Raw genomic sequence first — 57,671 nt, forward strand, 5'->3', positions numbered from 1 at the left:
GCGACGAAGGCCTGACCTGCAAGCCCAGGGCGAGGAAGAAGCGCCGTACCGGGCCCGGCGCCGGGGAACAGAAGCGCCTCACCGCCGAGTACCCAATGCATGTGGTCAGCTTCGACTTCCAGTCCGATGTGACCTCCTGCGGCCGGCACATCCGGTTCTTCAACGTCGTCGACGAATACACCCGCACCGCGCTGGCCATCATCCCGCGCCGGTCTTTCAAAGCAGCTGACGTGGTCGCGGTATTGGAGAACATCATCGCCGAAACCGGCACCGCCCCGACCTACATCAGGTGCGACAACGGGCCGGAATTCACCGCTGCCGCCCTGATCGACTGGTGCAACACCGCCGGCGTCGACACCGCGTTCATCGACCCGGGATCACCCTGGCAGAACGGCTTCATCGAATCCTTCAACGCCCAATTCAGAAGGGAACAACTCTCCGGAGAAATCATGGACACTATGGCCGAAGCGACGTACTTGGCCGAGGAATGGAAAGCTATCTACAATCATGAACGGCCGCACGGATCCCTGAACGGCATGACGCCGAAACGCTACTGGGAAACCTGGACGCAAGAAAACCAATTAGCTATCGCATAGACGCTGGACTGCTAACGGGGGCCCAATCAACCCCACCACCCGGAAGTAGCCGCCGATGTACAGCGTGCGGGCCATCCAGCAGATCACCGGATGCCCGCCGTAGAACTCCCCCGGGCCGGTGACGGCGGAGAGCGGCCCGGCCTGCACCAGGTCGGCCTCCACACGCTCGAGCCAGTCCGGTGCGGGCACTGAGTCCGCGTCCAGCCGCGCGATCAGGTCCCCTTGCGCGGCGTCGAAGCCGCGGGCGGTCGCCGCCGGAATACCGGGCCGGTCCGAAGCGATCCTCAGCACGCCGGCCGCGGCGCAGACGGCAGCGGTATGGTCGGTGCTGCCGCCGTCCACCACGATCACCTCGTCGGCCGCCCTGGTCTGCCGGGCGAGCGCCCTCAGGCACACGGCGAGCATGGGCCCGTCGTTGCGGGAAGGAATCACCACCGAGATCGTCACCATGGTCCCCCGACTGTAACGCCAGCGGACCGGTTCCGCCCGGGTGGCGGGCCGCTGCCGCTGCTCAGCGCAGCCTGGCCAGGCGGCGGGCCAGTTCCTCCAGCACGCCCTCGGGCCACGGGAAGCCCGGCACGGCACTGTGCAGTCCGGCGAAACCGTGCAGGCCCGCCCACAAGGCAACGGCGTCGTGCTCGGGGTTGCTGCTGGCGGAACTGCCGTCCGCCGCGCAGGCCCCGACGGCGTCGACCAGCACGCCGATCGCCTGCGTCGCGGACGTCCGCAGCGGCGCAGGCTGCCGGCCGGTGCCGTGCCGGCCGAACATGAGGCGGTAGCGGTGCGGGTGCCGGACGGCAAAGTCCGTATAGGCGGCGCAGATGGCGAGCAAGCGGTCCGCGGAGCCGCCGCCGGACTCCCATGCCGACTCCAGCCGGGCGTCGAGGTCCTGGAAGGATTCGCGCACCACCTCAAGCAGCACGGCGTCGCGGTCGGCGAAGTGGGCATAGATCGACGGCGCCGCCACGCCGGCACGGCGGGCAACAGCGCGAAGCGTCACCGCGCTGTCCTCGCCGGACTCTTCCAGGATGGATCGTGCGGCCGCCACCAGGTCGGCGCGGAGCCGTGCGCCGTCCCCTCTGCGGTTGCGTTGGCGCGTGCTTGTGCTGGTCACCGCTCCATCCTACGCAAGCTAACGCCCGTGAGTTTACAGGCAAACATTCATCGCTTCCGGTTTGTTAGAGTAACTAGCTACACGATTGGCTAGAATAAAGCCATGACGACGTATGCGACCGGCCTCCGCCCGGGTTATTGGTACGGCGGCGGATCCAAACCGGGGGCCGTCGACGTTCTCAATGCCCTGCGCGATTACCGCGCCTCAGAAGCTGCCATGCGCCGGCGCACTAGATCCTCCATGGGCATGGGCGAGACGGACCTGCTGGCTTTGCGCTACCTCCTCCAGGCGAACGGCAGCAGCGGGGGCTTGAGCCCCAAGGAGCTCGCCACGCGGCTCGGCATCTCCTCCGCCTCCACCACCGCCCTGATCGACCGGCTGGTCAAGAGCGGGCACGCCCGGCGCGAGCCCCACCCCACCGACCGCCGGGCACTGGTCATCTCGGCGACGTCATCCTCCGACCACGAGGTGCGCGAGACCCTCGGCCAGATGCACCACCGAATGATGGCTGCCGCCGCCACCCTGGATGCCGACGAAGCCCGCACCGTCATCGACTTCCTGAGCCGGATGCGCGACGCCGTCGACGGCGCATAGCCACCACCCCGGCGCGCGCCGCAGGCCTCTTGCAAGAAATAGTAAGCATGCTGGACAATTAGCTCGATAGGGCATATAACTAGATAGGCTAACGAGTAGTCAAATGTTCTAGATATCTCTTCGAGGGGGAGCCATGCAGCCGGTACCAGGCGCAGCTGGACTGCTGGCAGACCGCTACCGTCTTGGCATCCGCCTCGGCGGCGGTTCCTCCGCCGAAGTGTTCTCGGCACACGACCTCAGGACCGGCGCGGCGGTTGCCGTCAAGGTTCCGTCCCCCCGCCGCAACAACGACTTCATGCGAACGGCGTTCGCCCACGAAGCGTCAATGCTCCGCCGGCTGGCCTGGGCCGGAGGCCATCCCGGCATCGCGGACCTGCTTGACTCCGGTACCGACGGTCCCGAGAAACGGCCCTTTCTGGTGATGGAACTGGTCCGCGGCAGCAACCTGCGCCGCACCCTGGCCGCCGGACGGCCGTCCGAGGGCCAGGTCAAGGCCTGGGCAACGGACCTGTTGCGGGCACTGGCTCACAGCCACGCGTTCGGCGTCGCCCACCGCGACATCAAGCCCGCCAACATCCTGATCCGCCGCCCCCTGCATTCCCGGGTCTCGCACAGCCGGGCCGTGCTCACCGACTTCGGCATCGCCATCGCCCTCGACCACGGAGCCGTCCACTCGCAGGGCCTAACAACCGGCACCGCCTCCTATCTCAGCCCCGAACAGGCGACCGGCAGCTTTGTCGACGCGGCCACGGACATCTATTCGCTGGGACTGGTGCTGATCGAATGCCTGACAGGCGCCGCGGCCTTTCCCGGCGCCCCGCTGGAATCCGCCGTCGCACGGCTGCTCGCAGATCCCGCCATCCCTGACACCACCGACGAGGAATTCGCAGGCGCGCTGCGGGCAATGACTGACCGCGAGCCGGCCCGGCGCCCAAGCGCAGCCGAAGCCCTCGCCCTGCTGGACTCAGCCGAAGACTTCGACGAGCCGCCCCTGCACAACCTGAGCATTGCCGCTTGACTCATGTTCGATGAAACGGAAGGACCTGCCATGACCATCCCGATGAACGACGTCTGGACCGCCGCCGCACGCTTGGAGAGTCTGGAGCTTGTCGTGGACCAGGCGGAGCAGCTGCTTGCCGAAACCATGCGTCGCGCCCTCGGCGCGGGGCTTCCGTTGCCGCAGGTGGCCAGGGCAGCAGGGCTCATGCCCCTGGAGGTGCTGGCGCTGACCGACCTGCCCGCCGGAACCGTCCACGCCGCAGAAATGCCCGCCGCGGAGCGCCGCCAGCCCACGGATCTCCGGACGCACCGGGAGGCCAAGGAGGCAGCAGCAGCAATGACGCAGCCGGCACTGACCGCGAGCGTCTAAGCTCCTACCACCCGCGGGCCTTTTTGGCACTACTTGCCCGCCGGCTGCGCGCCGCATTCACATTGGCGAGAAACCAGAGACACGCTGCCCCGGGTGCGGCATAATAGAGACAGACACCGGGGCTGGGCCGGCGGCGGAAGTCGCTCGCTGAGACCCGGGCGACACCCCCCAGCCCGCCGTCGGCCCTTTCAACGATGCCGACGGGGGCCCGGGAAGTCACGGGCCCCCGTGACCCTTCAGATTCACACCAGGCGGCCACACCTCACCACGGCACCACCGGCTTTTCACTGTTGCCCGCTTGCCGGGCGGCCCTCGCGTTGGGAGGACCCATGCTTCAGATCCGTTCCATGTCGAAGGGACCCGCCGCACTGGGAACCGTCCTCCTGACCGGGGCCCTGGTTCTGCTTCCCGCCGCAGCACCGGCTCTTGCGGCCACTGCGGAAGACCATGATCTTTCCCTCAGCAACGGCAGGGTTGCCCGGCACGGCACTGAGGTGCGGGTTTGGGTGAGCTACCGCTGCGATGAAGGCAGGACGGCGGGCGTCGGCGTCTTCCTCACGCAGAACAGGGAGGACGGGCCCGCGGCTGTCGGCGGTGCCGGCTCAGGGCAGCGGCCCTGTACCGGCGAGACGGAGACCGTGCAGCTCACGGTCGACGCCGGCAAGGTGAGGTTCCACCGGGGCAGTGCGTCCGCGGCCGTGGCCCTCTTCATCAGCGGACCCGGTACCACCGGGGTCACTGACCAGCTCAGCCAGGAGATCCGGCTCCGGCCCCGGCACTGAGCCGGCGGTCAGCGGCTCGCCAGCGGTCTAGGCCTTGACCGTGATCCATTCCCCGTCGATGGCCGCCGTCAGCTTGGTCAAGGGCTGGCGCGCCGGCCCGGAGATGACCGATCCGTCCGCGGCGCGGAACGTGGACCCGTGGCACGGGCAGTCGAATTCCTGGTTGGCAGGTGCAACGGCGCACCCGGCGTGCGGGCAGGTGGCGCTGTAGGCCACGACGGTTTTGTTGTCCGGCCGGTAGATGACGATGCTCTGGCCGTTGGCGGTGCCCTGGGCGGTGCCGCCCACCTTCACGTCGCTGAGCTTGCCCACGCGCACCGGCGTCCCCCCGGCCGCCGGCGCTGGGGCGCTGGCGGGGGCGTTCGACTGGCTGGAGGGCGCGCACGCTGCCAGGGCGAGGCTGCCGGCGGCTGCGGTTGCACCGAAGACGGCACGGCGGGGCATCGAGGATTCCGAAGTCATGGGGGCATTCTGCCAGCCGTTGCTGGGAGAACCACGAAAGAGGCTCCGGGCCGGCCAGGACGGAACCTCCGCACCGGGGATTCGCGCCGTAGCCACCGGCTGTTCACCCGGGGGTGGGAGGCTCTGACGGCACCGTCAGTGAGCTCATGAACCCCTAGTGCTAGGAGCAATCCTTGTCAGCCCTGAACCGCCGCCGCTTCCTTCAACTCTCCGGCGCCAGCCTCGCCGCCGCCGCGACCGCCGAGATGCTCGGCGGGAGCATCGCCCGGGCCGCCGAGATCCCGGCACACCGTGCCACCGGCACCATCAAGGACGTCGAACACGTAGTGGTCCTGATGCAGGAGAACCGCCCGTTCGACCATTACTTCGGCACCCTCAAGGGCGTGCGCGGATTCAGCGACCCGCATCCGGCGTTGCTGCCCAGCGGAAAGGACGTCTGGCACCAGAACAATGGAAGCCGGGAGGTGCTCCCCTACCACCCCGACGCCCCGGACCTCGGCATGCAGTACTTGAAGGACCTGGACCACGGCTGGAGCAGCACGCAGGCGGCGTTCAACAACGGCCGGTACGACCGCTGGCTCGGCGCCAAGTCGACCACCACCATGGCACACTACGAGCGGCAGGACATCCCCTTCCACTTCGCCCTGGCTGACGCGTTCACCATCTGCGACGCCTACCACTGCTCCCTGTTGGGGCCCACGGACCCCAACCGCTACTACCTGTTCAGCGGCTGGGACGGCAACGACGGCACGGGCGGCGGACCGGACCTGTGGAACAAGGAATCCGGCTATTCCTGGAGCACCTACCCGGAGGCGCTGCAGGAGGCCGGCGTGAGCTGGAAGGTCTATCAGGATGCCGGTGACGGCCTGGACGCTGCGGGGTCCTGGGGATGGACCAGCGACGCGCACATCGGCAACTACGGGGACAACTCGCTGCTCTACTTCAAGCAGTACCAGAACGCGAAGCCGGGCGAGCCGCTGTACGAGAACGCCCGGACCGGCACGGACGCCAAACACGGGGATGACCTCTTCCGGATCTTCCGCCAGGACGTCGCCTCCGGCAAGCTGCCGCAGGTTTCCTACATCACCGCACCGGAGGCCTACAGCGAGCACTCGAACTGGCCGCCGAACTTCGGCGCGTGGTACGTGGCGAACATCCTGGACATCCTGACCTCCAACGCCGAGGTCTGGAGCAAGACCGCGCTGTTCATCATGTACGACGAGAACGACGGCTTCTTCGACCACGTGGTGCCCCCGCACGTGAACTCCCCGCTGGTTCCGGGCGCTTCGACCGTCAGCACCGCCAACGAGTTCTACACCGGTGCGCACGATGTGCCCGGGGGCTACGGTCTCGGGGCGCGGGTGCCGATGATCGTCGCCTCACCCTGGAGCATGGGCGGCTGGGTCTGTTCCGAGACCTTCGACCACACCTCCGTCATCCGGTTCATGGAGGAACGCTTCGGCGTCAAGAGCCCCAACATCTCGCCCTGGCGCCGGGCCGTGTGCGGGGACCTGACGAGCGCCTTCAACTTCTCCGCCCCGTCCGCGGCCGGAGTGAGCCTGCCCGGCACCTCCGCCTACAAGCCGGCCGACCACGCGCGGCACCCGGACTACAACCCGGCGCCCCCGGCGGTGAACAGCATGCCCCGGCAGGAACCCGGCACCAAGCCGTCGAGGCCGCTGGGCTATGCGCTCGACGTCGACGTCCGGCTCGCGGACGAGACCCTGTCCGCCCGCTGGGCCAACACCGGGTCCCTCGGCGCCCACCTCCAGGTCCGGTCCAATTCGCTGCCCGCCGCCCCGTATTCCTACACCGTCGGCGCGGGCGCTTCGCTCGCTGCGGACTGGGCGCTGGGGGCCGAGTACGACGTGCAGATGCACGGCCCGGACGGGTGGTACCGGCGGTATGCGGGCACGACGGCGGCCGGCGACGTCCGCATCTCGGTCGCCCGGGACGGCCGCGCCGGGCACGCCCGCTTCCGGCTGAAGAATGCCGGCAGGGCTGCCGTTCCGCTGACGCTCGTCAGCGCCTACGGGGAGGGCGCGCAGCAGGTCGACCTGCAGCCCGGCCAGGAAAGGACGGTCGTGCTGCGCACCGCCGCCGGCTGGTATGACCTGACCGTCACCTCCGGAACCGATCCGAAGCTCGTCCGCGTCCTGGCGGGCAGGATGCCCGGAGGAGCGCCCGGAACCAGCGATCCGCAGCTCGGCAGGTAGCGCGGACGGTCCTTTACAACGCGAACGCCCGGCTGGCCGCACCAGCCGGGCGTTCGCGTTTCAGGAAGGTTTGTTGCCGGCCTCAGTCCGTGGTGAGGACCACGCGGAAACGGGCCTTGCCCGAGATCATGCGGTCATAACCCTCGGCTGCTTTCTCGAGCGGGTAGGTCTCAATCATGGGACGGACGCCGGTGCGGGCTGCGAAGCGCAGGGTGTCCTCGGAGTCCTTCGCGGTCCCAGAGGCATGGCCGGCGACGGAGCGGCTGCCCATCACGAGGTCGGCCGGGTTGACGGCGAGAGGCTCGTTCGGGACGCCAAGCACAACAAGGCGGCCGCGGGCTGCGAGCCCCGGGATGGTTGCCGACATGGCCTGGGCGTCGGTGACGGTCGCGAGGACGAGGTCGGCTCCCCCGAGGGCCTTGAGTTCCGCGGCGACGTCGGCGGTGGTGCTGTCAATGTAGTGCTCTGCTCCGAGCCGGCGGGCGAAGTCTTCCTTCTCGCTCCCTCGGGCGATCGAGATGGTCTCGAAGCCCAGCTTCGCCGAAAACTGCACCCCGAGGTGGCCGAGGCCTCCCAGTCCGACGACGGCGACGCGCCCGCCGGCACGGACGCCGCTGGACCGGATGCCGTTGAAGGTTGTGACACCGGCGCAGAGCAGCGGGGCGGCCTCGGCAAAGTCCAGGTTGTCCGGGATCGCTGCGAGGGCATCGGCGGGGGCGACGAGATACTCGGCGTAGCCTCCGTCCGACGTGAGCCCCGTGACCTTGCCGACCTGGCAGGACACGAAGTCTCCACGGCTGCAGGAATCGCACTCGAAACACGCCCCGCCGAACCAGCCGACGCCGACCCGCTGGCCGGGAGCCCACCGGGCCACCCCTTCACCAACGGCCTCGACGGTTCCCGCGATTTCATGGCCCGGAACCCGGGGGTAGGAAGAGGCCATGCCGGCACCGGGCATGGCGTCGCTGTGGCAGATGCCGTTCGCGGCAACTTTCACCAGGACATGGCCCGGCGGAGTGTCAGGGACGGGGCGCTCGACGAGTTCGAGCGAAGCGCCCGGGGCAGTGATCTGGACGGCTCGCATGATGGTCCTTTCGGGGACGGGTGCGCTTTTCCTGTGTTCGGGGCAGGGCCCCTCACCGTTCCAGTACATCACTGGCGGTCCGGGTCCCCAAGCCGTTCACCTGCCGTTCAGCCTTCCCGCATAACGTGGGTCTTCCCGGCGGAAGGAGCGGCGATGAACAACGGCAAGGGGATCCTGGTGTTTGACCGGTCCGCGCTGCGACGCGGCCAGCAGGTCATGGTCACGCGCCATGGGGACGAGGTCGGCACCGGCATTGTTGACGACGTCACCGGTGACGGGTCCGTCGTCTGGATCGTTTTCGGCGGGGCGTTCCCCCGGCGTCTGTTCCTGGAGAGCGATCCGGAGGAGATCCTCGCCCTCTGAACAGGGCGACCTGGGCGCAAGGACAGTCCGTGCGGGTCCCAAGCCCCTTTCGCCGCCCGGGGCCGCGGCCTACACTCGACCCAGCTCATCGAGCAGGAAAAGCTGTGATCCCGCGAACGGCAGGGCTGGCATGAGGCTGGTTGTTGATCTCACCAAATGCGAGGGCTACGCCCAGTGCGCATTTCTCGCCCCGGACGTCTTCACCATCCAAGGGGACGAGGCCCTCACCTACGACCCGCACCCTGACGAGGCGCAACACCGGAGGGTGCTCAGAGCCGCGGCCGCATGCCCGGTGCAGGCCATCCAACTCGAGCGCTCCGAAGGACCGGAGCCACAGCCCGAAGCATTCGGGCAGAGCGGGACGGCGGCCTTCCTCGAAGACGGCAGGAACGCGTTCAGCGCATCCGGACGGATCGTCATCGTGGGCGCATCTCTGACCGGCCTGCGCGCAGCAGAACGGCTTCGCGAGGAGGGATTCGCCGGCTCGCTGACTCTCATCGGCGAGGAAACTCATGAGCCCTATGACCGGCCGCCGCTGTCGAAACAAGTCCTGACCGGATCGGCGCGCTCCGCGGACACCTCCCTGCCGCGGCGCCGTGCGCTCCAGGCCGCCTGGCACCTCGGGACGGCTGCCAGCGGCCTCGATGTGGCCGCGAAGCAGGTGCACCTCGCCGACGGCCGCCGCATTGGATACGACAAACTGCTGATCGCCACCGGGGCGCGCGCCCGTGCCTGGCCCAGCGCCGCCGAGTCGGCGCTGTCCGGCGTGCTGACCTTGCGCACCCGCGATGACGCGGCAGCGCTCCGCCGGCTTCTCGACCGGCGCCCCCGCCGCGTCCTGGTGATCGGCGCGGGCTTCATCGGCTGTGAGGTTGCGTCCGTGTGCCGCGAACTTGGTGTTGCGGTCACCGTCACAGAAGCCGGCCCGGCTCCCCTTGGGGCGGCGCTCGGAGGCGTGATCGGCGCAATCGCCGGTGACCTCCACCGCGAGAACGGCGTGGATCTGCGCTGCGGAGTCAGGATCGAATCCCTCGAAGGAGACGCCGCGGGCCGGCTGTGCCGCGCCCGGCTCTCGGACGGCACGTCACTGGAAGTGGACGTGGCGGTCGCTGCGCTCGGCGCCGTGCGAAACGTTGAATGGCTTGAGGGATCGGGTCTCGCCAGCGGCCCGTGGGGGGTCGCGTGCGACGCCGGCTGCCGGGCGTTCGACGCCAACGGCATCGTCACGGACGATGTTTTCGTGGCCGGAGACGTGGCACGCGCACCGCAGCCCATGTTCGGCTACCAGTTCCTCGCGGTGGAGCACTGGGGCAACGCCGTTTCCCAGGCCGAAGTCGCCGCGCACAACATGCTCAGCCCGGGGACCGAATGCTGGCCGCATCTGGCACTGCCGAAGTTTTGGTCCGTCCAGTTCGGCACGGAAATCAAGAGCGTGGGGGTGCCGTCGGTCGCGGACCAGGTCGCCATCGTCCAAGGATCGGTGAGCGGGCGGCGCTTCCTGGCCGTCTACGGTTACAAGGGCCGCATTGTGGGGGCAGTCGCCTTCAACCAGAACAAGTGGCTCGAATTCTACGAACCGCTCATCGAACAGGCCGCGCCGTTCCCGCCGTCGCTCCACCACGTGGATGAGGCATCCGACGCCAATCCCGTGCCCGCAGGTTTCCGGCACCGGGGCAGCCCCACCCAGGATGCGACCGTCGTCGTCACCGGCCACTACCCCAACGAGCGCCGCGCCCGGCTAGCTCCTCCCCGCTTCCCCTGAAAGCCAAGGAACCTGCATCATGACCGAGCCGAGCGCCTGGGAGCGGATCCTCAATCCCTCCAACCGGGCCAACCCCTACCCGCTCTACGCCGAGCTCCGCAAGACCCCGGTGACCCGCGCTGCAGACGGGAGCTACCTTGTCAGCACGTACGCGGAGATCGCCTCGCTCCTACACGACCCGCGGGTGAGTTCCGACATCGGGCGGAGCCCCGCTGCCGCGGCGGCGGGCGACGGCGAGGGCGGCCCGGGCATGTCACCGACCTTCCTGACGAAGGACCCTCCGGAGCACGACAAGCTCCGCCGCATCACCACGCGGCACTTCGGGCCACCGGTGACGCCGGGCCGGGTCGCAGGGATGGAAGCGAGGATGACGGAGATCGTGACGGAACTGATCGATGCGATGGCCGGCCGCAGCCGGATCGACGTGGTCGACGACCTGGCCTATCCGCTGCCCGTCACCGTCATCAGCGAGCTCCTTGGCGTGGCCCCGGGCGACGAGAAGCGCTTCCGCGTCTGGGTTGACCTGGCCCTGCAATCCACGGATCCCGGAATGGATCCCGAATCGCAGCAGCAAAAGAGAGCTGAAGCAGGCGCCCAACTGCGGTCCTTCATGGAGGAACTGGTCGAGAAGCACCGCCAGGCGCCAGGCAGCGACCTGCTCTCGGCCTTGGCCACCGACGACGGACCGGAGGGTCGCCTGCCCGACGAGCAGCTGGTGAGCACCGGGCTCCTGTTGCTCATTGCCGGACACGAAACCACGGTGAACCTCATTTCCAACGGGGTCCTGACGTTGCTGCGGTACCCCGACCAGTTGCAGAGCCTGCGCAACGACCCGGAGCTTGTCATCCCCATGGTCGAGGAGCTGCTGCGCTATGAACCGCCGGTCCATTTCGTCCCGCTGCGCACAGCCCTCGACGATATCGACATCGCAGGAACCACTATCCCGGCAGGATCGCCCATCACCCTGGTTCTCGCCGCAGCCAACCGCGACCCGGCCCGCTTCACCGACCCCGACTCGTTCATCCCCCGCAGGCCCAACAACCAGCACCTCGGCTTCGGCGGCGGCATCCACCTCTGCTTCGGTGCACCGCTGGCGCGGCTCGAAGCCCAGATCGCACTGACTGAATTCGCCGGCAGGGTGGCGAACCCGCGCCTCGTCTCCGACCCCCCGCCCTACCGGCCCAGCCCGTTCCTGCGCGGACCGTCCCACCTCCCGACCGACATCGATGGCATCACCGGATTTTTGTTTAGTTGAGCTAGTAATAAGCCCTATTACTAATTTTGTGGCATACTGATCTCAGCGACCGTCGCGCTCGGGGGAATTGAGACCACCACCGCTTGCAGCGACGAGAGGCTAGGACGGCCAGTCCCCCAAATGGCCGACAGAGAAGGGTCCCGCGCAGCGAACGGCGCCGGACCCTTCTTTCTGTCCCCTGCCGCCGGGACGGCGGCCTGTGCAGCCGCATTGGCCTTTGCCGCGTCGGCCCACGCGGCCGAGATGCCGCGGATGGAGAAAAGTCAAAGCTCGGTGGGCAGGTTCCCTGCGGGAGCCGCCCCGGGCCCCTCCATGATCACCCGCGCGACGACTTCAGGGCTGTTGAAGATGAGGAAGTGGTCATCGTCGATGTCACGCAAATCAGCGATGTTCCCGTGGGCCCAGGACCGCTTTTCGGCGCCGGTCAGCTCGTCGCGAATTCCAAGAAGAACCGTCACAGGCAGGGAGGCCCAGGCGGCGACCGGGATCGGGTCCGTGAGCGTCCGGCGGGTCACGGAGCGGCGTGGCAGGGACTCGATGTGGCGACGCACGTCCGGAGGGAAAGTCCTGCCCTTCTCCTCGTAAACCCACCACCGGTTGTCAAGAACGAATCTGTCCCCGTCCTCCCACACGATCACCGGGTTGCCATCGAAAAGGGAGCCGTCCCGAGCGCTGCGTTGAGCCGGTTGCGGAACTGAAGAAACGTACACGAGCCTGGCCGCGTTCTCCTCACCCGCAGCCGCGATTCCGATGACGTCTCCCCCATACGACCACCCAGCGACGACCGCGGGCCCCTGGCAACTGCGGATGGCGGATTTCACTTCCTGAGCATCCTCCAGCAAGCCTGCATCTGACCTGTGAGAAGGCAAGTCCGGCGTGAGGACCTTGAAGCCGTTGGCCTCCAGGATTTGCCCTACCCACTGCCAGTCGCCAGGGTTGCCCCACATCCCATGTACAAGAACTGCGTCGCGTGGATGCTTGGGCTGCCCGAATTCCATTTGGGCAAGATAGACCCGGCTCACCCACCGCAACAAGGTCCAAGAGGCCCGCTTTACCTGCCTTCGGACAACACCAGCAGGGCGTCGCCGACGGGGCGTTCGGCTCCGCCGGACGGGACGTTCACCAGCTGGCCGCCGGCCACGGTGGTCGTGGACCCTCCGCCGTCGAGGTTCATGGCCTGGACCATGCCGAGCGACTGTGCCACATCGGCCTCTTCTTTCAGGCTCAGGCCGAGGGCGCTGGTCTGGCGTCCGTCAGCCGTCACAAGGAGGGTGCGCCCCTGGGCGTCAACGCCGGCGAAGGTGCGCGGGTTCCGTTTGTGCACCCACCCGTAGTAGAAGCTGTTGTTGTCATTCGGGTGGACCATGCCGTCCTGGCGGACCGTGACATCTTCGGCGCCGTTCCTGACGAGCATTGGGCCGCCGTTGAGGATGCTGGTCCCCTGGGTCGGGTTGAGCTGCCTTGAGCCGGCAAGCAGGGTGGCGCGGACCTTGAGCTTGGCCCCGACCCGGGCCAGGGCGCGCAGCTTGGCGACGTCGCTGCCGGTCGCCTGGATGGTGTGGCCTCCGGCCGGGACGGCGGTGCCGCGGGTGTCGGCGACGGCGGTCACGGTGTCGTTGCGGTCGGTGGTCACCTCCAGGCCCGGACCGGACGGGGTCTGCCGGCCGAACTGCGGGGTGAATGCCACGAGCTCGTTCGGGTTCGTGCAGGTGATGTCCTGCAACGGCGACGACGTCGGCTGGTCGTTCGTCTCGCCGCAGTTGCGGATCAGCCCGGGGACCCGGTCGATGCCGTCCAGCGCCACCGTGGCATCGCGGCCCGAGAGGGTTCCACCCCAGCGGAGCCGGTCAATGCTCGTCTTGTTCGTGTTGCTGTCCAGGACCAGCGCCGGCCGGTCCCCCACTGGCTCGCTGAGGGTCTTCCCGTTGTAGACCCCGGCGCCGGCAGGGTCACCCGGCGCGCCGGCCTTGGGGTCGAAGACGAAGAAGCCCCCGTTGATGGCTGCCACGGCGTTGGAAGCCGCCGAGAGCTGGCTGACGGTCTCGGGCTTTTCCAGGTCGGACCCGTAGGAGCCGGCCAGACGCCCGTGGTATTTCTTCGGGTCGATGGTGACGACGTCGAAGGTCCAGGGGCCGCGGGTCTTGCCGCTCGTTCCCTGATCACCATCCCAGCCGGTGTAGAGGACCGAGGAACTATAGCCGGCGGCCTTGATTGCGGCCACGGTGCTGTCGCCGTCCGCCTTCGCGGCGAAGTGTCCGGCCCGGACGCGGTAACCGAGGTTTCCGCCGGCGTCCGCCAACTGCGGGGAGGAAACCTGCTCCACGCGCGCCGCGATTCCTGCAGCTTCGAGCTTGTCGGCAACCTTCTGGGCATCAGCCTGACTGGACAGGGCCGAGGACGGGGCGTCGGGGTCCGGGGAGTCCGATGGGATGGCGACCTCGGCGGTCCAGTACAGCGAGCTGTCCTCTCCCCCGCGCTTGATCCTGGTCAGGGTGACCCCGGGCGCCAAGGTGCTCACGGTCCGGGTTTCAGGCAGGTCGGCCGGCCCGAGGTTCAGGTGGGGCGACGTCGGCGGCGTGGTTCCGGTGGGGAGGCTGCTTTCCTCGGCGTGCGAGACGCCCGCCGGGGCGAGCAGGGCCGAGGAAATGGCCAGGGCAAGGCCCGCCGTGAGGGCGGTGCGGGGACGCTTCGCTGTTGAGGACATGCGCTCAAGGCTAGTGAGCCGACATGGCCGAAAACGGTCCCCGCGGGTCAGTTCAGGACAAGTTGAACCAGTGTTCATGCCCCGTTCCCCGGCGCCGCACCAGCGCCCGCCCTTCCGTCCACCGGCCTTCGGCTCGCCGCGGGCGCGGATCGTCAGTAGGCTTAGTTTATTCATGCGGCCAATCCAGAGAAAGGCACGACGATGACTGAAGGCAACCTTCCCGACGACGAACTCGAGGTCGTCCGCGACGATGACATCCTGCTCGATGAAGCACCCGGCGCCGCGTCCTCCGTGGAGCTCGACCCGGTGTCCGGAGAGCCCGACAATTACCCGGGCGCCGCGGAGAACAATCCGGACCGGTGGCAGGAAGACCCCCTGCTGCAGGACGAAGCCGTGCCCGGGGCGGAAGCAGACTCCCTCAGTGACCAGACGCTTCGTGACGAGTCCGCGCGCGGCCGCTATGAAGCGGGAGAGGAACAGGTTCCGCCGGACGAGCCGACAATCGGCGAGGCGGCCTCCGACGTCGACTTCGGCGAGTCTCCGACCGGCCAGGAAGCTGACGCCAGCGACGACCAGGAGAACTTCGGCGGCTCCCCGCTGAGCCAGTTCGAGCCCGACGACCTCTGACACTGACGACCTCGTAGGCTGCCGGGGAGTTCCCGGCAGCCTACGAGGGCAGCTCGTGCAACATCGGCCGAACGTTCCGGCCGTCAATATCCACCGTCAGGTAGGTCCGGTGAGGCTGCCGACGGCGGTCGGTCGGCGAGCCCGGGTTGAGCAGCCGGAGCCCTTTCGGCGTCGTCGAATCCCACGGGGTATGGCTGTGGCCGAAAACCAGCAGGTCCACTTCCGGGAACCGGGCGTCCATCCGGGCTTCGCGCCCTGCCGCCGCTCCGGTCTCGTGGATCACCGCCAGCCGGACTTCCTCGACGGTGGTCCGGGCGACGAGCGGCAACTGGCGTCGCAGCTCCGGGCCGTCGTTGTTGCCGTAACAGGCGACGAGGCGCTTAGAGCGGCGCCCCAGCTCCTCAAGGAACCCAGGTGAGACCCAGTCTCCGGCGTGGACCACCAGGTCCGCCGCTTCCACCGCCTCCCACACCGGCGCGGGCAGCGCACGGGCGCGCTTGGGAATATGGGTGTCCGAAAGGATGAGCAGCCGGGTGGTCATGGTTCGATCCTGACAGAACGGTTCAGTCCTGCGGCCGGTGCCCTTGGCTGATGTCCAGCGGCCTGGATCCGGTGTACAGGCGGGCAATACCGTTCAGCCCGGCGAGGGCGTCGGAAACTTCGGTGGCCGACATGGCTTCCATCGCTGCGTCGCTTGGCGGCTCGTCGAGTTGCGCCTCGGCGATCACTTCGTAGGGCCGCTTTGCCTTCATCATGATGATGTCGCTGGCAATGTGGGCCAGCTCGTGCAGATGGAGGATGGCATGTTCCAGATGCCCGCGTCCCTCTCCCTCGTGGCTGGCCAGCAGTTCGTCGTAGAAGGCTTTGGCTCCCGTGTGGGTCTCTTTCACCGCGGTGTTCCCGGCGGCGATCCAGTGGGAGGGCGTGTCACTGCCTTCTTCGGCCTGCCAGTACACCTTCAGTTCGAGGGGCTCGTCGCCGTCGAGGTCCAGGACGAACGCAGAAACGTTCACCACCCCCGACAGCTCCGTCGATTCGTCGACACTCAGGCCCCCGAACAAGCCCATCCGGCACTGCCTGGTGAACTCCTGCAGGAGCTCCTCCCAGGGCTCCAGCGGCTCACCTTCGTCTTCTTCGTCGTCCTCGTATTCGAGGGCCTCCTCCGCGAGCGCGTCCAAGGTCGCGTACGCGGCTTTCCGGACGAGGCTGTACCCGTCTTCGAGCACCTGGCCGGCGAGCTCGTGAATTTCCCGCAGCTGCTGGGCGGCGTGGTTGAGCAGCAGCCGGTCGTCTTCGCTGAGGTCATCCGGAAGCCCCAGGATGTGTGCCTCTTCCGGACCTTCCCCCGGCACGTGGTAAGGGCGGCCTTCGAGCGAAAACCAGCCGCCGTCGGGCCCGCTTTCCCAGTAGGCGACGTTGGTCAGCCTCGGGTCGTTGACGTCGATGACGGCATCGACTTTCAGGATTCCCGGCTTCTCGTCGCTGAGCGAGCCGAAGGTCACCTCCAGGAAGTCGCTGTCTGCCAGGGCGTCATGAAGGTCATCGAGGTTGTCAGTGCCGTCGCCGGGCAGTACGTGCTCCATGGGTTCCAACGTACACGCGCGTCCCGCGGGCGATAAGGTCGGTCCGATCGCCCCCGGCTGAAACTGGTACAGAACGACTGGTGAAATACCCGGAACCGCCGGGGCGTGGCGCCCAGGCCCCGGGATCAGTAGCGCAGGCATGTTCTGTCACTGCGGTCCTGCTGTGGGATATGCTCCAAACATGGCACCGCGGAGTTTTCTTCAATGGCCGGTCATCCGGCAGCTGAGCACGGGCGACCTGCTGGGCCGCGGGCCCTCGGTCACGTCTCCCAAGACGAAGGGCATCGCACCACGGACGGCTACGGCCGACCGTGTCGTGCAGAGCGTGTGCCCATACTGTGCCGTCGGCTGCGGACAACGCGTCTACGTCAAGGACGAGAAGGTTGTCCAGATCGAGGGCGATCCCGATTCGCCCATTTCGCGCGGCCGGCTTTGCCCCAAGGGCTCCGCGAGCGAGCAGCTGGTCAACTCGCCCGGCCGGCAGACCCGGGTCCTCTACCGGGCCCCGCGCTCCAGCGAGTGGGAACATCTGGACCTGGATAAAGCCGTCGACATGATCGCTGACCGGTTCATCGAGACCCGGCGCAGGACCTGGCAGCAGACAGACGATCAGGGGCGCCTGCTGCGGCGCACCATGGGCATCGCCTCGCTGGGCGGGGCCACCCTGGACAACGAAGAGAACTACCTGATCAAGAAACTCTTCACGGCCTCCGGCGCGGTACAGACGGAGAACCAGGCCCGCATATGACACTCCGCCACGGTTCCCAGTTTGGGAGCCTCATTTGGACGCGGTGGCGCGACGCAGTCACTGCAGGACATGGCCAACGCAGACTGCATCATCATTCAGGGTTCCAACATGGCCGAATGCCATCCTGTGGGATTCCAGTGGGTTGCGGAGGCGAAGGCGCGCGGAGCAAAGGTCATCCACGTCGACCCGAGGTTCACGCGCACGTCGGCGGTCGCGGATAAGCACATTCCGATCCGCGCAGGCTCCGACGTCGTCCTGCTGGGTGCGCTGATCAACTACGTCATCACGAACGACCTCTGGTTCAAGGAGTACGTCAGCGCCTACACCAATGCGGCCACGCTGGTGCACGAGGATTACCGCGACGCCGAGGACCTCGGCGGTCTGTTCTCCGGCTTCGATCCCGAGACCGGGGCCTACGACAAGGCGTCGTGGGGGTACGCCGAAGAAGAGGGCGGCACCATCAACGAGCCCGGCGCCACCCAGGAACACGGCGCCGAGGCTACTGCCCGTGCCGCCGGCCACCAGTTCGGCAGCGGCGGCCCGGCGCTGGAGCATGCCGAAGTGCAACGCGACGATACTCTGCAGGATCCCCGCACCGTCTTCCAGATCCTCAAGCGGCACTACGCCCGCTACACCCCGGAAATGGTCCAGGACATGTGCGGGATCGACGTCGCGGACTTCGACTACCTGGCCCGCACCATCACGGAGAACTCGGGGCGCGAGCGGACCACCTGCTTCGCCTACGCCGTCGGGTGGACTCAGCACTCGCTGGGGACGCAGTTCATCCGGGCCGCCGCCATCCTGCAACTCCTGCTCGGAAACGTGGGCCGACCGGGCAGCGGCATCATGGCACTTCGCGGCCACGCCAGCATTCAGGGTTCCACCGACATTCCGACGCTGTTCAACCTGCTGCCCGGGTACCTGCCGATGCCCAGTGCGGGCCAGCATGACACTCTGGATGCATACCTGGACGCGATTGCATCGAAGAAGCAGAAGGGCTTCTGGGCGGACGCCGATGCCTACACCATCAGCCTGCTGAAGGCCTGGTGGGGGGAAGCTGCGACAGCGGAAAACAACTGGGCGTACGACTACATTCCCAGGCTGACCGGAGCGCACGGCACCTACGAGACCGTGATGAGCATGCTCGAGGACGAAGTAGAGGGTTACTTCCTGCTCGGACAGAACCCCGCAGTGGGCTCGGCGCACGGCCGGATGCAACGGCTGGGCATGTCGCACTTGAAGTGGCTGGTCGTCCGCGACCTGAACATGATCGAGTCCGCTACCTGGTGGAAGGACGGCCCGGAGATCGAATCCGGAGAGCTGCGCACCGAGGACATCGAGACGGAGGTGTTCTTCCTTCCCGCGGCAAGCCATGTTGAGAAGGCGGGCTCGTTCACGCAGACTCAGCGGCTCCTGCAGTGGCGTCACCAGGCGGTCGCACCGCCCGGTGAGTGCCAAAGCGAGCTGCAGTTCTTCTATGAACTGGGCAAGCGGATCCGGGAGAAGCTGGCCGGCTCCACTGACGAACGCGACCGCCCGTTGCTCGACCTGACGTGGGACTACCCCACCGACGAGCACGGAGATCCGGATCCCGAGTCGGTGCTGGCCGAGATCAACGGCCGTCATTTGGACGGCTCTGATGCGGGCAAGCCTCTGTCCGCGTACACCGAGCTGCGCGCGGACGGTTCCACGGCCGCCGGCTGTTGGATCTACACCGGCGTGTACGCCGACGGGACCAACCATGCCGCGAACCGGAAGCCGGGCCGCGAGCAGGGACCCGCAGCGCCGGAATGGGGCTGGGCCTGGCCTGCCAACCGCCGGATCCTCTACAACCGTGCGTCGGCCGATCCGGCCGGCAAACCGTGGAGCGAACGGAAGAAATACATCTGGTGGGACGAGGAGCAGGGCAAGTGGGTGGGCGACGACGTCCCCGACTTCCCGCCGACCCTCGCTCCCGACAGCAAACCCGACCCCTCTGTGGGCGGCCCGGCCGCGCTCAGCGGTGACGATCCGTTCATCATGCAGTCCGACGGCAAGGGGTGGCTGTTCGCCCCGAAGGGACTCGTTGACGGCCCGCTCCCGACCCACTACGAGGCGCAGGAATCGCCGGTGGCCAACGCCCTGTACCCGCAGCAGCAGAGCCCGGCGCGGCTGAGGTACCCCCGTGCGGACAACCTCAGCGCGCCAAGCGCCGGAACTCCTGGTGCTGACGTCTATCCCTACGTGTTCACCACCTACCGGCTCACCGAGCACCATACGGCCGGCGGGATGAGCCGCTGGCTGCCGTACCTGTCGGAGCTGCAACCGGAAATGTTCTGCGAGGTCTCGCCCGAGCTGGCCGCTGAGCGCGGTCTTGAGCCCTACGGGTGGGCCACGATCATTTCGGCCCGCTCGGCCATCGAGGCCAAGGTTCTGGTCACTGACCGGATGAGGCCGCTCGCCGTGGGTGGCCACACCGTGCACCAGATCGGGCTGCCCTACCACTGGGGCGTCGGGAACAACGCCGTCGTCAGTGGCGACGCGGCCAACGATCTGCTGGGAGTGACGCTGGACCCCAACGTCCAGATCCAGGAGTCGAAGGTCGCCTCGTGTGACATCCGTCCGGGCCGCAGGCCCCGCGGGCCTGAGCTGCTTGCCTTGGTCGCTGAGTACCAGGCCCGGGCCGGCACGACGCCCGAGACCGGGAACAGCACGGTCACCGATCCGTCCGCCGAGGGCGAGCACCCGGGCGGGCGGCAGTGATGCATATGGCTGTTCCTGCCCTGACCGAAGCACGCCATGCCCCGCCCGGGCTGCCGATGTTTTCCGGCAGCCTTCCGGGTACCGATTCGACGTTGGAGGACTAGATGGGCCAGCTGTCCGGACCGACCGATCCCACGGCCGATGCCCACTGGGAACACAACCATCCGCGCAAGGGGTTCTTCACCGACACCTCCATTTGCATCGGCTGCAAGGCCTGTGAAGTTGCCTGCAAGGAGTGGAACCACAACCCCCAGGACGGGAACCTGGAGCTGCTCGGCTCCTCCTACGACAACACCGGAGCCTTGGGAGCCAGCACCTGGCGGCATGTCGCCTTCGTCGAGCAGGGCCGGGACCGCATTACCGAAGCGCGGGAGTCCGGGCGCGCACTCGTCAGCCTGGGGATGCCCCGTGTCGGTCCGCCCGCCGCCGCAGCGCCTGCCGGGCAGGATCTGACGGGGGTGGATACCACCCCGCCGGACACGGCTGACTTCCGTTGGTTGATGTCCTCGGATGTCTGCAAGCACTGCACGCACGCCGGGTGCCTCGACGTCTGCCCGACGGGAGCCCTGTTCCGCACCGAATTCGGCACTGTGGTGGTGCAGGACGACGTGTGCAACGGCTGCGGAACCTGCGTGGCGGGGTGCCCGTTCGGCGTGATCGAGCGCCGCAGCAACGGCACGGTCGCGGTCGCTGCCCAGCGGGACGAGCAGCACGCTGAGCATCCCGCCGTTCCCAACGTCGGCGTCGCCCAGAAGTGCACGCTGTGCTACGACCGGCTGGTCGACGGCGAGACGCCGGCCTGCGCGAAGGCGTGCCCGACGACGTCCATCAAGTTCGGCGACCACGACGACATGGTGGAGACGGCCCGGGAACGCGTCGCCGACCTGCATGCGCAGGGCCTGACCGAAGCGAGGCTCTACGGCGCGAACGAACTCGACGGCGTTGGCGGAACCGGCTCGGTCTTCCTGCTGCTCGACGAACCGGAGGTCTACGGGCTCCCGCCGGACCCCCGGGTGCCTACGGCTGACCTGCCGCAGATGTACCGGCGCGCCGGCATGGCCGTGGCTGGCATGGTAGCCGCAGCCGCGGTGGCTTTCCTGGGAGGACGCGCGTGACCCATTCGGACTTTGACAGTTTCCGGCCACCCGAGCCTGCCCGGCGGCGCCGTACCGGCGGCAAGCGGGGCGCAGGCCGCCGCAACGGCGGTGACGGCTCCCGGGAAATGCCCATGGTGCCGGAGGCGGAATTCACCTCGTACTACGGCCGCCCGGTCGTCAAGCCGGCGCCCTGGGGCGACGACGTTGCCGTCTACCTCTTTCTCGGCGGCGTTGCAGGCGGTTCCGCACTGCTCGGCCTCGGCGGCCAGCTGACCGGACGGCCGACCCTGCGCCGGAATGCCCGGCTGGGCGCCTTGACGGCGGTGAGCCTCGGCGCTGTTGCCCTGGTGAAGGACCTGGGCAGGCCCGAGCGCTTCCTGAACATGCTGCGGACCTTCAAGGTCACCTCGCCGATGAGCGTGGGCTCGTGGATTCTCAGCGCGTTCAGCGCCGGGACAGCCGTGTCCGCAGTGGCTGAAATCGACCGGATGAGCGGCGAGCGGTTACCGCTGGGCCCGCTGCGGAAAGTGTTGCAGGCGGTCGAGGGACCGGCAGGTTTTGAGGCCGCCTTGTTCGCCGGCCCCCTGGCGGCCTATACGGCGGTCCTGCTCGGCGACACCGCCACACCCACGTGGAATGCCGCGCACGAGGAACTGCCTTTCGTCTTCGTGAGCTCGGCTGCCCTGGCCTCTGCCGGGCTCGCCATGATCACGACCCCTGTGCACGAGGCGGGTCCCGCCCGGAAACTCGCCGCGCTCGGCGTGGTGGGCGACGTGGTGGCCACCCGGGTGATGGAGCACCGGATGGACCCGGTGGCAGCCGAGCCGCTGCACGAAGGCAAGGCCGGCGCCATGCTGAAATGGAGCGAGCGGCTGGCCGTCGCCGGCGGACTGGGCACGCTGCTGGCCGGACGCAACCGCGCGGTGGCCGCCGCCTCAGGGTTGGCCTTGCTCACCGCCTCGGCCCTCACCCGGTTCGGCGTGTTCGAGGCGGGCCTCGCCTCGGCCAAGGACCCGCGCTACACGATCGAACCGCAGAAGAGCCGGCTCGCCGCCCGCCGTGCGGCTGGCATCACCGGTGATTCGATCACCACTGCCGGCTGACGGGGCCGCCGCCGTGGTTTAGCGGATCTCGATGCCGCCGCCGGCGGTGGTGTGCCCGATCACGGGATGCCCGGGCAGCTCGCCGACGACGAGCAGGCCGCCGGAGGTCTGCGCGTCGGCGAGCAGGAGCAGATCGTCTTCCGTGACCCCGGGAGCGGACCGCACGTGCGGCCGCACCCAGTCGAGGTTGCGCCGGGTGCCGCCGGAGACGTAGCCGTCCCGCAACGCCTGCCGCGCCCCTTCGACGAGCGGTACCGCCTTCAGGTCGATCACTGCGCCCACTCCGGAGGCTCGGCACATCTTGTACAGGTGCCCCAGCAGGCCGAAACCCGTCACGTCGGTGGCCGCACGCAGGCCGGCGGCGACCGCGCCCTCCGCCGCATCGCGGTTCAGTCCCGTCATCGTCGCCACGGCTTCAGCGAACACCTCACCGGTCTGCTTGTGCCGGTTGTTGAGCAGCCCGACGCCGATCGGCTTGGTGAGCGTGATAGGCAGCCCGGGCGCGGCGGCGTCGTTGCGCAGCAACCGGTCGGGGTGGGCGACGCCAGTCACCGCCATGCCGTATTTCGGCTCCGGATCGTCAATGGAATGCCCGCCAATCACCGGGCACCCCGCCTCCGACGCGATGCTCAAACCGCCCCGGAGCACCTCGGTCATCACCTCCGGCGGCAGCACACCGCGGGGCCAGCCCACAAGGTTGATCGCCATGATCGGGCGGCCGCCCATCGCGTAAATATCCGAGAGCGCGTTGGCCGCCGCGATCCGGCCCCAGTCAAAGGCGTCGTCGACGACGGGGGTGAAGAAGTCGGCGGTGGAGAGCACCGCGAGGTCATCGCGCACCAGGACGGCCGCGGCGTCGTCGCCGCTGTCCAAACCGACCAGCACATCCGCACCCGGCTGGCCGATCAGGCCGCGAACCACATCTTCGAGCTCACCGGGCGGAATCTTGCAGGCGCAGCCACCCCCGTGCGCATAGCCAGTCAGCCGGCGAGCGGTTGCGGCTTCCTCGTCGAGTTGCAGGTTTGACGTTCGCGCCTCATTCACTCGCCCAGCCTACCCCCGCAGGCAACCTGCTAGATTGGTGGGCGGTGGCGTCCGGGTCCTGGTGGGCCCCCCGGTCTTCAAAACCGGTGAGGCCGAGCATCTCGGCCTGGCGGGTTCGATTCCCGTCCGCCACCGCCAACCACCGGCAGGCACTGCCGCGGAACGAGGAGGGGCTGTGGACCAGGGCGATCCTCGCCGCCTGATTCCTCGCACGAACGATTTGCTGGCGCTGCCGGCCGTCCGCGAGGCGCGGAAACGGCTGAACGAGCGCGTCATCCGCGAACTCGTCCGGCACGTCCAGGAGCAGGCGCGGCGCGGTGAGCTCGCTCCCGACCAAGTTGAGCCGGCCCTGCTGTCCGCCGTCGCCGCACGCACGGCGACAACCCTGCGCCCGGTGCTGAACGCAACCGGCGTCATCGTCCACACCAACCTCGGGCGCGCCCCGCTTTCCGCCGGTGCGGTCGAAGCTCTTATCGCGGCCAGCGGCTACGTCGATGTCGAACTGGACCTTGCCGACGGCAGCCGCTCCCGCCGCGGCGCCGGTGCCCGGGCTGCGCTGCTCGCCGCCTGTCCCGCCGCCGAGGACGCGCTGATAGTCAACAACGGAGCCGCAGCACTGGTCCTGGCCACCACGGCGCTCGCCGCCGGTCGGGAGGTGGTGGTGAGCCGCGGGGAACTCGTCGAGATCGGCGCCGGTTTCCGGCTGCCCGACCTGATCGAGTCGACGGGCGCAACGCTGCACGAGGTCGGCATGACCAACCGGACGCACCTGCGCGACTACGCCAGCGCCCTTGGTCCGGACACGGGCTGCGTGCTCAAGGTCCATCCGAGCAACTTTTGGGTCGACGGATTCACCTCCGCTGTTCCGCTGCACGAGCTGAGCCCGCTGACAGCAGCGAACGGGATACCGCTTGTGGCGGATCTGGGCAGCGGACTGCTGGCGCCCGATCCGCACCTGCCGAACGAACCCGATGCTGCCACCGCCCTGGGCAGCGGCGCCGACGTCGTCATCGCCAGCGGCGACAAACTCCTGGGCGGACCGCAGGCGGGCTTGCTGCTGGGCCGCAAGGAGATCATCGCGCGGCTGGCACGCCATCCGCTTGCCCGTGCCGTCCGCGCTGACAAACTTGCCCTCGCCGCCCTGGAAGCGACCGTGGCAGGGGAAGCACCGCCGGTTATCGAGGCGCTGCACGCCGATCCCGGACAGCTGCGCCGCCGTACCGACAGGCTCGCCCAGGCCCTCGGGGTGCCTGTCGTGCCGCACGATGGCCGCGTCGGCGGCGGGGGTGCCCCCGGATTCGCTCTGCCCGGGTGGGCGCTGCAGCTCCCCGAGGCGCTCGCGCGCCTCCTGCGCACCGGCAACCCCGCCGTGCTCCCGCGCGTCCACGACGGCTCCTGCCTGATTGATCTGCGCTGCGTATCCGAAGCGGACGATGAGCGGATCCTCGCCGCGGTGCGGCGCGCCGTGGAAGCCTTCGAGGCCGCGGATGCAGGCGGGGCGGGCTGAGCAGTGCACGTCATCGCCACCGCCGGACATGTCGATTCCGGCAAGAGCACCCTGGTGCGCGCCCTGACCGGCATGGAGCCGGACCGTTGGGAGGAAGAACGGCGCCGCGGGCTGACGATTGACCTGGGGTATGCCTGGACAAGGTTGCCGTCCGGGCAGGATGTCGCCTTCGTGGACGTGCCCGGGCACGAACGCTTCCTCGGGAACATGCTGGCCGGAATCGGACCGGCGCCGGTAGTGTGCTTCGTCGTGGCCGCGGACGAAGGCTGGCAGGCACAGTCGGGCGATCACCGGGACGCCGTCGCCGCGCTGGGCATCGAGCACGGCGTCGTGGTCCTCAGCCGCTCCGACCGGGCGACGGCGGGGCGGGTTGCTGACGTGCTGGCCCGGACCCGCACAGAGCTGGCCGGGACCGGCCTGCGAAATGCGCCCGCCGTTGCCGTGTCCGCCATCGACGGCACCGGCCTGCCCGAATTGCGTGCCGCGCTCGACGGCGTACTGGCCCGGGTGCCCTCCCCCGCCACTGACGGACGGGTCCGCCTGTGGGTGGACCGCTCCTTCACCATCACCGGTTCGGGAACGGTGGTGACCGGAACACTGGCGGCCGGGACGCTCGTCCAGGGCGACCGGCTGCAACTGCTCGGCCACTTCGATTCGCGGCCCGTCGTGGTCCGCGGCCTGCAAAGCCGTGACACGTCATACACCTCGGTGGGCCCGGTCAGCCGCGTGGCGCTGAACCTGCGTGACGTTTCCGCCGCGGACGTTCGGCGCGGAGACGCGCTGGTCACCCCCAATGCGTGGCCCACCACGGGCGTTCTGGGCATCCAGCGAACCACCGGGGTGGCCTACACGGATGTGCCGGAGCAGCTCATGGTGCATGTCGGCACTGCCTCCGTGCCAGCCCGGCTGCGTCCCTTTGGCGCTGACCACGCCCGGCTCGTCCTCGACCGGCACCTGCCGCTCGTTCTTGGGGACCGTCTGGTGCTGCGTGACCCGGGGAGCCGCTCGGTGCTGGGCGGTGCGCGCATCCTCGATGCCGATCCACCGGCCCTCCGGCGGCGCGGCGACGGGGCGCACTGGGCTGAGCGGCTGGCCGGCATGGACCCGGGCGGGGACACGCTCGCTGAGGTGGCGGCTCGCGGCGCGGTGGAAGTACAGCATCTCCGCCGGCTCGGGCTGCTCTCCGAGCATGACCCCGAGGCACCCTCCGGCATCCGCGTTCTTGGCGACTGGTGGGTGCATGCTCCCGTCTTCGAGGCCTGGCAGCACCGGCTGCGCACGGCAGTCCAGGAACTGCAGGAGCGCGATCCTTTGGCCCCGGGCCTTTCCATGGGCGCCGCGCGGGACCTGCTCGAACTGCCCGACGAGAGGTTACTTTCCCCGGTCGTGCGCGCTGCGGGCCTGGAACAGCAGAGCGGCCACATCCGGCTGCCGGGCAGTGAGCGCAACCTGGGAGCCGTCGGCACGGCAGTCGCAGAGTTGGAACGCAGGCTCGCCGCACAAGCCTTCCAGGCCCCGGAAGCCGATGAGCTGGCGGCGCTGGGCCTAGGCACCCGTGAGCTGGCTGCCGCCGAACGCGCGGGCCGCCTGCTGCGGTTGCGCGACGGAGTCGTGCTGCTACCGTCTGCCCCGGCCGTCGCGATGCGCACCTTGGCCCGGTTGGAACAGCCCTTCACCACGAGCCAGGCACGTCAGGCGCTCGGCACAACCCGCCGGGTCGCGGTTCCGCTGCTGGAGCATCTTGACTCGCGCGGCTGGACCCGGCGTTTGGATGCCGGTCACCGCACGGTGGTTCGCTGACGCGCAGGGACGGGCCCGTTCGCGCGCTTCGCTTCGCGAGCGTACCCTATTGTCGGGGCCACCGTCAGCGGTGGCGCCAACCCTGATCGGTGCCGTGCTGGGCGGACCGATAACCGTCTCCGGGGGAACTCTGTGAATACAGCCGCCGCACGCCTGCTCAGAGGCCTGCAAACCACCACCGTCACACTCGCCCTGCTCGTCTTCGGACTGGCATCGGCGCCGGCTTCCTCCGGCGCAGTCCCGGAGACGACAGGCACCGGCCTGCACGACGTCTGCTCAGCCAGCCACCACGGCCAGATGGCCTGCACGGCCATCTTGAACCGGAACATTGGTGCGCAGCCGTTCACAACGACCGGATTGCCGGCCGGATTCGGACCGGCCGACCTTCGCTCCGCCTACAACGTTCCGTCCCTGACCATGGCCGTGCCCCGCACGGTCGCCGTCGTCGTCGCCTTCGACGCCCCGACACTCGAGGCGGACCTGGGCACCTACCGGGCCAAGTACGGGCTGCCGGCCTGCACGAGCGCGACTGGGTGCTTCCAAAAAGTGAACCAGACCGGCGCGGCCGCCCCGCTGCCGGCAGTGAACTCCGGATGGGCGCAGGAAGCCTCCTTGGACGTGGACATGGTATCCGCCGCCTGCCCCGCCTGCCACATCCTCGTCGTCGAAGCGAATTCCGACTACCTCAGCGACCTGGGGCCGTCCGTCAACACCGCTGTCAGCATGGGTGCCGTCGCCGTCAACAACAGCTACGGAGGTGCGGAGCAGTCCGGCATCAGCGGCTACGACTCCTACTACACCCACCCCGGCGTGACTGTCACGGCCGCTGCCGGCGACAATGGCTACGGGGTGCAGTACCCCGCCGCCGTGCCAGCCGTCACCGCCGTCGGAGGGACGAGCCTGAGCCGCACCAGTTCCGGCCGCGGCTGGTCCGAATCCGTGTGGGGTGCCGCCGGCAGCAATTTCGGCACCGGCAGCGGCTGTTCGGCGTACGAGACGAAACCGGCCTGGCAGACCGACACCGGCTGCGCCACCAGGACCGTGACCGATATTTCCGCCGTCGCGGACCCTAACACCGGCCTGGCCATCTACGACAGCACACCGGACAGCTACGGGACCAGCGGCTGGCTCGTCATGGGCGGCACCAGTGCGTCCGCCCCGTTCATCGCCGGCCTCTCCGCACTCGCCGGGACCCCGACCAACGGCACCGACCCGGCCAGCTACGCCTACGCCGTCCCTACCGCGCTCAATGACGTGACCACCGGCTCCACCGGCAGCTGCTCGCCCGCGTACCTCTGTTCAGGCACCACCGGGTACGACGGTCCGACGGGCATGGGCACCCCGAACGGCCTCGCCGCCGTCACCGATCTGAAGACCGTCTTCTCCACCATGCAGAACGCCACCGCGAACGCCTGGCTGGGCGCATCCACTGGGGCGGTCACCTGCGGCGGGGACGGGGGCTGTTCCCAACCCTTCACCGGCGGCCATGCCTACTGGTCCGCGGCGACTGGTGCGGTCCCGGTGGACCCGCAGATTGAGGCCGTGTGGAAGACCTACGGCGGCGCCACCGGCCGGTACGGCTACCCGGTCACCGGTCCGTCCACCGATTCCTCCGGCACGGTCAGCCAGCAGTTCCAGAACGGGACGCTCTCGACCGCGGCCCCGCAGGTGTCCGGCTCCATCGCGGCCGAGTGGAACGCCACCGGCGGCGCGTCCGGCCCGCTCGGCAACCCGACCAGCGCCGAAGCCGCCCTGGGCACCGGCGGCTCGTACCAGCAGTTCGACAACGGGGTGATCTACCAGTCCTCCGCGAGCGGGGCCCACATGCTCCTGAACAGCTCGCCCATCCTTGACAAATGGAAGGCCGCGGGCGCCGACGCCGGCGCACTGGGCTACCCGACCGCGGACGCCGTGACCGGCCTCGTCGGCGGCGGTTCGTCGCAGCAGTTCCAAGGCGGGGAGATCGTCTTCTCCCCGGCTACCGGCGCCCACATCGTCAAGGGCGGCATCAGCACCGTCTGGAACAAATTCGGTGCCCAGAACGGGAAGATGGGCTACCCCACCTCGGACGAAATCGGCGGCCTTGCCAACGGCGGCGTCTACCAGACCTACCAAGGCGGAGCCATCTACTGGACCCCGGCCACCGGCGCCCACATGTCCACCGGCGGCATCCGCAGCGTATGGCTGAAGTTCGGAGCGCAGGATGGCAAGATGGGCTACCCCACGTCGGACGAAATCGGCGGCCTTGCCAACGGCGGCGTCTACCAGACCTACCAAGGCGGAGCCATCTACTGGACCCCGGCCACCGGCGCCCACATGTCCACCGGCGGCATCCGCACCGAATGGGGACGCCTCGGCTACGAGCACGGCAAAATGGGCTACCCGACCTCCGACGAGAACAGCGGGCTCATCGACGGCGGCGTCTACCAGACCTACCAAGGCGGGGCCATCTACTGGGCCCCGGCCACCGGCGCCCACATGTCCACCGGCGGGATCCGCACCGCATGGGGACGCCTCGGGTATGAGAACGGCCGGCTCGGCTACCCGACGTCGGATGAGTACGCCATCAGCGGCGGCGTCCGGCAGACCTACCAGGGCGGGTACATCGACTACAGCTACCAGTACGGCGTGCAGGTACACCTTCAATAAGCCCCGCGGGGCGGTGCAGCGACGCCCCCGCCACAAAATCCTCCCGGATACAGAAGAACACCCCGGTCCAAAGACCGCGGTGTTCTTCTGTATCCGGCTATTACGTTGGTGGAGCTAAGGGGATTCGAACCCCTGACCTCTTCGATGCGAACGAAGCGCGCTACCAACTGCGCCATAGCCCCTTGCGGTATTTAGGCTACTACCCCTGCGGCGTCCTGCAAAAACGACGTGCCCGGCCGCCCGCCCGCTTGGCGGCAACGGCGGCGCTTCTGCTCTATATTGTTGTGCGGGGGAAGCAATACAGGCGGAGCACAGGGACAGCTGTCTTAGCCGGGTAGATCCCGACATCACACCGGTTCTGACGGCAGCGCCTGACGCTGCAGATATTGGGGTCTCGCAGTGTCCATCCGACGCAGGTCTCTCCTGCCCACCACAAAGACCTTGCCCGTCGTGGCAACGACGATCGCGCTGCTCGCGGGTTCGCTCCTGGCGGCAACACCCGCGGCAGAGGCGTCCGCCCAGGTCTTCAACCCGTGCGAGCAGCTCTCGAACGGGCAGGTCAAGTACCCCACCTACGGAGCCCAGCGGGTCACCTTCGCCACCACGCCCATCCGCCAGACCTACCACGCCGTGGTCACCACCTGCGTGAAGTCAGGCTCCCGGTACGTGCAGGAATGGCAGGTGAACGGGACTGTCGGCCAGAGCGGCTTCGTTGCGCCCGGCGTCGCCAGCGGTCCCACCATCTACGAGTTTTCCCCGACTGGGTCCTTCTCCGTCACGGAGGGATTCGGTCTGGGAAACCCGGGCACCCGTCTGAAGTACCACACACTGAACCCCGGGTCCCGGTGGGGCGGCCACCCGTGGACCGCCAACTACAACCAGTATTTTGAGCAGAACTCCTACCTGGCAGACTTCCCCGACGAGAACATGTGGTACTTCGCGAACCGCCTCACCCGCGACTACCAGCAGGGCGTGGTGATCAACTACAACCGCGAACCGGGCCAGCGCGTCGTGCAGGACGCCGGCTTCGCGATCTTCCTGCATTCCAACACAGTGCCCACCGCCGGCTGCGTGGCGATCCCGCCGGACATGGTGACCCGCTACCTGCGCGAGGCCACTCCCGGGGACAGAATCATCATGGGCGCGGTTGACGACGTCTTCTCCCCCCGCAGCTCAGTCCTGAATGGTGCGATCCACAACTACTATCTCGGCACCGGCGGTCAGCTGGGCTTCCTCGGCCAGCCGCTGACCAACGAGTACGGCAACCTGCGCGGCGGCGGGGCGTTCCAGACGTTCCAAGGCGGAACGGTGACGTGGGCCCCCGGGACGGGTCTGCACCTGCTCGGCGGCGGCATCCGGTCCGAGTGGTCCAGTACCGGGGCACAGAACGGGCCTCTCCTTTACCCGACGGGAGACGAGGTGCGCGGACTCCGTGCGGGCGGCGCCTACCAGACCTTCCAAGGCGGCGTGGTCACGTGGTCCCCGGCAGCGGGTGCGCACATGACCCGAGGAGCCATCCGCGGCACCTACGGGGCCGCAGGCTACGAAGACGGATCCCTCGGATACCCGACGTCGGACGAATATGCGACGTCGGGAGGCGGCCGCGAGCAGAACTACCAGGGCGGCAGGATCATCTGGTCCCCCGCCACGGGGGCGCACCTGCTCACCGGCGGCTTCGGCCCGGCCTACGCTGCCCTGGGCGGCCCGGCCAGCCCGCTCGGGTTCCCGGTCGGCGACGAGGTCCGCAACCAGCGCGACGGCGGTTCCTACCAGCTCTTCCAAGGTGGCCGCCTGACCTGGTCCGCCGCCACCGGCGTGCACTACCTGACCGGTGCGATCGGAGCGAAGTACGCGGCGGCCGGCGCGGTCAGCAGCCTCCTCGGCTACCCGACCACGGATCCCGCTCCCACCAGGACCGGCGGAGCCTACCAATCCTTCCAAGGCGGCTCCATTCACTGGTCCGCCGCCACCGGGGCCCACATCACCTACGGACCGATCCGTACCGCCTGGGCCGCCGGCGGCTGGGAGAACGGCAAGCTCGGCTACCCGACGTCAGACCTGTACACGACCGCCGGCGGATTCGCCCAGGACTTCCAAGGCGGAAGGATCTCCTTGTCCTCGGCGGGAGTGGTCACGGTGACCTACCCGGCCCCGGCGCCGGCGCCCGCGCCAACCCCATCGCCCTCGCCGACACCGGTTCCAACGGCGACGGCGACACCAACTCCGTCGGACACCGCACAGCCGACCCCGACGGACACGGCCACGAGCGGTCCGGCGCCGACGGCGACGCCGACCGCGACGGCGACGGACTCCGTCCTTCCGACGCCGTAGGACGGAACCCAGGGCCGGCCCGGATCACGCCGGGCCGGCCCCGTCAGCCCCTCAAGGCCTGACCCGCCGCAGCCACTCGCTGAAGGTCTCTCGTCCAGCCGCCGCCTCCGGCACCAGGTTCAGGCCCTCCCGGAGGAACCGGCCGAAGGCCCCGGGCAAGGGCATCTCCACAACCCGGCCGGCGGAACCCGTGGCCGCGCGCCACTCGTTGGCAAGTTCGCGCATGCTTTGAACCTTGGGACCTCCCACCGCGAAGCCGCTGTGGGTGCCTTGGACCGGACCGGTGGCGGCGTCCACGAGCAGGCGCGCGACATCCGCCGTCGAGATGCTTTGGAAGGACGTGCCCCTGAACACAGGGACAATGCCCAGCCGCCGGCCGGACGCGAACATGCCCGCCACCAGGTCGTGGAACTGGGTGGAGCGGACGGTGACGGATTCCAGCGCCGACCCGGCGTACGCCGTCTCCTGCTCGGCCTTGGCGCGGTAGTAGGAGAAAGCTGAACGGTCCACGTTCACGATGGAGAGCAACGTGGCCCGCCGGACGCCCGCAGCTGCCGCGGCGCGCAGCAGGTTCCCCGCGCCGAGGGTCAGCACTGCACGCGCGGCGCGGCTTTGTCCGTTGAGGGTGTCAATCACGACGTCGGCCCCGACGAGGGCGTCCTCGAGCCCGTGACCGCTGAGGATGTCGACCTGGACGTAGCTGGCGCCTTCCACGTACGCGGGGGTTTCCGCGCCCGGCGAGTGCCGGCTGAGCACCCGGGTTTCAAGTCCTCGGCGGAGGCATTCGCGGACGACGGCGCTCCCGGCGAGACCGGTGCCGCCTGCCACGGCGATGCTGATCATGGCAGGAGTCTAGCGGGACCTTCTCAGGCGCGGCGGCGCTGCAGCACGTCGTCGAGATTGCTCAGCGCGCTGGCGCCTTTGGACGCTGCCGGAGCCGGGGACTTGGCGGCCGGCTCGGGCTGGGCCTTCTGGGGAGCGGTCTGCTTGATGGAGGTCTTGGCGCTGGGCTTGGGCGGCTCGGGCATGGCCAGCGGAGCAGGCTCGGGGCGCTCCGCCTTGGCGGACCCGACGTAGGTGGGCTTGGGCACCTGGACCGGCTCCCAGGTCTCCTGGGCGGCAGCTTCCCGGGCTGCAGCTTCCTGCGCGGCGGCAGCGGCCGTGTCGCCGGCTTCGGCGGCGACGGCCAGGGCGGCCTGGCGAAGCTCGATGGCGCTCAACGTGGAGCGCTTCGGTGCGGCAGCCTCGGCGTCGAATACCTGGGCCTGCGGGCGCGGCGCCGTCGTTCCCTCCCCGCGGCGCGGCTGCGCGGGGCCCTGTGATGGGCGGAGGCTTGCGGTGCTGCGGCGGGCTGCCGCCCGGGCGGCTGCCTTCGCCTTGCGGTCCCGGACGGCGAGGGTGCGCAGAACCGCAATCGCGCCGAAACCGGCCATCGCAGCCACCGCCGGCACCCCTGCCGGAACCAGCGCGGCGGCGCTGAGCGCCCCTCCGATGACGGCGGTCAGCAGGGCTAGCAGGCCGACGGCGGCAAGGCCCAGCCGGCCGTAGCGGATCTGGAGGCGTCCGGGCACCGGACGGGCGGCGGATGCGCCTCCGCCCGGCGTCGTGCGGGCGGGCGCGAGGCTTTCAGGGGAGGACGAAGCCTTCATCAACAGAACACCTTCGCTGGTCTTGACGGTCGATCGTGTGTGCGCTGAAGCCGGCTCGACACCGGCCCCCTGGTGCCCCAACTGCGCCCCGCGCTGGCGCATCATGTACGGCGCCACCCAGAACAGCCACAGGGCCACCGCGACCACCAGGATCATTGAGCTGCTCAGGGGAAAGTCCACACTCAAAACCGTAGAAGCTAAACCGGCACTCCCGGCGCATTCGTCAAGGTGTGTCGCCGGCGCGCCGCAGCGAAAGTCAGCGCGACGCCAGCCAGCGGTTGAGCAGGCCCTCCGGGACTTCCTCGGCGGTCAGGGCAAAGCTGCGGTGGTCCGCCCAGGCCCCGTTGATGTGGAGGTAACGGGGGCGGTACCCCTCATCCCGGAAGCCAAGTTTTTCCACCACCCGCAGGCTCGGGCCGTTCTCCGGCCGGATGTTGATTTCCATGCGGTGCAGGCCCAGCACCTGGAAGCAGTGGTCCGTGGCCATGGCAACCGCCGTCGGGGCGATCCCCCGGCCGGCGCGGTCCCTGTCCACCCAGTACCCGAGGGTCGCCATCATCGCCGAGCCCCACACGATCGACGAAACCGTCAGCTGCCCCACGAGGGGCGGCTGACGGCGGCGCGGGTCGGACTCGGTGATGATGAACGGCAGCGCGGTGTTCGCGCGGGCCTGCCTGTTCAGCGAGCGGACCATCTCATCGAAGGTGGGCAGGGTGCCGCCGGGCTCGGGGCTGCTGGCCTCCCACGGGGCCAGCCACTCCGCGTTGCGGCGCCTGACGTCGTTCCATTCCCGCCGGTCGCTGTGCCTGATCGGCCGCAGGACCAGGTCACCGCAGGTCAGCGTCACCGGCCAGATGGCCGACCCCCACACGGCGGCTTAGCTGTCCAGCTCTGCGGCGAACGAGGTGAGCCACTTGCGCAGGTCCGGGCCCAGGTCCTCGCTGGCGCAGGCCAGCTGCACGACGGCCTTCAGGTAGCTGAGCTTGTCTCCGGTGTCATACCGGCGTCCGCGGAAGACGACGCCGTAGACGCCGCTGCCTTCCCCCTCGGCTGCGGCCAGGGTCTGGAGCGCATCGGTCAGCTGGATTTCCCCGCCGCGGCCGGGCTCGGTTTCCTCGAGCACGTCGAATACGGAGTGGTGCAGCACGTACCGGCCGATCACGGCAAGGTTCGAAGGGGCTTCCTCCGGCGACGGCTTTTCCACCAGCTTGCGGACGCGGACGTAGTCTTCGCCCTCGACTTCCTCGATGTCGGCGCAGCCGTAGGCGCTGATCTGGGACGGTTCCACCTCGATCAACGCGATCACGGAACCGGACGTCTTGGCCTGCACATCAATCATGACGCTCAGGAGCTGGTCGCGATCGTCGATCAGGTCATCGCCGAGCAGGACTGCGAACGGCTCCTCGCCCACATGCTGCTTGGCCCGCAGCACCGCGTGGCCGAGCCCCTTCGGGTCGCCCTGGCGGACGTAGTGGATGTCACCCAGGTCGGTGGCGGCCTGCACGGCCTTCAGCTTGGCGGTGTCGCCCTTGTCCTCAAGGGTCGCTTCCAGCGACGGCACCCGGTCGAAGTGGTCCTCCAGCGCGCGCTTGCTGCGGCCCGTCACCATGAGGATGTCGGTCAGACCCACGCTGACGGCTTCCTGCACCACATACTGGATGGCCGGCTTGTCCACCACCGGAAGCATTTCCTTCGGCATGGCTTTGGTCGCCGGCAGGAACCGGGTGCCAAGCCCGGCGGCCGGAATCACGGCTTTGCGTACTTTATGCGCTGAGGTCATGGGAATAGGCTATCCGAGAAGCGCCGCTTTCCACGAAGTTGGCGGTGCCAATCCGGGCGCAGGAGCCCTTGTGGACTAAAGGAACAGCCATGCATCTGAAGGCCCGGGCACGCCCTCTCGCCCGCGCACGCCGGGCCGCCCTCTCGGCCGAAAACCGGGAGGCCTCGGCGCGCGGGCTGGCTGTGCAGGCCGCACAGTGGGCGGGCCGGCTTTCGGCCGCTTCCGCCTCGCCCGACGCCGCCATTGCCGCGTTCGCCTCCGGTCCCTTGGAGCCGCCCACCGACGCCCTGCTGGTCGCTTTGCATGCCGCCGGGCACCCGGTGCTGCTGCCGGTATGCGAACCGGGGTACGGGTTGAGCTGGGTGCACTGGCGCCCTGGAACCGAGCTGCGCCGCAGTCCGTTGGCGCCGGTGCTGGAACCCGTTGGCGCCCGCCACGGGCTGGACGTGATGGATACAGTCCTCGGCGTGCTCGTTCCGGCCCTTGCCGTGGATGTGCACGGCAACCGGCTTGGCCAGGGCGGAGGCTACTACGACCGCTTCCTTGGGGCACTCGCCGGGCTCGGCCGCCGTCCGGCCACAGCGGCGGTCGTATACGCGGAGGAAGTGCTGCCGGCGGGCAGCTTCGAGACCACCGTGCTGGACATGCCGGTGGACGGGTGGATCACCCCGTCGGGCTGGCAGGAAGCAGCACCGCAAAGGGTGTAGAATTAGCACTCAGGGCTAGAGAGTGCCAGCGCCCGCCGACACCGTTCCGGCCCTGTTGTGTGTTCTACGGGAGGAAACCAGGTGCCTACCTACGCATATGCCTGCAAGGACTGCGGCCACGCCTTCGACATCCAGCAGTCGTTCAGCGACAGTTCTTTGACGGTCTGCCCCGAGTGCGAGGGCACGTTGCGCAAGAAGTTCAACAGCGTCGGCGTCGTCTTCAAGGGTTCAGGCTTCTACCGCACCGACTCACGCGACGCCAAGGGTTCGAGCACGCTGGCGTCCAAGCCGGCAGCAAAGTCGGATGCGCCTGCAGCGGCTGCGGCCGCACCGGCAGCCTCCTCGACCGGCAGCAGCCCGGCCGCGTAAAGCTCCCTCCACAAACACCCGGCGGAGCACTCCGCCCACATAGCCCGACGACGGCGCGCGGCGCCGTGCACGGTAGCCCTAGCGTTGCGTCATGGTTTTCCCTTGGCGACGGCACCAGGCCGGGCTGCGGTCCTCTGCCGGCGGAATGAACGGTACCGGCGGGACCGCAGGTACCTTCGGTCAACCGCTGCGCAGGCGCCCCGCAGCGGTACGGTGGCTGCTCCGGCATCGCCGGCTGATAGCCGTCCTGCTGTTCTGCGCGGCCGCCGGCACCGCAGTCGATGCCCTTGTTCCGTCACCGCCCGCCCTTGAGCGCGTAGTGGTCGCCGCGCGCGATCTGGCACCCGGAACGGTTCTGGACCCGTCAGCCCTCATGCTCGGGCAGATGGCTACCGCCTCGCTGCCGGCATCCCATTTCTCTGCCACGTCCGCGCTCACGGGCAAACAGCTCGCCGGCCCGCTGCGCCGCGGGCAGATTCTCTCCGACACGGCCCTTGTCGGCCCCGGCCTGCTCACCGGTTCGCCGCCGGGGACGGTGGCGGTCCCGCTGCGCCTGGCGGACCCGGCGTCCGTGCCGCTGGTTCGCCCCGGGCAACGGGTCAACGTGATCCTCAGTTCAGCAGACGGGACCGGCGGCCCAGCCCGTTCGGAGGTCCTCGCCTCCAGCGTCGCCGTCCTCTGGACTTCCCCGCCGGGCCAGCAGAAATCAGCGTGGCCGAACTCGAGCGACGCCGACGGCCTCGTCGTCGTGGCCGCCTCCGAGGGCCAGTCGGTGCGACTCGCCGGGGCCCAGAGCCGCGGGAAGGTGGCGCTGGTCCTGGTGAGCGCCGCGGAACCCGGAAACGACCGATGAAACGGGCGTGCTCAGCCCCAGTGCGGGGGGCGTTGTTCCCGCAGCCACGCGTCGTGGCCCCGTTCATCCTCCCGGTCGCCCCAGGCCCGCGGGTCGTCCTTAGCGGCGAACTTCGGCAGCAGTCCCTCCTTCGACGCAGCGGTCGCGGACCGCGCCTCGTCCCGGTCGCTGTCGGTCTGCCGGTCCTGCTGATTCATCTCTGCTTGCTCCTGCGAGTCCTGTCCGTCAAAACCCTCGCCGGCCCCGTTGCGGACTGCCGCCGTGCCGGGCTCCTCCTCGCGGTGGCGGCCCTGGCCTGGCATTCCCGCGGGTGCCTCACCGGCCACCTCACCGGCTGCCTCGTCGGCCGGTTCCGCTGCTGCCTCCTCGGCACCAAAGTCGAAGGCGGCAGTGGGGGCGTCGAAGAAGCCCGCGTCCGCCGGCTCGGGCTGCCGCGGACGGCCCGCCGAGCCCTCGAGGCCCAGGTAGGCACCGATCCTGTCAGCACACGACGACGGGTCGGTGAACACCTCGATCGTCCACAGGGGCAGGTAGCGCCAGCCCATCCGCTCAAGCAGCTGCGGGCGCGCCTTGCTGCGTTCGCGCACGCTCATCATCCGGTACTTGGCCGTCCCGTCGGATTCGATGGCCACCGGCGTCGGGACCTCGGCGTCGTCCTTGCCGATGGTGAAGATGGGATCCGCAGCAGCCACCATATCCAGCGCGCCGTCATAGTGGTGCCAGACCCGGGCCCCGCGCACGCGGAGCCGCTCACCCAGGTCGGCGACCAAGGGATCTTCGCCGAGCAACTGCTCGCTGGCGGCGGCGCGCGAGGCGGGGCTTCCCAGCCGGGAGTGCCCTGCCAGCTCGCGGTCGAGGAGCTCATAGAACTCCTTGGCGCCGTTCGTCAGGCGTGCCTCATCGAGGTCGTCGGGCTGGAAGCAGGAGACGATGTACAGGAAGGACCTCGCCCGGGTCATCGCCAGCGCGAACCGCTGGCGCCCGCCCTCGGCCGACAGCGGCCCGAAGCTGTGCACGGCGCGGCCGTGCGGGGTGCGCCCGAATCCGAGCGAGAAAATGATCCGGTCCCGCACCATGCCGCCCGCCCGGTCGATGTCGACCACGCGGAAGGACTCGCTGCCCGGACGGAAGAAGTCGGCGAGCAGCGGGTGGTTGGGCATCTGCAGCCGGATCGCTTCGGCGACCCGCGCCGCGTGCCGGACGCTGGCGGTGATCACGGCCAGCGACTCAAGCGGGTGCACGCGGGCGTGCTCGAACACGAGGTCCACCACACGGTTCACCTCGGCCACGACGGATTCGACCGCTTCCTGCCCAGCGACCGGCAGTCCGGTCCCCTCCGCGAGGTGCTCGACAACCAGCGACCTGTCCAGCCCGGTGACTGCCGTGCCCTCCGGCAGCCGCTGCAGCGCGCCGCCGTAGTAGTTCTTGCTCAGCTGAAGCGTCAGATCCTCGTCGACGCTGCGGTAGCAGACCGAGAGGCGGCACTGCGGCAGCACCCTGGACAGGGCTGTGAAGGCGCTCTCGATCGGGTGGTGCTGTTCATCCCCGGCGGCCAGGCGTTCCACTCCGACCGTGAAGCTGCGCGGCACGCCGACCTGATCGTCCCCGAACGCGATGACCTGCCGGGCGCGGCCGATGGCGGGGAGAACGGACTGCAGGCTGGCGGCTCCGGCGTCAAGGATGACGACGGCGTCGAAGTGCTGCTCGGCGGGAAGGACGGAAGGCAGCATCAGCGGGCTGACAGTCCACACCGGGACGAGCAGGGGCGTCAGGTCGGGCGCCTGCGCACTCAGGGCGGCGAGGCTCACCCGGCCGTCCTTGAGCAGGTTGCGCAGCAGTTCGGCCTGCCGGCTCCGGTTCTCGATGCCTGTCCGCCAGCGGCTGGCCAGGCTCCAGCGCAGCCGCTGGGCGCCGCTGGCCACGTGGGCGTTGTCCGCCAGACGGTACTCGGCCTCCAGCTGGCGCAGGCTCTCGCCGTCGGACATGGCCAGATAGTCGTCACCGCTGATCATCGCCTCCAGCGCGGACTGCCACCAGGCAAGGTCCAGCTCGGCGGCAACCTCGTCAGCACCGACCTCGCGCTCGGCCAGGTCGTCCAGCAGTTCACCCAGGCCGTGCTCGCGCATGTTCTCGATCAGCAGCGTGCGCTCCGGCAGGGATTCGAGCGTCGCCCGGTCCGCGGCGAGCCGGCCCAGCCGCTCGATCAGGTCCTCGTAAGGGGCTCCGCGGAGTTCGCCTCCCCCGGCGGTGCGCTCCAGGCAGGCGCCGAGCTTGAGCAGGTCCTGTTCCAGTTCGCGGTGCTGCTGGCTCAGGTCGGCGAGTCCGGACGGAACCGCCGGATGGCGCTGGCTGACGGAGAACTCGGCCCACCGGCTGCGCTGCTCCTGCACCAGCCGCAGCGACTGGTGCAGGTCGGCGATGTGGACGCCGGGGCGCACGTACTCCTTGGCGACGCGGCGCAGCCGGGAGCGCTGCATGGACGCCATGTCCACCTGGTGTTCCCGCCGCCACGCCGAACTGGCCGTCGCGGAGATCAGGTCATCCACCGGCCGGTCGAAGATGTCGGGCGTGAACTTGTCCAGGCTTTCACGGACCGCGACCAGCAGGCGCAGCTGTTCGCCCCACTCCGCAAAGGACCGGCCGAGCCGGATCTCCGAGTGCTCGGACACCTCCGCCATCCGGTCGCGGAACAGCGGAAGCTTTTCCCGCAGGCGGGCAGCGAGGTCGTGCGCCTCCTCGGTTTCCTTGCGCGTGACCAGCCGGGCGCCGTGCCAGGCGCTCGTCGTCGAGGCCTTGGAGAAGCTGCCCAGCTCGGCCGCGCGCTGCAGCCGGCCGGCCAGCTCCTGGCGGTCCTTGATGCTGTCCAGCACGCTGCGCTTGAGCCGCACGGTCGTCGACGGCGCGGGGTGGATCGAGGTCAGCTCGGCGAGCGACTGCATGGCCTCATACGGCGAACAGCCCCAGCGCTGGCGCACGTTGTGCAGCGACGCGACGTGGTCCAGCAGCTGGTGCCGGTGCTGCACCAGGGTACGGTGCAGATTCTCCAGCTTCGGTTCGGCGGACTTTTCATTGCGCACGATCGCGCGCACCAGCAGGTTCTTGATCTGCTGCGGCCCCACCTGCCCGGTGGCCTGGAACAGCATGGACTCCAGGCCCAGCTGGTCGAACTGCTGCGCGAGCTCGTTCAGCGAACTGCGGCGCTCCCCCACCACAAGGACGCTGCGCCCCTCCTGCACCAGCGTCCCGATCGCGTTGACAGCGGTCTGCGTCTGGCCGGTCCCGGGAGGAGCCGAGACCACCACGGACTCGCCCGAACGGATGACGTCGAGCACGTACTGCTGGGGCGCGTCGGCGTCGAGCAGCAGGAACTCATCCGCGGGGTCGCGTTCGTCCACGGGGGTGAAGCGCTGCGGGTCCGGGGCTTCCGGCGCAGGCCTGCTCTCGCCGGAGGCGGCCGCCACCAGGTCGCTGATCACGGCGCTGTTGGTGTTGATCCAGGGATCCTCAAGGTTGCCGGCGATGTCCGCGTAGGTCGAGACCAGCAGGTTGTGCTCAATGGTCGCGCTGGCAATTGGTGCGGTGAGCGCCCGCAGCCGCTCCAGCACGGGTGCCGGGTCGAACCGGGCGGTGCTGTAGGCAAGGCGCACGACGGCGTTGACGTCGAAAACGATCCGGTGGACGGCCTTCAGATGCCGCTCCAGCGCCGGGTTGAACCGGGCTTGCTCCGTCAGCTGCAGCTCGAAGTCGTCCTGGCCGGGCCGCGATGTCAGCGTCAGTGCGCTGAGCATGACCGGACCGGTGATGCGGCGCGGCTTGTTGCGCACGACGGCGGTCCAGGTCGCCGTCCCGGCGGACAGGTAGCCGGCGTCGATGCCGCGGTCCGAGCCCAGCTCGAAGATTTTGGCGCGCAGCGCGCGAGCCGCCCGCAGCGCGACGGCGTACTGCCCGGGGTCGCGGATCAGCGTGGACAGCCTGGTCCGCCGGCCCGTCAGCAGCTGGGCCAGTCCCGACGGGTGGGCATGCGTCAGGTCGATGCTGCCCTCGGGCGTCTTGGTGAAGTGCAGCAGGGTATCCGGGCCGGAGAACGCAGGAAGGCCCGAGAGCCATGTCTGCAGCTCCGGGGAGCTGTCATCCTGGCTGTCGATTGGTGACACTTCTGCCTTCTTCTCTGCGCTCGCTCGCGACGATCTTGACCATACCGGCATATCTTTGAAGCTATCGGACTGCATGCCCGCTGGAGGGCACGCAACACTGACAAGGCCCAAATTCGGCAGATTTCCCTGCCTCCTTCGGGCCTTGCCCGGCACCCGGGGTGCCGCTTACTCCCACTCGATGGTTCCCGGCGGCTTGCTGGTCACATCAAGCACAACGCGGTTGACGCCGTCGACCTCGTTGGTGATCCTGTTGGAAATCCTGGCCAGCAGGTCGTAGGGCAGGCGCGACCAGTCGGCGGTCATGGCGTCCTCGCTGGACACCGGCCGCAGCACGATCGGGTGCCCGTAGGTGCGGCCGTCGCCCTGGACGCCGACGCTGCGCACGTCCGCGAGCAGTACGACCGGCATCTGCCAGACCTCCTCGTCCAGGCCGGCGGCGGTCAGCTCAGCGCGGGCGATGGCGTCGGCCTTGCGCAGCAGCTCGAGCCGCTCGTGGTCCACGGCGCCGATGATCCGGATGCCCAGTCCCGGCCCGGGGAAGGGCTGCCGCAGCACGATTTCCGGGGGCAGTCCGAGTTCGGCACCGACGGCACGCACCTCGTCCTTGAAGAGGGTGCGCAGCGGTTCGACCAGTTCGAACTGCAGGTCCTCCGGCAGGCCGCCCACGTTGTGGTGGCTCTTGATGTTCGCCGCGCCCTCGCCGCCGCCGGACTCGACGACGTCCGGGTACAGCGTGCCCTGCACGAGGAACCGGATTTGCTCACCGTGGGCGCCGGCTTCGGCAACCAGCGCGCGCTCGGCTTCCTCGAAGGCGCGGATGAATTCGCGGCCAATGATCTTGCGCTTGGTTTCCGGGTCGGTGACGCCGGCGAGGGCGCCCAGGAACCGCTCGGTTTCCTTGGCGACGTAGAGGTTGACGCCGGTGGCGGCCACGAAGTCGCGCTCCACCTGCTCGGCCTCGCCCTCGCGCAGCAGTCCGTGGTCGACGAACACGCAGGTCAGCTGGTCTCCCACGGCCCGCTGGACGAGCGCGGCGGCGACGGCGGAGTCCACGCCGCCGGAGAGGCCGCAGATCACCCGTGCGTCGCCGACCTGGGCGCGGATCCGCTCGACCTGCTCCTCGATGACGTTGCCGGTGGTCCAGTTGGGCTCAAGGCCCGCTCCTTCGAAGAGGAAGTTTTCCAGCACCTTCTGGCCGTAGGCCGAGTGCTTGACTTCCGGGTGCCACTGCACGCCGTAGAGCCTGCGGGATTCGTCGGCGAAAGCGGCGACCGGGGCGCCGGCGGTGCTGGCCAGCACTTCGAAGCCCTCGGGCGCCTTGTGCACGCTGTCCCCGTGGCTCATCCAGGTGGTCTGCAGCGTCGGCAGGCCGGCCAGGATGGAGCGGGAAACCCCGCTGATGGTCGCGTCCGTGGCGCCGTATTCGCGCAGCCCGGTGCGGGCGACGTCGCCGCCCAGCGCGGCAGCCATGGCCTGGAAACCGTAGCAGATGCCGAACACGGGAATGCCTGCCTGGAACAGGTCGGGGCTGACGAAGGGCGCACCCTCGGCGTAGACGCTGGCGGGGCCGCCGGAGAGGATGATCGCTGCCGGGTTTTTGGCCAGCAGCTGCTCGGTGGTGAAGGTGTGCGGGACGATCTCGGAGTAGACGTTGGCCTCGCGCACGCGCCGGGCGATGAGCTGAGCGTACTGGGCGCCGTAGTCGACGACGAGAACAGGTCGGTGGGAGGTCTGCGGCGGAGCGGGAGTAGTCACCGTCCGATTCTACTTTCCCGCCCCGCCGCCCCGCACATCGTCGCGCCTGCGCCCGGGCGGCCCGGACCTCTCAGCCGTCCAGCGGTCAGTAGCGCTTTGAGGCCTGCGGGTGCGAGGCGAGCTCCGCCTCGACCTCGCGGTGGAAGCGCTTCTCCACGAAGAAGGAAAGGAAGGGCACCACACCGCCGAGCGCGATCAGGATGAATTTCGTGAACGGCCACCGCATCAGGGACCACAGCCGGAAGTCCGAGACCAGGTAGACCACGTACATCCAGCCATGCACGATGAGCACAGCGAGGGAGAGATTGATCCCGCCGGTCACCGCGAGGGTCGGGTCGGAGGCGACGAAGCCAAAGCCGTGGGCGTTGCCGGCGGCGTCCGTGCCGCCCGCAACCAGGGACAGCCCGGCACCGTAGCGCAGCACCATCTCCACGCACAGGAGCAGAAGCATGATGCCGGTGGCGTACGCCATCACCTTGTAGAAACCGAGCGCGGAGCGGATCTGGGCCTCGGTGCCGCCGAAGCGGCGCTTCTTCTGTCCAGTCTTCTTGCCTGCGGTACCGGGGGCGGCCGGAGTGCGTTCGGTCATGCGTTACCTCGTTCGTTGGTGGTGGCGTAGGCGCCGTCGTCGTCTTCCTCGTCCTCTTCGAGGCTGCGCCGGTAGTCGTCGGCCACCAGGCGCCACCAGAGGAAGACGGCGAAGCCCGCGAAGACGACCCATTCGACGGCATAGAAGATATTCAGCCAGTTAACAGTGGTTTCCTGTGGCTGGGCTGAGACAGTGATGGGTTGCAGCGGCCCTCCTGCCGCTGCGCCGACCTCACCCGTTCCGGCTTTCTCGCTGAAGGAGGTCACGAAGCCCGGGTAGAGCGTCAGGTTCCAGACGTTGGTGAGTTCCGCCACGGAGAGGGCGCTGACCTGTCCGGCGGGCAGGTCCTGGGCCGCGACCGGCGCTTCCGAGGGAATCAGCCGTCCAGTCAGGGTGAGGGTGCCTTGGGGAGCTGCGGGGCTGGAGGGCTGTTCCACCCAGCCGCGGGCAACCGGGATCGCCGTCACAGGGGTTGCCGCGGCACCCCGAAGCACCGGCGCTCCGTCTACGATGAACGCCGTGACCACCCAGTAGCCGGTGCGGCCGGCCTGCAGCCTGTCCTTGACCAGCACCTGCCGGGAGGCATCGAAGTGGCCGCGCGCGGTGACAATCTGGTCCGCCGCGGAGCCGCGGAAGCCCTCCCCTGGGGTGAGGACCTGGGTCAGCGGTTTGGCGGTTTCGACGGCGGCAGGCTCGGCCGGAGCTGTCTGCTGCGAGCGCGAGAACTGCCACTGGCTGAGCAGCACGAAGACGCCGGACACCGCCAGGGCCAGCACGAGGGCGGCGATCCAGCGCGGTTTCAGGGCGGTCTTGAGCACGGGTTAACGGTACTTCTAACTGTTGTAGAACTCCCAATGCGGGAGCCCGGTCAGTGGTCGAAGAACACCAGGCTGGAGTTGATCAGCTCAGCGATGACCTCCGGGTCGTGCGCCCGGCGCAGCGACTCGCGGAAGTTCTCCTTGAACAGCGAACGCGCGAGCGTCGCCAGTACTTCGAGGTGCTCCGAGTAGGAGCTTGCCGGGGTGGCGATCAGCAGAATGAGCGTGGCCGGGCCGTCCACCGCCCCGAAATCCAGGCTGTGGCCGTACTTCGTCACGCCGACGGCGATGCTGGTCTGGCTGACGTACTCGCTGCGGGCGTGGGGCATGCCGACGCCGCCGGGCAGGCCTGTCGCCATCTGGTGTTCGCGCGCGTTCACCAGCTCGGTGAACGCCTCCAGGTTGGAGATCCTGCCGGCCTGGTAGAGCTTGGCCGCGAGCTGCGCGGCAGCGTCTTCCTTGTCCTTGGCCTCCATCTCCAGGATGACCATCTCCGGGGTCGTCAGCTCCGCGTCGTACCGGGCGAGCGAGAGGTCTGTCACGGAGGTCCTTTCGGCAGTGGTGTCCTGGTCGGAGCGGCTCAGCGCAGCGGGACGATGTCCTCCACTCCCAGCCGTGCGCTGTCGGCGGAGGCGTCATCGGGCTGTTCCTGGCTGAGGCGTTCGGCCTCAACCCTGCCCCGGTAGTGGGAAACCTCGTTTTCCCGCTGCTCGTCGCTCCAGCCGAGAATGTCTCCCATAAGTTTAGCGACCACCGGTGCCGCGGACACACCCCGGTCCCACGCCTCGATCGAGATGCGGGTCCGGCGGGTGAGCACGTCCTCGACGTGCCGTGCTCCTTCGTGCGTGACGGCGTACACCACTTCGGCGCCGAGGTAGTCGTCCGCCCCGGGCAGCGGCTCGGCCAGCTCAGGCTGTTCGCGGACCAGCGACAGCACCTCGTCGGCCAGCGAGCCGTACCGGCCGAGCAGGTGTTCGACCCGTGCCACGTGCACGCCCGCTTCCTCGGCCGTGCGGTGCCGCCGGTTCCAGGCGGCCTTGTACCCGTCGGCGCCGAGCAGCGGAATGGTGTCGGTGCAGCTGGGGGCGACCCGTTCGTCCATGGTCCGCACGGCCTCGTCGACGGCGTCCTTCGCCATCACCCGGTAGGTGGTGTACTTGCCGCCGGCGACGACGACCAAGCCGGGCACCGGGTGGGCGACGACGTGTTCCCGGGAAAGCTTGGCGGTCGAGTCGTTCTCACCGGCAAGCAGCGGACGCAGCCCCGCGTAGACGCCTTCGACGTCCTCGCGGGTGAGCGGGCGCTTGAGCACCTTGTTCACGTGGTCAAGGACGTAGTCGATGTCCTTCGCGGTCGCCGCCGGGTGCGCCTTGTCCAGTTTCCAGTCCGTGTCGGTGGTGCCGATAATCCAGTGCCGGCCCCAGGGGATCACGAAGAGGACCGATTTCTCGGTCCGCAGGATCAGGCCCACGGTGGACTGGAACCGGTCGCGGGGCACAACCAGGTGGATGCCCTTGGAGGCGCGGACCTTCAGCTGCCCGCGGTCCGTGACCATCGCCTGGGTCTCATCCGTCCACACGCCGGTTGCGTTGACCACCTGCTTGGCGCGGATGTCGAACTCGGACCCGTCTTCCAGGTTCCGGACCCGGGCGCCGACGACGCGCTCGCCTTCGCGCAGGAAGTCCACCACCCGCACCCGGTTCGCGGCGTGTGCGCCGTAGTGGGCGGCCGTGCGCACGACGTCGACGACCAGCCGCGCGTCGTCCACCTGCGCGTCGTAGTAGCGGATCGCCCCGATCATCGCGTCGTCCTTGAGGCTGGGCGCCGCCCGGAGGGTGCCGCGCCGGAAGAGGTGCTTGTGCGCGGGCACTCCCCTGCTGTGCCCGGAGCTGATGCCAAGCACGTCGTAGAGCAGGATGCCGGCGCCGACGTAGAAGCGTTCCCAGAAACGGTGCGTGAGCGGGTACAGGAACGGGACCGGCCGGACCAGATGCGGGGCAATCGTCTGGATCAGCAGGCCGCGCTCGTGCAGGGCCTCCTGGACGAGCGCGAAGTCGAGCATTTCGAGGTAGCGCAGGCCGCCGTGGATCAGCTTGGACGAGCGCGACGAGGTGCCCGAAGCCCAGTCGCGGGCCTCGACGATCCCCACGCGCAGCCCGCGGGTGACGGCGTCGAGCGCGGATCCGGCGCCGACGACGCCGCCGCCAACGATCAGAATGTCCAGTTCCTGCCCGGGCTGGCTCGTGGCCGCCAGGGCTTCGAGAGCGGTCTGCCTGCTCTCCGGGCTCAAGGCCTTGCTGGTCGTTCCTGCGGTGGACATCGTTGACCTCCCGTAACGCCGGACAAATGTCCCTTAACGATACGTCGCGATGTCCAGTAGGTCAGCGAGAAGTTCGGGACTCGTAGGGCGAGACCACGACTTCCACCCGCTGGAACTCCTTCAGGTCCGAGTACCCGGTGGTGGCCATCGACCGGCGGAGCGCTCCGACCAGGTTGGAGGTGCCGTTGGTGTGCTGGGACGGGCCGAAGAGGACCTCCTCGAGCGGGCCGACAGTGTCCAGCCGGACCCTGTCACCACGCGGCAGTTCGAGGTGGTGGGCTTCCGGCCCCCAGTGCCAGCCGCGGCCGGGCGCCTCCTCGGCCCGGGCGAGCGCCGAGCCGAGCATGACGGCGTCGGCGCCCATGGCGATGGCCTTGATGATGTCGCCGCTGGTGCCCATGCCGCCGTCGGCGATGACGTGCACGTAGCGGCCGCCGGACTCGTCCATGTAGTCCCGGCGCGCGGTGGCGACGTCGGAAATGGCGCTGGCCATCGGCGAGTGGATGCCCAGGGCGCGGCGCGTGGTCGTGGTGGCGCCGCCGCCGAAGCCGACCAGCACGCCCGCCGCACCGGTGCGCATCAGGTGCAGGGCGGGGGTGTAACCGGCCGCGCCGCCAACGATCACGGGCACGTCGAGTTCGTAGATGAACTGCTTGAGGTTCAGCGGTTCCTCGGTCTTGGAGACGTGCTCCGCCGAGACCGTGGTGCCGCGAATCACGAAGATGTCCACGCCGGCGTCGACAACGGTCTTGTAGAACTGCTGGGTGCGCTGCGGCGTGAGCGCTCCGGCGACGGTGACGCCTGAGGCGCGGATTTCGGCCAGCCGGGACGTGATCAGCTCCGCCTGCACGGGGGCTTCATAGAGCTCCTGGAGGCGCCGGGTGACGGCGGGGCTGGTGCCCTCCTGGTTCAGGGCGGCGATTTCCGCGAGCACCGGCTCCGGGTCCTCGTAGCGGGTCCACAGACCCTCGAGGTCCAGCACGCCAAGGCCGCCGAGCTTGCCGAGCGTGATGGCCGTGGCCGGGGACATGACCGAGTCCATCGGAGCGGCGATGACAGGGATTTCGAACTGGTAGGCGTCGATCTGCCAGGAGACGGACACGTCCCGCGGATCGCGGGTGCGCCGCGAGGGAACCACCGCAATGTCGTCCAGGGAGTAGGCTCGACGCCCACGCTTGCCACGGCCAATCTCAATCTCGTTCACCGCACTAGGTTATCCCAGATGCAACAACGCCCCGGGAGGCGATTACCTACCCGGGGCGCTGCGCAGGCCCGGCCGGACCCGCCTGCAGGCTTAGCGTGCGCCGTAGTTCGGCGCCTCGACGGTCATCTGGATGTCGTGCGGGTGCGACTCCTTCAGACCTGCAGGGGTGATGCGGACGAACTTGCCTTTGGCCTTGAGCTCGGCGACGCTGCGAGCGCCGGTGTAGAACATGGTCTGGCGCAGGCCGCCGACCAGCTGATAGGCCACCGAGGACAGCGGCCCGCGGTAGGCCACCCGGCCCTCGATGCCTTCGGGCACCAGCTTGTCGTCGCTGGGCACGTCGGCCTGGAAGTAGCGGTCCTTGGAATAGGAGGTGTTCTGGCCGCGGGACTGCATCGCCCCGAGCGAACCCATGCCGCGGTACGTCTTGAACTGCTTGCCGTTGACGAAGATCAGCTCGCCGGGCGCTTCCTCCGAGCCGGCCAGCAGGGACCCGAGCATCACGGTGTCGGCACCGGCGACGAGCGCCTTGCCGATGTCGCCCGAGTACTGGAGGCCGCCGTCGGCGATCACCGGGACGCCGGCCGGGATGGCAGCCTTGGCGGATTCGTAGATCGCGGTGATCTGCGGCACGCCGACGCCGGCGACGACGCGGGTGGTGCAGATGGAGCCGGGGCCGACCCCGACCTTGATGCCGTCGGCTCCGGCGTCGATCAGGGCCTGCGCTCCCTCGCGGGTCGCGGCCTGGCCGCCGATGATGTCCACATGCGCGGCGGCGGCTTCCTTCTTCAGGCGCTTGATCATTTCCAGCACGCCGGCGCTGTGCCCGTTGGCCGTGTCCACGAACAGTGCGTCGACTCCGGCGTCCACGAGCTTCATCGCGCGCTCCCAGCCGTCGCCGAAGAACCCGATTGCGGCGCCGACCCGCAGCCGGCCCTCCTCGTCCTTGGTGGCCAGCGGGTACTGCTCGGCCTTGGTGAAGTCCTTGACGGTGATCAGGCCGCGCAGGAACCCGTCCTCGTCCACGAGGGGCAGCTTCTCGATCCGGTTCCGGCCCAGCAGGTCGCTGGCTTCCTCGCGGCTGATCCCGACGCGGCCGGTGACCAGGGGCATCCGGGTCATGACGTCGCGCACCAGCTTGGTGGGGAACTCCGACTCCGGTACGAAGCGCGTGTCGCGGTTGGTGACGATGCCCATCAGGCGTCCCTCGCCGTCGACGACGGGCAGGCCGGAGACGCGGTAGTGGCCGCAGATGACGTCGAGCTCGGCCAGGGTGGCGTCCGGGCCGATGGTGAGCGGGTTCGTGATCATCCCGGACTCGCTGCGCTTGACGCGGTCCACCTGCTCGGCCTGGTCGTCGATCGAGAGGTTGCGGTGCACCACTCCGAGGCCGCCCTGGCGGGCCATCGCGATCGCCATGCGCGCCTCGGTCACGGTGTCCATCGCGGCAGAGAGCAGCGGGGTCTGCACAGTGATCCGCTTCGAGATCCGGGAGCTCGTGTCCGCTTCGGACGGGATGACATCGGTGTGGCCCGGCAAGAGCAGCACGTCGTCGTAGGTCAGGCCGACAAAGGCAAACGGATCGTGTTCTGCGGGCAGCTGTGTCACTGGCGCGCCTCTTTCAGGATCTCTGGGGCTTCAGCGGGAGGGCAGGCGGTACGCCGTCCGGCGCTCGAGGGGGTGGTTACATCCTAAAACGAAACGCGTTGCCGCCCTATTCCGGGACGTGCATCACATTGCAGGCCCCCGGACCGGCCCCGGGGACGGTGCGAGGTAGCGGGCCAGGCACGGGGTCAGTGCCAGCCGGTCAGCGCGAACACCCGGCGGCCGAACTCCCCCGCCATCGTCTTCCAGTACGCCTGGCTGACGTGGTTGTCGTCGAAGTAGACGAAGACGTTCCCGATCACGGCCGGGCAGATGGCGCCCGGGCAGAGCAGATCCGTCAGGTCCACGGCGAAGAACTTCTTGTTTCCGGAGAGGAACCCGTCCATCGGGGACGCCGACGGCAGCACCGAGTCGATGGGCTGGGTGCAGGCGCCCGGGTCCTTGGGGTGGGCGGCGGCGCATTCGGGCATGTTCTGGGGGAACCTCGGATTGTCCCGGACGCCGACGACGTCGATGCCTGCCTTGGTCCATGCCCCGACGGTCTGCTCCATCCCCGGGATGGTGACCTCCGCCGGGGATGCCTTCTCGGTTTTGGTGACGATGGTGAAGACCGCGGCCGGTTTGATCTTGGCGATGTAGCTGTTCGCGTCCTGGTAGAACCGGCCGCAGTCGGTGGACTGTCCGGCGTCGTCCGGGGCGAAGACGCAGCCCATCGACGTGACGTTCACGACCGTCCAGTTCTGCTGCTTGCCCATGGCAAGAACGGCGGTGGAGAGTTGGCGCGCGTGCGAGTTGCCGACGACGACAACTGTCTTCTTGGGCGTCCCGGCGGCCGGCTGCACGGAGCAGGCCGCCTTGACCACCTCGGAGTCGGGCTCAAGGTCGTCCGTGCACTGGCCCGGGAGCCGGGGAAAGTCTTCCGCCACGGTCGCCGCCGCAGGAATCGTGACGGCGTCCGCGGAGATCCTGTTCACGTACCCGGGCAGCAGGCTCAGTGCGCCGGGGTTGTCGTTCACGGCCTGGGCCTGCGCCCGGGAGGCCTTGTCTGCGAGCTGCGACTGCCAGAGCGCGACCGGCGCTGCGACCAGGCTCACGCAGACAGCGATCACTGCGGCGGCCCGGAGCCGGCTCGTTTCAGCCCACTTCCACTTGCGCACCGGCGTTTCCACGAACCTGGTGGCCAGGATCGCCAGGATGATCGCCGTGACGATGATGGCCAGCCCGTCCAGCAGTCCGGCGCGGTCCCGGTCGGACCAGATCAGGACGAGGATCAGCAGCGGCCAGTGCCACAGGTACAGCCCGTACGAGTTGTTGCCCAGGTAGACAAGCGGCCGGGAGCTCAGCAGCCGGTCGGCCCCCGCCGGGCTGGCGGTCTGGCCCGCCACGATGATGCACGCCGCGGCGAGGGTGGGCCAGAGCGCGACATACCCCGGGAACTGCTGCTGCACCTGCAGGATGATGCCGCAGCTGACCATGGCAACGACGCCGAACCAGCCGAGGAAGATGCGCAGCCCCCGCGGCAGCTTGAGGTGGGGCAGCGCGAGCGCGAGCAGCGAGCCGAGGGCGAACTCCCAGAGACGGGCGCGGGTGTCGAAGTACGCGAACGCCTGGTTGCTGTTGGTCTCGCTGACCGAGAAGATGAGCGACACCGCGAAGATGACGGCGAAGATCCCGGCGAGCAGCCACCGGTAGGTGAGCCGGGCTCCCCAGGCAGTGCGGCGGGCCAGCAGCGCGGCCCCGGCGAAGATCAGCGGCCACAGGATGAACACCTGGCCCTGGATCGAGAGCGACCAGAAATGCTGGAACGGGCTCGAAAGGCTGTCATCGGCGGCGTAGTAGTTGACGGCGTTGGCCCCGAGCGCCCAGTTTTCAAAATAGAGCAAAGAGGCCCAGGCCTCGCCCAGGATCGCATCCCAGCGCGTGGGCGGAACGATGAGCCAACTGGCGCCGAGCACTGCGAGGATGACGACGACGCTGATGGGCAGCAGCCGCTTGAACAGGTGCAGCCAGTGTTTGGCCAGCGCCATCGGTTCGTCACGGTCGTAGCGGCGGACGAACTGGGACGTCATCAGGAACGCGGAGATCAGCAGGAAGATGTCCACTCCTCCGGACACCCGTCCCAGCCACACGTGGTAGACGACAACCATGAGCACGGCCAGCGAGCGCAGGCCCTGCACTTCGGGGAGGAATCCGGGCGGCGGTTTCGGCCGGGGCTTCTTCCGGCCTTCGGGGACGGGCGTCTCGTCCGGGTGCGGGCGCAGAGCCTGCCCTACTGCCATCGAACCTCGCCCATCCTTGGCCGCTTCCCGGCATACCCGGGTGGCGGGATCCAAACCAACCATGGGCCGGGCGGTCCTTGGACCGTCCGCGCCACCCATCCATTCTGCCCGATGTTCCTGTGACCCGACATTCCTGTGAGGGGCCCCGCTGCGGCTGCGCCCCGACCACCGCGGCAGCCGGGCCGCCGGGTAGATTAGCGGTCAGGGCCGGAGAAGGGAACCTGCATGATCGTCGAGGTGCGCGTCAGTGTTGCCGCCGGGTATACGGAGGACCTGCTGGCAGTGGTTGCGGAGCAGGTCGGGGTCGCCGGGGTGGCCGTCCACCGCGGCGCCTCCGTGGTTCCGCAGGGCGACGTCCTGCTCGTGCACGTGGCTCGCGAGAGCGTCGAGGCGCTGATGGAACAGCTGCACGCCTTGGAGATCCCCCGGCACGGGTCGGTCACCGTCTCCACCCCTGAGCTTGTGCTCTCGGACCGCGCGGAACAGGCGGAGGAGGCTGCACCGGGCGAGGGCGCGGACGCGGTGATCTGGGATGAGGTCAAGACCAGCACGGGTGAGGATGCAAGGCTGAGCTGGAGCTACCTCGCGTTCCTGGTGATCGCCACCCAGCTCGCAGCGATCGGCATCGTCACCGAGTCCACGATCACTATCGTCGGGGCGATGGTGGTGGGTCCGGAGTTCGGACCGCTGGCGGGGCTGGCGGTGGCGCTCACCGGCCGCAAGTGGCCCTTGGCCCGCCAGTCGGCTCTCGCCCTGGCCGTGGGCTTCCCGCTGGCGATGGCGGTCACCGCGGTCTGCTGTGCCGCCTCGGTGCCTCTTGGGCTGGTCGACACCGGGTTCCTGGAGCAGGGCGCCTCCGCGACGGATTTCATTTACCATCCCGGCCCGTTCTCGCTGATCGTGGCGCTGCTCGCCGGAGCGGCCGGCATGCTCTCCCTGATCGCGCGCAAGTCCTCAGCGCTGGTGGGGGTTTTCATTTCCGTCACGACCGTGCCCGCGGCGGGCTTCGTGGCAGTCGCGCTGGTCCTCGGCCAGCCGGACAAGGCGCTGGGCTCCGCCGTGCAGCTGGTGGTCAACCTGGTCGGCATCGTCCTGGCGGCAGTGCTGGTGCTCTGGTTCTACCGGATCGTCACCCGCGCGAAGGCCACGAGGGCAGGCACCCGTCCAACCCGTCCATCCCGGAAACAGAAATGACGCGGCTCCCCGCCTGTGACGCGCTCTGAAGCGTGTCGCAGGCGGGAAACCGCGTCATGACCGGCCCGGGCGCTGCCGCCCGGGCTGAACCGAACCCTTAGTGGGAGTGGCCCGCGTGCTCGTCCTCGTCGGCCGGCTTGTCGGTCACCAGCGTCTCGGTGGTGAGCACGAGCGCCGCGATCGACGCCGCGTTGCGCAGCGCGGACCGGGTGACCTTGACCGGGTCGATGACGCCGGCGGCGATCAGGTCCTCGTACTCGCCGGTGGCGGCGTTGAAGCCCTTGCCGGCGTCGAGCTGGTTCACGCGGTCGATGACGACGTAGCCCTCGAAGCCGGCGTTCTCGGCGATCCAGCGCAGCGGCTGGACCAGGGCGCGGCGCACGATGCCGACGGCAACCGCGGCCTCGTCGTCGAGCTCGACCTCGTCCAGGGCACGGGAGGCGTGCACGAGGGCGGAGCCGCCGCCGGCCACGATGCCCTCTTCGAGGGCGGCGCGGGTGGAGGACACCGCATCCTCGATGCGGTGCTTCTTTTCCTTCAGCTCCACCTCGGTGGCTGCGCCGACCTTGATCACGCCGATGCCGCCGGCCAGCTTGGCCAGCCGCTCCTGCAGCTTCTCGCGGTCCCAATCCGAGTCGGTGCGGGTGACTTCGGCACGGATCTGCGCCACGCGGGCCGCCACGTCCTCGGCCGAGCCTGCGCCGTCGACGATGGTGGTGTTGTCCTTGGTGACGGTGATGCGCCGGGCGGTCCCCAGCACGTCGAGGCCGACAGTGTCCAGCGACAGGCCCAGGTCCGGGGAGACAACCTGCGCGCCGGTGAGGGTCGCGATGTCCTGGAGCATGGCCTTTCGGCGGTCACCGAAGCCGGGCGCCTTGACGGCGACGACGTTCAGGGTGCCGCGCAGACGGTTGACGATCAGCGTGGACAGGGCCTCGCCGTCGACGTCCTCGGCGATGATGAACAGGGGCTTGCCGGCCTGCAGTACCTTTTCCAGCAGCGGCAGGAATTCCTGCACCGAGGAGATCTTGCCGGAGTTGATCAGGATCAGCGCGTCCTCGAGGACGGCTTCCTGGCGCTCGGCGTCGGTGACGAAGTACGGGGAGAGGTAGCCCTTGTCGAACTGCATTCCCTCGGTGAGGACCAGCTCGGTCTGGGTGGTGGAGGATTCCTCGACCGTGATAACGCCGTCCTTGCCGACCTTCTCAAAGGCCTCGGCGAGCAGTTCACCGATGACCCGGTCCTGGGCGGAGATGGTGGCGACGTCGGCGACCTGGCGGCCCTCGACCGGGCGGGCGTTTTCGAGCAGGCGTCCGGCGACGGCCTCGACGGCAACCTCGATGCCGCGCTTGACGGCTCCGGGGGCAGCGCCGGCGGCGACGTTGCGCAGGCCTTCCTTGACCAGGGCCTGGGCCAGGACCGTGGCGGTCGTGGTGCCGTCACCGGCGACATCGTTCGTCTTGGTGGCGACTTCCTTGGCCAGCTGGGCGCCAAGGTTCTCGTACGGGTCCTCGAGCTCCACCTCGCGGGCGATGGTGACGCCGTCGTTGGTGATGGTCGGGGCGCCCCACTTCTTGTCGAGCACCACGTTGCGGCCGCGCGGGCCCAGGGTCACCTTGACGGTGTTGGCCAGCTTGTCGACGCCGGCCTCCAGGGCACGCCGGGCGTCGTCGTTGAATACCAACTGCTTTGCCATGTTTTCTTCCTTCCAAAGACGATGACCCCAGCCAGGGGTTCCCGGCCGGGGTCATCGAACAAGCGTTACTTTACGACGATCGCCAGCACGTCGCGGGCGGAAAGGACCAGCAGCTCCTGGCCGCCGGTCTTGACCTCGGTTCCGCCGTACTTGGAGTAGAGGACGACGTCGCCGACGGCGACATCGATCGGGACGCGGTTGCCGTTGTCGTCAACGCGGCCGGGGCCTACCGCGACAACTTCGCCCTCCTGGGGCTTTTCCTTGGCGGTGTCCGGGATGACCAGGCCGGAAGCGGTGGTCTGCTCGGCTTCGAGCGTGCGAACAACGATACGATCCTCAAGAGGCTTAATAGAGACCGACACTCGGTTCTCTCCTTTACATGAGTAACTGCAATGGACTGAGGGGCCGAGGGAGCCAGCCGTCGTCGCGGTGCCGGCAGCAAACCCTTCGGGTTTTTAGCACCCTCCTAGGGAGAGTGCCAACACTGACTTTATGTTCTGGTTAGCACTCGGTCAAGGCGAGTGCCAGATCGGCACGCCGCCGCCGGGCCCTCCGCTACTTGTTGACCGCGGGGTTGACCTCCGCTGACTTCACCGCACCCGCGCCGTTGCCGTACGCGTCCAAGATCTTCTTGTAGGTGCCGTTCTCGATCAGCTTGTTGACCGCCTTTGCCACCAGGTCCGCCAGCTGCGGGTCGCTCTTGGCGACGGCGATGCCCACGGGGGATGCTCCATAGACGTCCCCGAGCGTTTCAAGCTTGCCCTGGGTCTGCTGGATGGAATACGCCACCAGGACCGAGCCGGCGGCCATTGCGTCAACGCCTCCCGTGACCAGCCGGGTGGTCACATCCGTCTGGTTCTGCAGGGAGATGACGTTGATGGCGGGCTTGCCGGCGGACTTGCACTTCGCGTTGCGGCCCGAGATGTCCGGGTTCTCCTGGAAGGTGCCGGTCTGCACGCCGACGGTCTTGCCACACAGATCGTCCAGGCTGACGTGCTTCGGGTTGCCCTTCTGCACCGCCCACTGCGTCCCGGCCTCGAAGTAGCTCACGAAATCGACGGCCTTCATCCGCTCCTTGGTGATGTAGAACGAGGAGATGCCCAGATCGTACTTGGGCCCGAGCGAGGGCAGGATGCTTGCGAACTCTGCCGTCTTCACCTCCACCTTGAGCCCGAGCGTGGCGCCGATCGCCTTCGCCAGGTCGACGTCGTAGCCCACCGGGGTCTGGCCGTCCGCGCCGCCCAGCGACTCGGCCGGAGCGTAGGTGGTGTCGGAGCCGATCACCAGGGTGCCCTTCGACTTGATCGCCGCCGGAACCTGGCCGGCGAGCGCGTCGTCCTTCGCCGTCGTCGACGGGTCGAAGCTGGCGCCGCCGGCGCTCTGCCCGGGCACGGAGTTCTGCGAGGCATTGGTGCAGCCGGAGATGGCCAGCATGCCGGCGACGGCCAGCGCCGCGACCTTTGAAAGACGCAAGGGGTAAGTAGCCATGGGGCGGGACCTCATTTTCGGTAGTGGATTGCGGAGGTGTTTGTCCGGCAGTTTCGTCGGTTCAGATGCCCTGGCTGAGGCGGCGGATGGCGACCTCCGCGAGCCAGGACGCGGCGTCGGGCAGCACGGAGTCGTCGAAGAGCGCATGCGCTGAGTGGTTTGACGCTGCGGCCGAGGGGTCCTCCTGCGCGCACGCACTCAGGAACAGATAGGCGGCCGGGACTTCGTTGGCGACGAAGGAGAAGTCCTCCGACCCGGGCTCCGGGTTCTCCATTTCACGGAAGCGGTCCTCGCCGAAGAGGTCCTCGATGGTCTGGCGCGCCAGGGCAAAGGCCGAGGCCTCGTTGCTGGTCACCGGGTAGAGGTCGTGGTAGTCGACGACGGCGTCCAGTCCGTGCGTGGCGGCGACTCCTTCGACGACACGGATGCTCGCCTCCCGGATCTTCGCGCGCGCCTCCTTGCTGAAACTGCGCACCGTCGCCTCGAACAACGCTTCGGAGGGAATGATGTTGTCGCGGGTCCCGGCGGCGATCTTTCCTACCGTGAGCACGACCGGGTCGAAGACATCGAACTGGCGCGTGACCATGGTCTGCAGCGCGGTCACCGCCTCACACAGCGCCGGGACCGGGTCCTTGGCCAGGTGCGGCTGGGATCCGTGGCCGCCGGCGCCGAGGAAGCGCACATGCAGCTCGTCCGCGGATGCCATCTGCGAGCCGGGGCGGCCGAACCAGACGCCGCGCGGCCTGCCTTCGGAAAAGACGTGGAGTCCGAAGGCCGCGTCCGGGCGCCGGCCGGCTGCTTCCAGCAGTCCTTCTTCGATCATCGGGGCCGCTCCGCCGGGGCCTTCCTCGCCGGGCTGGAACATGAAGATCACGTCGCCCGCCAGCTCGTCCTTGAGCGCGTGCAGGATCCGCGCCGCTCCGACCAGGCCCGCCACATGCAGGTCGTGGCCGCAGGCGTGCATCAGGCCTTCGTGCGCGGACTTGTAGTCGAGGTCGTTGTCTTCGGCAACCGGCAGCGCGTCCATGTCCCCGCGCAGCAGCACCACCGGCCGCTCGGCGCCGGCGGCCGGAGCGCCGCCCCGCAGGACGGCCGTAACCGAGGACAGGCTCCGTCCCGTGCTGATTTCGAGGTCCAGCCCCTCCAGCGCCTGCAGCACCCGGCGCTGGGTGAGCGGCAGGTCGTTGCCCAGTTCGGGATGCTTGTGCAGCTCGCGCCGCAGCTCCGACAGTTCCGGCGCCAGTTCGGCGGCGAGTTCCTGGGTACGGGTCAATTCACGGAGGTCGGACACTGCCAAGGCTTTAGCCCTTTCAAGGGGAGGCGGGAGACGGCGGCTCCACGAACCCGGGCCGCTCCCACCGAAGCTAACACCGCCAATTGCCCGGGGCAATCAAATACGCGGCGCGGCGGATTGTCCGTGCCGCGGTCGCTGTCCGCGCTTCATCCCGCGCCTCATCCCGCGCGAACGGCCAGCAACGGCGGCCTCCAGCGCCCGGAGCCCGCCGTTAGCGGCCGTTCGCCAGGGTTTCCAGCGGGCGTTCGGCGCGTGAGCGGGTGCCCGGTAACGTGGGGAGCATGGCCGACGTTCACCAGGACCCGATTGCCCCGCTGCTGACTTCGGAGGGCTGGGAGCTGCTGTCGACGCTGGGCCCGTATGACGAGTCCGAAGCCTTCAAGCT

48 protein-coding genes and 2 tRNA genes (1 of these 50 running past the window's edge) are annotated in these 57,671 nt (G+C 68.8%); 23 read left to right on the forward strand and 27 right to left on the reverse strand.

Annotated elements, in window-relative coordinates; genetic code table 11:
- On the forward strand, window positions 1-596 hold a 596-nt coding region (locus KIH31_RS00005; RefSeq protein WP_214425032.1), incomplete at its 5' end, for an integrase core domain-containing protein.
- On the opposite strand, the gene KIH31_RS00010 is transcribed toward KIH31_RS00005, so the two are convergent.
- Entirely contained in the window at window positions 582-1,046 is a 465-nt protein-coding gene (locus KIH31_RS00010) for a glycosyltransferase family A protein (protein WP_250545319.1), read from the reverse strand. The genes KIH31_RS00005 and KIH31_RS00010 overlap by 15 nt on opposite strands.
- 61 nt (window positions 1,047-1,107) lie before the next feature.
- Window positions 1,108-1,710, reverse strand: a complete 603-nt coding sequence (locus KIH31_RS00015) for a TetR/AcrR family transcriptional regulator (protein ID WP_214425033.1) — start codon at window positions 1,708-1,710, stop codon at window positions 1,108-1,110.
- Window positions 1,711-1,812: 102 nt separating this feature from the next.
- Between KIH31_RS00015 and KIH31_RS00020 the strand changes: the two genes are divergently transcribed.
- From KIH31_RS00020 to KIH31_RS00035, 4 genes are all read left to right on the forward strand, one after another.
- Complete coding sequence (locus tag KIH31_RS00020; protein WP_214425034.1) at window positions 1,813-2,304, forward strand: MarR family winged helix-turn-helix transcriptional regulator; 492 nt, start codon at window positions 1,813-1,815, stop codon at window positions 2,302-2,304.
- A 133-nt stretch (window positions 2,305-2,437) separates the two neighbouring features.
- Window positions 2,438-3,322: a serine/threonine-protein kinase gene (locus KIH31_RS00025; RefSeq protein WP_214425035.1), complete on the forward strand. Its 885-nt coding sequence runs from the start codon at window positions 2,438-2,440 to the stop codon at window positions 3,320-3,322.
- A 30-nt stretch (window positions 3,323-3,352) separates the two neighbouring features.
- Window positions 3,353-3,673, forward strand: a complete 321-nt coding sequence (locus tag KIH31_RS00030; RefSeq protein ID WP_214425036.1) for a hypothetical protein — start codon at window positions 3,353-3,355, stop codon at window positions 3,671-3,673.
- A 347-nt stretch (window positions 3,674-4,020) separates the two neighbouring features.
- On the forward strand, window positions 4,021-4,455 hold the full coding sequence (locus KIH31_RS00035; protein WP_214425037.1) for a hypothetical protein: 435 nt from the start codon (window positions 4,021-4,023) through the stop codon (window positions 4,453-4,455).
- Window positions 4,456-4,482: 27 nt separating this feature from the next.
- On the opposite strand, the gene KIH31_RS00040 is transcribed toward KIH31_RS00035, so the two are convergent.
- Entirely contained in the window at window positions 4,483-4,917 is a 435-nt protein-coding gene (locus KIH31_RS00040; RefSeq protein WP_250545320.1) for a ubiquinol-cytochrome c reductase iron-sulfur subunit, read from the reverse strand.
- A gap of 173 nt (window positions 4,918-5,090) precedes the next feature.
- On the opposite strand from KIH31_RS00040, the gene KIH31_RS00045 reads away from it, so the two are divergent.
- Window positions 5,091-7,133, forward strand: coding sequence for a phosphocholine-specific phospholipase C (locus tag KIH31_RS00045; protein WP_214425038.1), 2,043 nt, complete (start codon window positions 5,091-5,093; stop codon window positions 7,131-7,133).
- 82 nt (window positions 7,134-7,215) lie between these two features.
- On the opposite strand, the gene KIH31_RS00050 is transcribed toward KIH31_RS00045, so the two are convergent.
- Window positions 7,216-8,217: an alcohol dehydrogenase gene (locus KIH31_RS00050; RefSeq protein WP_214425039.1), complete on the reverse strand. Its 1,002-nt coding sequence runs from the start codon at window positions 8,215-8,217 to the stop codon at window positions 7,216-7,218.
- A gap of 153 nt (window positions 8,218-8,370) precedes the next feature.
- Here KIH31_RS00050 and KIH31_RS00055 point away from each other — a divergent pair, with 153 nt between their 5' ends.
- The 3 genes from KIH31_RS00055 to KIH31_RS00065 all read left to right on the forward strand — a co-directional run bounded on the left by KIH31_RS00055 (window position 8,371) and on the right by KIH31_RS00065 (window position 11,597).
- A complete protein-coding gene (locus tag KIH31_RS00055; protein WP_214425040.1) occupies window positions 8,371-8,580 on the forward strand; it encodes a hypothetical protein in 210 nt (69 codons plus the stop codon).
- Window positions 8,581-8,710: 130 nt separating this feature from the next.
- Complete coding sequence (locus tag KIH31_RS00060; protein ID WP_214425041.1) at window positions 8,711-10,342, forward strand: FAD-dependent oxidoreductase; 1,632 nt, start codon at window positions 8,711-8,713, stop codon at window positions 10,340-10,342.
- Window positions 10,343-10,361: 19 nt separating this feature from the next.
- The gene (locus KIH31_RS00065) at window positions 10,362-11,597 is read left to right on the forward strand and encodes a cytochrome P450 (protein WP_214425042.1); all 1,236 of its coding nucleotides are present in this window, start codon (window positions 10,362-10,364) and stop codon (window positions 11,595-11,597) included.
- Window positions 11,598-11,860: 263 nt separating this feature from the next.
- Here the strand turns inward: KIH31_RS00065 and KIH31_RS00070 are convergent, their stop codons facing one another.
- Window positions 11,861-12,595 (reverse strand): alpha/beta fold hydrolase, encoded by a 735-nt coding sequence (locus KIH31_RS00070; protein ID WP_214425043.1) that lies wholly within the window; start codon window positions 12,593-12,595, stop codon window positions 11,861-11,863.
- A 53-nt stretch (window positions 12,596-12,648) separates the two neighbouring features.
- Entirely contained in the window at window positions 12,649-14,301 is a 1,653-nt protein-coding gene (locus tag KIH31_RS00075; RefSeq protein ID WP_214425044.1) for a phosphodiester glycosidase family protein, read from the reverse strand.
- 201 nt (window positions 14,302-14,502) lie between these two features.
- Here KIH31_RS00075 and KIH31_RS00080 point away from each other — a divergent pair, with 201 nt between their 5' ends.
- On the forward strand, window positions 14,503-14,928 hold the full coding sequence (locus KIH31_RS00080; protein WP_214425045.1) for a hypothetical protein: 426 nt from the start codon (window positions 14,503-14,505) through the stop codon (window positions 14,926-14,928).
- 40 nt (window positions 14,929-14,968) lie between these two features.
- On the opposite strand, the gene KIH31_RS00085 is transcribed toward KIH31_RS00080, so the two are convergent.
- Together KIH31_RS00085 and KIH31_RS00090 are read right to left on the reverse strand one after the other, a co-directional pair.
- Complete coding sequence (locus tag KIH31_RS00085) at window positions 14,969-15,469, reverse strand: metallophosphoesterase (RefSeq protein ID WP_214425046.1); 501 nt, start codon at window positions 15,467-15,469, stop codon at window positions 14,969-14,971.
- A 22-nt stretch (window positions 15,470-15,491) separates the two neighbouring features.
- Window positions 15,492-16,511: a hypothetical protein gene (locus tag KIH31_RS00090; RefSeq protein ID WP_214425047.1), complete on the reverse strand. Its 1,020-nt coding sequence runs from the start codon at window positions 16,509-16,511 to the stop codon at window positions 15,492-15,494.
- 181 nt (window positions 16,512-16,692) lie between these two features.
- Between KIH31_RS00090 and fdh the strand changes: the two genes are divergently transcribed.
- From fdh to nrfD, 3 genes are all read left to right on the forward strand, one after another.
- Complete coding sequence (fdh, locus tag KIH31_RS00100; RefSeq protein ID WP_250545321.1) at window positions 16,693-20,001, forward strand: formate dehydrogenase; 3,309 nt, start codon at window positions 16,693-16,695, stop codon at window positions 19,999-20,001.
- A gap of 104 nt (window positions 20,002-20,105) precedes the next feature.
- Complete coding sequence (locus KIH31_RS00105; protein ID WP_214425050.1) at window positions 20,106-21,116, forward strand: 4Fe-4S dicluster domain-containing protein; 1,011 nt, start codon at window positions 20,106-20,108, stop codon at window positions 21,114-21,116.
- Window positions 21,113-22,201: an NrfD/PsrC family molybdoenzyme membrane anchor subunit gene (gene nrfD / locus KIH31_RS00110; RefSeq protein WP_214425051.1), complete on the forward strand. Its 1,089-nt coding sequence runs from the start codon at window positions 21,113-21,115 to the stop codon at window positions 22,199-22,201. The genes KIH31_RS00105 and nrfD overlap by 4 nt, the downstream gene beginning before the upstream one ends.
- Window positions 22,202-22,219: 18 nt before the next feature.
- Here nrfD and selD read toward each other — a convergent pair whose 3' ends face one another.
- On the reverse strand, window positions 22,220-23,221 hold the full coding sequence (selD, locus tag KIH31_RS00115) for a selenide, water dikinase SelD (protein WP_250545358.1): 1,002 nt from the start codon (window positions 23,219-23,221) through the stop codon (window positions 22,220-22,222).
- A gap of 67 nt (window positions 23,222-23,288) precedes the next feature.
- Here selD and KIH31_RS00120 point away from each other — a divergent pair.
- The 4 genes from KIH31_RS00120 to KIH31_RS00135 all read left to right on the forward strand — a co-directional run bounded on the left by KIH31_RS00120 (window position 23,289) and on the right by KIH31_RS00135 (window position 29,201).
- A tRNA-Sec gene (locus tag KIH31_RS00120) sits at window positions 23,289-23,383 on the forward strand.
- Window positions 23,384-23,420: 37 nt separating this feature from the next.
- On the forward strand, window positions 23,421-24,752 hold the full coding sequence (selA, locus tag KIH31_RS00125) for an L-seryl-tRNA(Sec) selenium transferase (protein ID WP_214425053.1): 1,332 nt from the start codon (window positions 23,421-23,423) through the stop codon (window positions 24,750-24,752).
- A 3-nt stretch (window positions 24,753-24,755) separates the two neighbouring features.
- On the forward strand, window positions 24,756-26,552 hold the full coding sequence (selB, locus tag KIH31_RS00130; RefSeq protein ID WP_214425054.1) for a selenocysteine-specific translation elongation factor: 1,797 nt from the start codon (window positions 24,756-24,758) through the stop codon (window positions 26,550-26,552).
- A gap of 132 nt (window positions 26,553-26,684) precedes the next feature.
- Entirely contained in the window at window positions 26,685-29,201 is a 2,517-nt protein-coding gene (locus tag KIH31_RS00135; RefSeq protein WP_214425055.1) for a hypothetical protein, read from the forward strand.
- A 106-nt stretch (window positions 29,202-29,307) separates the two neighbouring features.
- On the opposite strand, the gene KIH31_RS00140 is transcribed toward KIH31_RS00135, so the two are convergent.
- A tRNA-Ala gene (locus KIH31_RS00140) sits at window positions 29,308-29,383 on the reverse strand.
- Window positions 29,384-29,651: 268 nt separating this feature from the next.
- On the opposite strand from KIH31_RS00140, the gene KIH31_RS00145 reads away from it, so the two are divergent.
- On the forward strand, window positions 29,652-31,532 hold the full coding sequence (locus tag KIH31_RS00145; RefSeq protein WP_307857479.1) for a hypothetical protein: 1,881 nt from the start codon (window positions 29,652-29,654) through the stop codon (window positions 31,530-31,532).
- A 51-nt stretch (window positions 31,533-31,583) separates the two neighbouring features.
- Here the strand turns inward: KIH31_RS00145 and KIH31_RS00150 are convergent, their stop codons facing one another.
- From KIH31_RS00150 to galU, 4 genes are all read right to left on the reverse strand, one after another.
- Window positions 31,584-32,375, reverse strand: coding sequence for an SDR family oxidoreductase (locus tag KIH31_RS00150; protein ID WP_214425056.1), 792 nt, complete (start codon window positions 32,373-32,375; stop codon window positions 31,584-31,586).
- A gap of 23 nt (window positions 32,376-32,398) precedes the next feature.
- Window positions 32,399-33,361: a hypothetical protein gene (locus KIH31_RS00155; RefSeq protein WP_307857480.1), complete on the reverse strand. Its 963-nt coding sequence runs from the start codon at window positions 33,359-33,361 to the stop codon at window positions 32,399-32,401.
- A gap of 76 nt (window positions 33,362-33,437) precedes the next feature.
- The gene (locus KIH31_RS00160) at window positions 33,438-34,052 is read right to left on the reverse strand and encodes a GNAT family N-acetyltransferase (protein ID WP_214425057.1); all 615 of its coding nucleotides are present in this window, start codon (window positions 34,050-34,052) and stop codon (window positions 33,438-33,440) included.
- A 6-nt stretch (window positions 34,053-34,058) separates the two neighbouring features.
- Window positions 34,059-34,961: a UTP--glucose-1-phosphate uridylyltransferase GalU gene (galU, locus tag KIH31_RS00165; protein WP_214425058.1), complete on the reverse strand. Its 903-nt coding sequence runs from the start codon at window positions 34,959-34,961 to the stop codon at window positions 34,059-34,061.
- 89 nt (window positions 34,962-35,050) lie between these two features.
- On the opposite strand from galU, the gene KIH31_RS00170 reads away from it, so the two are divergent.
- From KIH31_RS00170 to cpaB, 3 genes are all read left to right on the forward strand, one after another.
- A complete protein-coding gene (locus KIH31_RS00170) occupies window positions 35,051-35,668 on the forward strand; it encodes a 5-formyltetrahydrofolate cyclo-ligase (RefSeq protein WP_214425059.1) in 618 nt (205 codons plus the stop codon).
- An 81-nt stretch (window positions 35,669-35,749) separates the two neighbouring features.
- Window positions 35,750-36,037: an FmdB family zinc ribbon protein gene (locus KIH31_RS00175; RefSeq protein WP_214425060.1), complete on the forward strand. Its 288-nt coding sequence runs from the start codon at window positions 35,750-35,752 to the stop codon at window positions 36,035-36,037.
- Between the two features lie 91 nt (window positions 36,038-36,128).
- On the forward strand, window positions 36,129-36,890 hold the full coding sequence (gene cpaB, locus KIH31_RS00180) for a Flp pilus assembly protein CpaB (protein WP_250545322.1): 762 nt from the start codon (window positions 36,129-36,131) through the stop codon (window positions 36,888-36,890).
- 11 nt (window positions 36,891-36,901) lie between these two features.
- Here the strand turns inward: cpaB and KIH31_RS00185 are convergent, their stop codons facing one another.
- The 9 genes from KIH31_RS00185 to KIH31_RS00225 form a co-directional block, all read right to left on the reverse strand.
- Window positions 36,902-41,095, reverse strand: coding sequence for an AAA family ATPase (locus tag KIH31_RS00185; RefSeq protein WP_214425061.1), 4,194 nt, complete (start codon window positions 41,093-41,095; stop codon window positions 36,902-36,904).
- A 114-nt stretch (window positions 41,096-41,209) separates the two neighbouring features.
- Window positions 41,210-42,799, reverse strand: coding sequence for a glutamine-hydrolyzing GMP synthase (guaA, locus tag KIH31_RS00190; RefSeq protein ID WP_214425062.1), 1,590 nt, complete (start codon window positions 42,797-42,799; stop codon window positions 41,210-41,212).
- 85 nt (window positions 42,800-42,884) lie between these two features.
- A complete protein-coding gene (locus KIH31_RS00195) occupies window positions 42,885-43,388 on the reverse strand; it encodes a DUF3817 domain-containing protein (RefSeq protein WP_214425063.1) in 504 nt (167 codons plus the stop codon).
- A complete protein-coding gene (locus KIH31_RS00200) occupies window positions 43,385-44,206 on the reverse strand; it encodes an SURF1 family protein (protein WP_214425064.1) in 822 nt (273 codons plus the stop codon). The genes KIH31_RS00195 and KIH31_RS00200 overlap by 4 nt, the downstream gene beginning before the upstream one ends.
- Window positions 44,207-44,256: 50 nt before the next feature.
- On the reverse strand, window positions 44,257-44,748 hold the full coding sequence (locus KIH31_RS00205) for a PTS sugar transporter subunit IIA (RefSeq protein ID WP_307857481.1): 492 nt from the start codon (window positions 44,746-44,748) through the stop codon (window positions 44,257-44,259).
- Window positions 44,749-44,786: 38 nt separating this feature from the next.
- On the reverse strand, window positions 44,787-46,526 hold the full coding sequence (locus KIH31_RS00210; protein WP_214425065.1) for a glycerol-3-phosphate dehydrogenase/oxidase: 1,740 nt from the start codon (window positions 46,524-46,526) through the stop codon (window positions 44,787-44,789).
- 61 nt (window positions 46,527-46,587) lie between these two features.
- Window positions 46,588-47,730, reverse strand: coding sequence for a GuaB3 family IMP dehydrogenase-related protein (locus KIH31_RS00215; RefSeq protein ID WP_214425066.1), 1,143 nt, complete (start codon window positions 47,728-47,730; stop codon window positions 46,588-46,590).
- Between the two features lie 90 nt (window positions 47,731-47,820).
- Window positions 47,821-49,338: an IMP dehydrogenase gene (gene guaB, locus KIH31_RS00220; protein WP_214425067.1), complete on the reverse strand. Its 1,518-nt coding sequence runs from the start codon at window positions 49,336-49,338 to the stop codon at window positions 47,821-47,823.
- A 185-nt stretch (window positions 49,339-49,523) separates the two neighbouring features.
- Window positions 49,524-51,614, reverse strand: coding sequence for an acyltransferase family protein (locus KIH31_RS00225; RefSeq protein WP_214425068.1), 2,091 nt, complete (start codon window positions 51,612-51,614; stop codon window positions 49,524-49,526).
- Window positions 51,615-51,839: 225 nt separating this feature from the next.
- Between KIH31_RS00225 and KIH31_RS00230 the strand changes: the two genes are divergently transcribed.
- Window positions 51,840-52,808 (forward strand): DUF389 domain-containing protein, encoded by a 969-nt coding sequence (locus tag KIH31_RS00230; RefSeq protein WP_214425069.1) that lies wholly within the window; start codon window positions 51,840-51,842, stop codon window positions 52,806-52,808.
- A gap of 97 nt (window positions 52,809-52,905) precedes the next feature.
- Here the strand turns inward: KIH31_RS00230 and groL are convergent, their stop codons facing one another.
- The 4 genes from groL to KIH31_RS00250 all read right to left on the reverse strand — a co-directional run bounded on the left by groL (window position 52,906) and on the right by KIH31_RS00250 (window position 57,283).
- Complete coding sequence (groL, locus tag KIH31_RS00235) at window positions 52,906-54,504, reverse strand: chaperonin GroEL (RefSeq protein ID WP_214425070.1); 1,599 nt, start codon at window positions 54,502-54,504, stop codon at window positions 52,906-52,908.
- 65 nt (window positions 54,505-54,569) lie between these two features.
- On the reverse strand, window positions 54,570-54,866 hold the full coding sequence (groES, locus tag KIH31_RS00240; RefSeq protein ID WP_214425071.1) for a co-chaperone GroES: 297 nt from the start codon (window positions 54,864-54,866) through the stop codon (window positions 54,570-54,572).
- Window positions 54,867-55,059: 193 nt separating this feature from the next.
- Window positions 55,060-55,992 (reverse strand): ABC transporter substrate-binding protein, encoded by a 933-nt coding sequence (locus KIH31_RS00245; protein WP_250545323.1) that lies wholly within the window; start codon window positions 55,990-55,992, stop codon window positions 55,060-55,062.
- Window positions 55,993-56,053: 61 nt separating this feature from the next.
- Complete coding sequence (locus tag KIH31_RS00250) at window positions 56,054-57,283, reverse strand: M20 family metallopeptidase (protein WP_307857482.1); 1,230 nt, start codon at window positions 57,281-57,283, stop codon at window positions 56,054-56,056.
- A gap of 284 nt (window positions 57,284-57,567) precedes the next feature.
- Here KIH31_RS00250 and KIH31_RS00255 point away from each other — a divergent pair, with 284 nt between their 5' ends.
- On the forward strand, window positions 57,568-57,671 hold the start of the coding sequence (locus KIH31_RS00255) for a class I SAM-dependent methyltransferase (protein WP_214425073.1). The gene runs 1,117 nt beyond the window's last position; the window shows 104 of its 1,221 coding nt (coding positions 1-104); the start codon lies at window positions 57,568-57,570; its stop codon lies off the right edge, out of view.

The organism is Paenarthrobacter sp. DKR-5 (genome assembly GCF_018531425.1).
Lineage (GTDB): Bacteria > Actinomycetota > Actinomycetes > Actinomycetales > Micrococcaceae > DKR-5.

Excerpts from the sequence above, each read along its gene's own strand:
- KIH31_RS00230 (WP_214425069.1), top strand. The coding sequence starts at position 51,840 with ATGATCGTCGAGGTGCGCGTCAGTGTTGCCGCCGGGTATACGGAGGAC.
- KIH31_RS00225 (WP_214425068.1), bottom strand. The coding sequence starts at position 51,614 with ATGGCAGTAGGGCAGGCTCTGCGCCCGCACCCGGACGAGACGCCCGTC.
- galU (WP_214425058.1), bottom strand. The coding sequence starts at position 34,961 with ATGACCTCAGCGCATAAAGTACGCAAAGCCGTGATTCCGGCCGCCGGG.
- KIH31_RS00025 (WP_214425035.1), top strand. The coding sequence starts at position 2,438 with ATGCAGCCGGTACCAGGCGCAGCTGGACTGCTGGCAGACCGCTACCGT.
- groL (WP_214425070.1), bottom strand. The coding sequence starts at position 54,504 with ATGGCAAAGCAGTTGGTATTCAACGACGACGCCCGGCGTGCCCTGGAG.
- KIH31_RS00090 (WP_214425047.1), bottom strand. The coding sequence starts at position 16,511 with ATGGAGCACGTACTGCCCGGCGACGGCACTGACAACCTCGATGACCTT.
- KIH31_RS00040 (WP_250545320.1), bottom strand. The coding sequence starts at position 4,917 with ATGACTTCGGAATCCTCGATGCCCCGCCGTGCCGTCTTCGGTGCAACC.
- KIH31_RS00080 (WP_214425045.1), top strand. The coding sequence starts at position 14,503 with ATGACTGAAGGCAACCTTCCCGACGACGAACTCGAGGTCGTCCGCGAC.
- KIH31_RS00085 (WP_214425046.1), bottom strand. The coding sequence starts at position 15,469 with ATGACCACCCGGCTGCTCATCCTTTCGGACACCCATATTCCCAAGCGC.
- KIH31_RS00185 (WP_214425061.1), bottom strand. The coding sequence starts at position 41,095 with ATGCCGGTATGGTCAAGATCGTCGCGAGCGAGCGCAGAGAAGAAGGCA.
- KIH31_RS00075 (WP_214425044.1), bottom strand. The coding sequence starts at position 14,301 with ATGTCCTCAACAGCGAAGCGTCCCCGCACCGCCCTCACGGCGGGCCTT.
- KIH31_RS00195 (WP_214425063.1), bottom strand. The coding sequence starts at position 43,388 with ATGACCGAACGCACTCCGGCCGCCCCCGGTACCGCAGGCAAGAAGACT.
- KIH31_RS00055 (WP_214425040.1), top strand. The coding sequence starts at position 8,371 with ATGAACAACGGCAAGGGGATCCTGGTGTTTGACCGGTCCGCGCTGCGA.
- KIH31_RS00035 (WP_214425037.1), top strand. The coding sequence starts at position 4,021 with ATGTCGAAGGGACCCGCCGCACTGGGAACCGTCCTCCTGACCGGGGCC.
- KIH31_RS00020 (WP_214425034.1), top strand. The coding sequence starts at position 1,813 with ATGACGACGTATGCGACCGGCCTCCGCCCGGGTTATTGGTACGGCGGC.
- KIH31_RS00050 (WP_214425039.1), bottom strand. The coding sequence starts at position 8,217 with ATGCGAGCCGTCCAGATCACTGCCCCGGGCGCTTCGCTCGAACTCGTC.
- KIH31_RS00060 (WP_214425041.1), top strand. The coding sequence starts at position 8,711 with ATGAGGCTGGTTGTTGATCTCACCAAATGCGAGGGCTACGCCCAGTGC.
- KIH31_RS00170 (WP_214425059.1), top strand. The coding sequence starts at position 35,051 with ATGCATCTGAAGGCCCGGGCACGCCCTCTCGCCCGCGCACGCCGGGCC.
- KIH31_RS00105 (WP_214425050.1), top strand. The coding sequence starts at position 20,106 with ATGGGCCAGCTGTCCGGACCGACCGATCCCACGGCCGATGCCCACTGG.
- KIH31_RS00245 (WP_250545323.1), bottom strand. The coding sequence starts at position 55,992 with ATGGCTACTTACCCCTTGCGTCTTTCAAAGGTCGCGGCGCTGGCCGTC.
- KIH31_RS00070 (WP_214425043.1), bottom strand. The coding sequence starts at position 12,595 with ATGGAATTCGGGCAGCCCAAGCATCCACGCGACGCAGTTCTTGTACAT.
- KIH31_RS00010 (WP_250545319.1), bottom strand. The coding sequence starts at position 1,046 with ATGGTGACGATCTCGGTGGTGATTCCTTCCCGCAACGACGGGCCCATG.
- KIH31_RS00150 (WP_214425056.1), bottom strand. The coding sequence starts at position 32,375 with ATGATCAGCATCGCCGTGGCAGGCGGCACCGGTCTCGCCGGGAGCGCC.
- cpaB (WP_250545322.1), top strand. The coding sequence starts at position 36,129 with ATGGTTTTCCCTTGGCGACGGCACCAGGCCGGGCTGCGGTCCTCTGCC.
- KIH31_RS00030 (WP_214425036.1), top strand. The coding sequence starts at position 3,353 with ATGACCATCCCGATGAACGACGTCTGGACCGCCGCCGCACGCTTGGAG.
- KIH31_RS00210 (WP_214425065.1), bottom strand. The coding sequence starts at position 46,526 with ATGTCCACCGCAGGAACGACCAGCAAGGCCTTGAGCCCGGAGAGCAGG.
- KIH31_RS00065 (WP_214425042.1), top strand. The coding sequence starts at position 10,362 with ATGACCGAGCCGAGCGCCTGGGAGCGGATCCTCAATCCCTCCAACCGG.